27 protein-coding genes (1 of these 27 only partly in view) are annotated in these 41,300 nt (G+C 34.5%); 13 read left to right on the top strand and 14 right to left on the bottom strand.

The window, feature by feature from the left end:
* Positions 1–111 precede the first annotated feature (111 nt).
* Together BC781_RS19015 and BC781_RS19010 are read right to left on the bottom strand one after the other, a co-directional pair.
* Entirely contained in the window at positions 112–1,149 is a 1,038-nt protein-coding gene (locus BC781_RS19015) for a guanosine monophosphate reductase (RefSeq protein WP_109620802.1), read from the bottom strand.
* Positions 1,150–1,414: 265 nt separating this feature from the next.
* Positions 1,415–4,870 (bottom strand): pyruvate carboxylase, encoded by a 3,456-nt coding sequence (locus BC781_RS19010; protein WP_109620800.1) that lies wholly within the window; start codon positions 4,868–4,870, stop codon positions 1,415–1,417.
* A gap of 603 nt (positions 4,871–5,473) precedes the next feature.
* Between BC781_RS19010 and BC781_RS19005 the strand changes: the two genes are divergently transcribed.
* The 4 genes from BC781_RS19005 (at position 5,474) to BC781_RS18990 (ending at position 9,810) form a co-directional block, all read left to right on the top strand.
* Positions 5,474–6,445 carry a Smr/MutS family protein gene (locus BC781_RS19005; RefSeq protein ID WP_109620798.1) on the top strand — a complete coding sequence of 324 codons (972 nt, stop codon included), beginning with the start codon at positions 5,474–5,476 and terminating at the stop codon, positions 6,443–6,445.
* Positions 6,446–6,523: 78 nt separating this feature from the next.
* Positions 6,524–7,150 (top strand): hypothetical protein, encoded by a 627-nt coding sequence (locus BC781_RS19000; RefSeq protein ID WP_109620796.1) that lies wholly within the window; start codon positions 6,524–6,526, stop codon positions 7,148–7,150.
* A gap of 131 nt (positions 7,151–7,281) precedes the next feature.
* On the top strand, positions 7,282–7,545 hold the full coding sequence (locus tag BC781_RS18995) for a hypothetical protein (protein ID WP_109620794.1): 264 nt from the start codon (positions 7,282–7,284) through the stop codon (positions 7,543–7,545).
* Between the two features lie 210 nt (positions 7,546–7,755).
* Positions 7,756–9,810, top strand: coding sequence for a SpoIIE family protein phosphatase (locus BC781_RS18990; RefSeq protein ID WP_109620792.1), 2,055 nt, complete (start codon positions 7,756–7,758; stop codon positions 9,808–9,810).
* A 64-nt stretch (positions 9,811–9,874) separates the two neighbouring features.
* Here BC781_RS18990 and BC781_RS18985 read toward each other — a convergent pair whose 3' ends face one another.
* A complete protein-coding gene (locus BC781_RS18985) occupies positions 9,875–11,371 on the bottom strand; it encodes a YhjD/YihY/BrkB family envelope integrity protein (RefSeq protein WP_158281525.1) in 1,497 nt (498 codons plus the stop codon).
* 216 nt (positions 11,372–11,587) lie between these two features.
* On the opposite strand from BC781_RS18985, the gene BC781_RS18980 reads away from it, so the two are divergent.
* A complete protein-coding gene (locus BC781_RS18980; RefSeq protein ID WP_109620788.1) occupies positions 11,588–12,130 on the top strand; it encodes a ferritin in 543 nt (180 codons plus the stop codon).
* Positions 12,131–12,203: 73 nt separating this feature from the next.
* Here the strand turns inward: BC781_RS18980 and BC781_RS18975 are convergent, their stop codons facing one another.
* A complete protein-coding gene (locus BC781_RS18975; protein WP_109620786.1) occupies positions 12,204–13,295 on the bottom strand; it encodes a DUF4837 family protein in 1,092 nt (363 codons plus the stop codon).
* 103 nt (positions 13,296–13,398) lie between these two features.
* Entirely contained in the window at positions 13,399–17,655 is a 4,257-nt protein-coding gene (dnaE, locus tag BC781_RS18970; protein WP_109620784.1) for a DNA polymerase III subunit alpha, read from the bottom strand.
* A gap of 226 nt (positions 17,656–17,881) precedes the next feature.
* Here dnaE and BC781_RS18965 point away from each other — a divergent pair, with 226 nt between their 5' ends.
* The gene (locus BC781_RS18965) at positions 17,882–19,183 is read left to right on the top strand and encodes an MATE family efflux transporter (protein ID WP_109620782.1); all 1,302 of its coding nucleotides are present in this window, start codon (positions 17,882–17,884) and stop codon (positions 19,181–19,183) included.
* A gap of 199 nt (positions 19,184–19,382) precedes the next feature.
* A complete protein-coding gene (locus BC781_RS18960) occupies positions 19,383–19,784 on the top strand; it encodes a methylglyoxal synthase (protein WP_109620780.1) in 402 nt (133 codons plus the stop codon).
* A 66-nt stretch (positions 19,785–19,850) separates the two neighbouring features.
* Here the strand turns inward: BC781_RS18960 and BC781_RS18955 are convergent, their stop codons facing one another.
* From BC781_RS18955 to BC781_RS18945, 3 genes are all read right to left on the bottom strand, one after another.
* Positions 19,851–24,068, bottom strand: coding sequence for a S8 family serine peptidase (locus tag BC781_RS18955; protein ID WP_109620778.1), 4,218 nt, complete (start codon positions 24,066–24,068; stop codon positions 19,851–19,853).
* A 149-nt stretch (positions 24,069–24,217) separates the two neighbouring features.
* Positions 24,218–26,161 carry a DUF349 domain-containing protein gene (locus BC781_RS18950; protein ID WP_109620776.1) on the bottom strand — a complete coding sequence of 648 codons (1,944 nt, stop codon included), beginning with the start codon at positions 26,159–26,161 and terminating at the stop codon, positions 24,218–24,220.
* Positions 26,162–26,444: 283 nt separating this feature from the next.
* Positions 26,445–27,020, bottom strand: coding sequence for a YqgE/AlgH family protein (locus BC781_RS18945; RefSeq protein WP_109620774.1), 576 nt, complete (start codon positions 27,018–27,020; stop codon positions 26,445–26,447).
* A gap of 382 nt (positions 27,021–27,402) precedes the next feature.
* Between BC781_RS18945 and BC781_RS18940 the strand changes: the two genes are divergently transcribed.
* Positions 27,403–29,673 (top strand): ATP-dependent helicase, encoded by a 2,271-nt coding sequence (locus BC781_RS18940; RefSeq protein ID WP_109620772.1) that lies wholly within the window; start codon positions 27,403–27,405, stop codon positions 29,671–29,673.
* Positions 29,674–29,750: 77 nt separating this feature from the next.
* On the opposite strand, the gene BC781_RS18935 is transcribed toward BC781_RS18940, so the two are convergent.
* From BC781_RS18935 to BC781_RS18925, 3 genes are read right to left on the bottom strand one after another with little or no spacing between them, the layout of a single operon-like run.
* Positions 29,751–30,599, bottom strand: a complete 849-nt coding sequence (locus BC781_RS18935; RefSeq protein ID WP_109620770.1) for a hypothetical protein — start codon at positions 30,597–30,599, stop codon at positions 29,751–29,753.
* Positions 30,600–30,636: 37 nt separating this feature from the next.
* Positions 30,637–31,596 (bottom strand): CobW family GTP-binding protein, encoded by a 960-nt coding sequence (locus BC781_RS18930; RefSeq protein WP_109620767.1) that lies wholly within the window; start codon positions 31,594–31,596, stop codon positions 30,637–30,639.
* 3 nt (positions 31,597–31,599) lie between these two features.
* The gene (locus BC781_RS18925; protein ID WP_109620766.1) at positions 31,600–32,343 is read right to left on the bottom strand and encodes a TrmH family RNA methyltransferase; all 744 of its coding nucleotides are present in this window, start codon (positions 32,341–32,343) and stop codon (positions 31,600–31,602) included.
* A 91-nt stretch (positions 32,344–32,434) separates the two neighbouring features.
* On the opposite strand from BC781_RS18925, the gene BC781_RS18920 reads away from it, so the two are divergent.
* A complete protein-coding gene (locus tag BC781_RS18920) occupies positions 32,435–33,421 on the top strand; it encodes a PAS domain S-box protein (RefSeq protein ID WP_109620751.1) in 987 nt (328 codons plus the stop codon).
* Here BC781_RS18920 and BC781_RS18915 read toward each other — a convergent pair.
* Positions 33,416–35,329, bottom strand: a complete 1,914-nt coding sequence (locus BC781_RS18915) for a RecQ family ATP-dependent DNA helicase (protein ID WP_109620749.1) — start codon at positions 35,327–35,329, stop codon at positions 33,416–33,418. The genes BC781_RS18920 and BC781_RS18915 overlap by 6 nt on opposite strands.
* 131 nt (positions 35,330–35,460) lie before the next feature.
* On the opposite strand from BC781_RS18915, the gene pyrE reads away from it, so the two are divergent.
* The 4 genes from pyrE (at position 35,461) to BC781_RS18895 (ending at position 38,444) form a co-directional block, all read left to right on the top strand.
* Positions 35,461–36,090: an orotate phosphoribosyltransferase gene (gene pyrE, locus BC781_RS18910; RefSeq protein ID WP_109620747.1), complete on the top strand. Its 630-nt coding sequence runs from the start codon at positions 35,461–35,463 to the stop codon at positions 36,088–36,090.
* A gap of 192 nt (positions 36,091–36,282) precedes the next feature.
* Entirely contained in the window at positions 36,283–36,846 is a 564-nt protein-coding gene (locus BC781_RS18905) for a hypothetical protein (protein ID WP_109620745.1), read from the top strand.
* Positions 36,847–37,689, top strand: coding sequence for a peptide chain release factor N(5)-glutamine methyltransferase (gene prmC / locus BC781_RS18900; protein ID WP_109620743.1), 843 nt, complete (start codon positions 36,847–36,849; stop codon positions 37,687–37,689).
* A 17-nt stretch (positions 37,690–37,706) separates the two neighbouring features.
* Complete coding sequence (locus BC781_RS18895) at positions 37,707–38,444, top strand: DUF4197 domain-containing protein (RefSeq protein WP_109620741.1); 738 nt, start codon at positions 37,707–37,709, stop codon at positions 38,442–38,444.
* Positions 38,445–38,503: 59 nt separating this feature from the next.
* Here the strand turns inward: BC781_RS18895 and BC781_RS18890 are convergent, their stop codons facing one another.
* Positions 38,504–40,645, bottom strand: coding sequence for a S46 family peptidase (locus tag BC781_RS18890; protein ID WP_109620739.1), 2,142 nt, complete (start codon positions 40,643–40,645; stop codon positions 38,504–38,506).
* 230 nt (positions 40,646–40,875) lie between these two features.
* Positions 40,876–41,300: the 3' portion of a hypothetical protein gene (locus tag BC781_RS18885; protein WP_109620736.1), read on the bottom strand. The gene runs 1,144 nt beyond the window's last position; the window shows 425 of its 1,569 coding nt (coding positions 1,145–1,569); the start codon falls outside the window, past its right edge — the gene reads right to left on this strand; its stop codon occupies positions 40,876–40,878.

Below are 41,300 nucleotides of genomic sequence, written 5' to 3'. Positions count from 1 at the left end.
TATTTAAGAAAATTATAGAACGATTGGTTTTCTCAACCAAGGTTACCCAAAGCCAACTCAGAGTTTGGGCGACCTAAATTGAGATACCTATATATATAAAATGGAATGAACTTATACAGTTCTAACTCCGTGGGCTTTACTTTCTTGATATCCAGAAGAACTCATTTCAACGAATTCAACATTACCTTTCAATTCAGAAATCTCACGTGCTCCGTTATAAGTCATACCTGAAGCTAAACCTCCTAAGTACTTTTTAATAATTGGCTCAACAGCTCCTTTGTAAGGAACTAGAGTTTTCTCTCCTTCTACAGAAATTACTTCACGAGTCTTTTTATTATCCTTTTTCAATTTGCTAATTGCAGCATCAAAAGAAGCCATTCCTCGATAAGTTTTATACTTCTCTCCTTTTACTGTGATTACTTCACCTGGAGCTTCGTCAGTACCACTTACTATTGAACCAACCATAACATTATCTGCACCAGCACCAATTGCTTTTACAATATCACCAGGTTGTTTGATACCACCGTCACCACAGATTGGAATACGATCACCTACAGCTTCATAAACATCATTAATTGCAGATAATTGAGGTACTCCACATCCTGTCATGATACGAGTTGTACACATAGAACCTGGGCCAATACCTACTTTTAGACCATCAGCACCCCAGTTCAAGAAATCAACAGCAGCATCACGAGTTGCGATGTTTCCAACCAAAACATCAATCTGCTCATAATTAGCTTTAATATATTCTAGACAAACTTTCGTCATCTCAGAGTGTCCGTGAGCAATATCTAACACGATAATATCTACACCTGCATCTGAAAGAGATTGTAGTCTTTCTTCATAATCTTTGATACCTAAAGCAGCTGCACAAATTAGACCTTCTGCTTTTACTTTTTTCACCTCAGCAGCTTGCTCCTCAATTGTTAGGAAACGGTGTAACACACCAAGTCCTCCTAATCTTCCAACCGCGATACACATTTCGGCTTCACAAACGGTGTCCATATTCGCAATAAGAACTGGAATATCAATACTGAAACGTTTAGTCACTTTAGTTCGGAAATTTACATCCCTACGTGAACTGATCGTATTGTATTTTGGAACAATTAAAACGTCGTCGAAGCTATATGCTTTTCTGATTTGCATACTAAATGGTTTTTATTTTTTATCAGGACTATACACTGAACACATTATCAATTATGAAAGTGCTCAAATGTCAATTTAAGGCTAGTGCAAATTTGTCAACTCTAAGTAAGCTGCTTGCTTTGATTTAGCCCCAACTTTGCAAGTTAATAGAAATTGTAACACAGATGTATTTGATTACAATTATTAACACACAATTTCAAATTCCATAAAAAAACCATCCCCGAAAGGATGGCCTTTATATTAATAGTGGATAATTCTACTTATACTAATCAAGGCGAATAACAAGGTCATCTTGTTCTACAAGAGCTCCTTTATCTAAATAGATACTCCCAACTGTACCATCTTTAGGTGCAGAGATTGTACTTTCCATTTTCATTGCCTCGATGACAAATAAGGCGTCATTCTCTTTAACCTCTTGTCCTTTTTTCACTAAAACAGCTGCAATTCTACCTTGGAGAGGCGAACCTACTTCCTCCAAAATATCCGAATTTGCTTTCTGGTTTGAAGACGATTCAATTACTAAAGAATGATCTTTAACCATCAATGTTCTCGTCTTACCATTCAGAGAAAAAGTAACTTCTCTAAATCCATCTTCTGTAGGTTCAGAAACATAAAGAAGTGTTACCAAAATTTCTTTACCTTTTCTCAAAGAGATAGAAATTTCTTCACCGATCTTCATCCCATAGAAGAACGCTTTCGTTGGAATACGAGATACATTTCCATATACTTCAAGGTGTTTCTTAAAGTTATCGTAAACTTTCGGATACAACTTGTATGAAAGGAAATCTAAGAACGTACAATACTTATCATACTTCTGTTTGAACTCTTCAAACTCTTGTTCAAAATCTACAGGTTCAAGGTGTTCATTCGGACGACCTGTAAATGGCTTTTCATCTCCTAGAATAGCTTTTTGCAATTCTTTCGGAAATCCACCATGTACTTGCCCAAGCTCACCTCTGAACAAACTTTTAACAGATTCAGGGAATGATAATTTTGAACCTCTTTTTACGACATCTTCAGCATTTAGATCATTAGAAGTCATAAACAGCGCCATATCTCCAACTACTTTAGAACTTGGTGTTACTTTCACGATGTCACCGAATAATTCATTAGCTGCAGCATAGTTTTCTTTTACTAGCTCAAACTTATCATCTAAACCAAGTGCTCTTGCTTGAGGTCTTAAGTTAGAGTATTGACCTCCAGGAATTTCATGATTATAAACTTCAGCAGTACCTGCCTTCAACCCTGATTCAAATGGATAATAATATTCACGTAAATCTTCCCAATAGTTAGAGAAATCATTTAACTTCTTTAGATCAAACTTTTGCTCTCTTTCAGTTCCGACTAATGAAGCAGCCACTGAGTTAAAGTTTGGTTGAGAAGTTAAGCCAGACATAGCTCCTAGTGCTACATCTACAACATCAACCCCTGCCTCAATTGCTTTCAAATATGTAGCCGATTGTACCGAAGAAGTGTCGTGTGTATGAAGATGAATAGGAAGGTCTACAGCATCTTTCAATGAAGTGATCAATTCTACGGCTGCATATGGTTTAAGAAGACCGGCCATATCTTTAACTGCCAAGATATGCGCACCTTCATCTTCCAATTGCTTCGCTAAATCTATATAATATTGAAGAGTGTACTTCGTGTTATCAGGATTCATGATATCACCTGTGTAACAAATAGTCGCTTCAGCTAAAGAATTCGTTCTTTCTCTAACCGCACGAATACTTGTCTTCATTGCCTCTACCCAGTTCAGAGAATCAAATATTCTGAAAATATCAATTCCATTTTCAGCCGATTTCTCAATAAACATCTCTATCAGATTATCTGGATAAGCCTTATAACCTACACCATTTGAACCTCTGAAAAGCATTTGGAGTAGCATGTTTGGCATCTTTTCTCTTAGGATTTGAAGACGTCTCCAAGGATCCTCTTTCAAGAAACGCATACAAACATCGAAAGTAGCTCCACCCCAAACTTCCATTGAGAATACTTCTGGGTGATTTTTAGCATAACTTTCAGCTACTGCTGATAAATCTTTTGTTCTTACACGTGTCGCTAATAATGATTGATGACCGTCACGGAAAGTAGTATCTGTGAACTGAGCTGCTTTTTCATTTTTCAGCCATTCTACAAATCCATCTCTACCTAAATCATTCAAACGATCTTTATTTCCATATGGATATGGTGAGAATTTATCGTATGAAGGAATGATTGGCTTTCTGAATTGTTTGTTAGGGTCTACAAACTTCACATCAGAATTACCATTTACAACTACATCACCTAGATACTTTAGCGTCTTTGTAGCTGAATCAAAAATTCTTGGCATTTTGAATAGATCTAAGTGATCTTCCAAGAATTTTACGGTAGCTTTTCCTTGAATGAATTCTTCGTTTGTAATTACATTCTGAAGGAATCCGATATTTGTCTTAACACCTCTAACTCTAAACTCTTTAAGTGTACGTAATAAACGAGCACTTGCACGCCCCAATGAAGAACCTCTAGCCGTTACTTTTACAATCATAGAATCAAAGAATGGAGAAATCTTCATACCTGGATAGGCACTTCCTTCATCCAAACGGATTCCATAACCTCCTGCATTACGATACTCAATCAAAGTTCCATAATGAGGTTTAAAGTCATTTTCTGGGTCTTCAGTAGTTACACGACACTGAATAGCAAAACCTTCACAAAGAATTTGATCTTGCTCAGGAATATTTACCATTTCGCTATTTAGCTCATATCCTTTCGCAATTAGAATTTGAGAACGAACAATATCAATCCCTGTAACTTCCTCTGTAATAGTATGCTCTACTTGAACCCTTGGATTTACCTCGATAAAGTAAACATTCTGATCTGCATCAACCAAAAATTCAACTGTACCCGCATTGTTATAACTTACCTGCTTACAGATTTTTTTAGCATACTCATACAGTTTATTTCTTGTTGTCTCAGCAAGAGCGGCACTTGGTGCAATCTCTACTACTTTCTGAAAACGACGTTGTACAGAACAATCTCTTTCAAACAAATGAACCATATTACCATGGTTATCTGCAAGAATCTGTACTTCTATATGTTTAGGATTATCGATGAATTTCTCCATAAAAATGGTATCATCGCCAAATGCTTTAGAAGCTTCACTCTTAGCATCTGGAAATCCTTTTAATAAATCCTCTTTAGTTCGGATGACACGCATCCCACGTCCGCCACCACCTGCTGCAGCCTTAATGATTACTGGATAACCAATTTTCTCAGCTTCAACTAGAGCCGTTTCAATATCTTTTAGATCTGCATCACTATCTTGAATAACTGGAACTTCAGCTTTAATTGCGACTAACTTTGCAGCAACTTTATCTCCTAGCTGCTCCATTACTTCAGGCTTTGGACCAACAAAAATGATCCCTTCTTCTCTACATCTACGAGCAAAGTGAACATTTTCTGACAGGAATCCATATCCTGGATGGATAGCATCTACCCCCTCTTTTTTTGCTAATGCAATAATTTCATCAACATTCAAGTACGGTTTTAGTGGCTCTGACTCATCCCCTATCTGATAAGCTTCATCTGCCTTAAAACGGTGAAGAGAATAACGATCCTCATGTGTGTAGATCGCAACCGTATTAATTTTTAATTCAGATGCTGCTCGTAGAATCCTTATGGCGATTTCTCCACGATTCGCCACCATTAATTTGTTTAGTTTTTTCAGCTGTGTAGACATTGGTTTTCATCTTTCTCAAAAAAGCAGAGAACTACTTCATTGAAAGTTTAACATTCATTTGTTACGAAGCGCCTATTATGTTCTTAGTTATTGGGCCAATTGGCGTCGTGAGTTATGCGAACGAAATAAGTATTAGTTAATATTAACTATTACAATAATATCATTTTTTCATGAAATAGGCAAAAAATCAAACTAAATCACAGTAAAAAGCTATTGTTATTGTGATATTTTTAACACAAAGCATTCTATTCTAAAAATTATTCAACATTAACACCTAAATGATTCATTTTGAATAATGAACTACTCTGATCAAACTTTATTTGAAAGCCATAAAGTATTCCATTTTGTATTTCTTAATACTGAAGATATTTTAAATTAATTGATAAAAAATATGAAGATTACGAGGGTGATCATACATCAATAAGTTGCGCAAAAACAAATACTTTGTACTAACGAATAGTATACTCTATGAATCATTGTAAACTGCTTCTTTAAAAAAACATGAAACGTTAATCAAGCCGAATTCTTCCTTTAAAGCAGACTTATAATTCGAAATCAACTAAAGCCTATTATCTTTGTACAATTAATTTAAAATGTAGAAAAATGAATATTGGCGATAGAGTTAGGCATATGCATGCCCCAGAAGAAGGTATTGTAGTAAAATTTATTTCGGATAAAGAAGTTGAAGTAGAAATAGAAGATGGCTTCAGAATACCATATTTAATTGGGGAATTAGTTGTTGTGTCAAAATATGAAGAGGCTGCTTTTGGTAGTGCAAAACAAGATGCTGATCATGATAGTGATAAATCAATTCCGACACCAAAGGTTTTAGTTTCTGAAAAAGGTATTTTCATAGCGTTTAGCCATGAAAATGACAAACTCCTTTCGGTTTACCTTATAAATAATACTGATCTTGCAATTCCTTTCACTTTCGGGACGGAATCATCCAAAATATATGAAGGTGTTTTCACTGGTGGATTATCACCTAAATCCTCAAAGAAAATACACGAAGTTAATCTAGATAATTTTGAATCTTGGCCTTACTTTATTGTTCAAGCTTTACTATTCAAAAGTGGATTTACAGCTTTAAGAGAGCCATTGGTTAAGAAATTAAAGTTTAGGGCGAATTCTTTTTTTAAGCAGAAAAAAGATATTCCATTGATGGATAAACAAGGTTATGTATTCCAAATAGATACAGATGAAGTTAAGCCACTTGAAATTAAAACAGATGTAATCAAAGAATCTTTATATACGAATGCTGAAGGTGGTCATTCTTTGGCTATGCCACCTAAGCCTAAAGAAGAAATTGATTTACATGCTGAAGCCCTTGGTTTGGATGCTAGCGCTGTAGGTAAAGACAACTTATTGAGTCTTCAGATTTTAGAGTTTGAAAAACAGTTAGATGCAGCAATAGTAAATGGAATGGATGAAATTACGTTCATTCACGGGATCGGAAATGGATCACTCAAGCTAGAACTTCACAGAAGATTGGCTAAACATCCAGATGTTCTCTTCTACAAAGAAGCTAAAAAAGAAAAATTTGGTTTCGGAGCAACGGCTGTAAAAATTAAATAAAAAACTCCTTGAAAGTTCTCTAAATTTACCTTCCATAAAATTTAGAGAACTTTTTAATTTTACTAAACCAACCAAATCATGAGACTAGCAGGCGGAATATTTTTTATCGTACTAAGCATCGTCCTTTACTTCTACAGTGTTCCTAAACTGAATAAAGAATTTGAGATTTATGAAAAAGCAGTTACGACAACTCCTTTTTCTGAGGGAGATACGGTTTTCATCAATGGAAAAGTTTCAAATACAAATCCAAAACTGGTTAAGAATCTGTGTATCGGGAGTAAAGAGGTATTTAAAAGTTTCGGGAAATACAACGGTTTCTCTCCTATCGAATTTTATGTACCAGAATTTTTGACTGTAAACTTTAATTCTGACTCGGTAAAAGTAAACTTCAAAGAAATTCCTTTCCGAGGAAGTAAGGTTACACATATTCCTTTAGAAGAAAAAACTGAAGAAAATACAGCTATTAGATTAAAAGGTCTAAAGGCTAATGCTCCAATTCTTTTGATTGGTACTGTAAACGAAGATCAGACTGTAGATGTAATGTACAGCTTCTCAGGTTCTTTAGAAGAATATCAATCATATATTCATGAAAATGGAAAAGGACTCGTAATGCAAATATGTGGAAGTGTCGGATTAATTGGCGCATTACTAGTCATTCTTGGAATATTCGGGAGGAAAAAGAAACGAAAAGCATTTCTTTCATAGATTATAATCATTTTTTAATAAAAATTATTTAAAGTATTTTCTACACTTAATAATTTTTATTAGCTTTCTATCAATCTAGAAACATCTAGCAAATTTCAACTATTATTCATTTCTCTAAACTGTTATATGCTATGAAATTTGAAAATGCTATTTCTCAATTAAATGAAGACTTTAGTACTAATCCTTTAGTACTAACAGCACCAATGGGACATGCAGGTTCCAATAAAAGACTAAAAGACTTAGCTGATGCCGCTGTGGAAGACCACAAAAACACGGGTAAATCTTTTGAAGTCTATGAAAAAGAATTAATCTCCCTTCTTAATGCTCATGAAGTAAAAAACATAGAAGGACTTACAGAACAATTTGAAGGATTCTGGGAAGTTAGTAGCAACTAATTGAGAAGATTTTTCGAATTATGATTACGACTCCAAACTAAAAGTTTGGAGTTTTTTTATGCTCAATAACAGGTAATACTATTTTATCACATCAATAAACCTTATTACCCAAAAACCCAGCTATACCCGTTTAAGTAAGGTTTATCCACAAAAAATCCATTTATTATAAATACACAACTGCCAAAACTAACTTTTTAAAATATTAGAACTATGACTGTAAAGACTTTTAAATGGATCTTGATCACTTCCCTTCTTCTAATTTCAAATTTCAGTTTTTCTCAAACAGACTACATCCTAGAACTAGAAGAAAAACTCAAACTAGAAAACACTGAAGATACGATAAGAGTAAAAGACCTTTCTTACTTGAGTTTTAGTCTTTGGCAGTTTGCTCCAGAAAAAGGAATCTCTTATGGTCTTGAAGCTATTGAGTTAGCAAAAAAGCTAAACTTTGAGCGAGGAATCGCTATATCCTACAGGGCAATAGCTACATGCTATTACGGAATGGGTGAATTAGAAAAAGCTACAGCATATAATCTGAACTGTCTAGAGATCGCTGAAGAATTAAAAGATCAGAATCTGATACTTTCGACTCTTACTAACTTGGGAAACTGCTATGTAAGTAATAAGGACACGATAAAAGCCATCAAATACTATAAGGAATCAGCTAACAGAAGTAATGAAAATGAATTATCACCAATGCTGTTAAACAATATCGGGATCATTTACACTGATCTTTATAAGTTTGACTCCGCCTTGCTATACCTCAACTCTGGGATCAGAATTGCCAGAGAAAATAAGAATACAAATGAGTTGACATTACTTCTTCTAAACAAAAGTGAGTCATTAATCAAAAACAATAAATTAGATCTAGCTGAAAGTCACTTACAAGAATCAGAACCGCTTCTAAAACAACTAAACAGTAGTTACTACAACGCCTTCTTTCATAATGTAAAAGCACTACTTTATGAAAAAACAAATCGACTAAAACTAGCTGAGGATCATTATAAAAAAGCAATTGAAATAGCTCAAGAATTTGGTTTTAAGGAACAAGAACTAAAGTTTCATGACTTTCTGGCTACACTTTACGAAAGAGAGAATAAATACAATCAAGCCTATCATACTTTAAGGACATTTATAAAATTAAGTGATGAATCCTTTTCTGCTGAAAGAACAAAGCAAATAGCTGAAATGGAAGCGAAATATGAAAAAGTTAAAGCTCAGAAAGAGAATGAACTCCAAAAGCAGCAACTACTTTTACAAGAGCAAGAAATTGAAGCTCAATTAAGAATTCGAAATGTTTTTATTGCGGCATTCATCTTATTTCTTCTTATGGCAATTGGCCTACTTTACAATAATAGCCAAAGAAAAAAAATGAATATCATCCTCAGAAAACAACAAAAAGACTTACAAGATCAAGCTGATACACTCACAGAATTTAATGAAGAGATTCAATCACAAAAAGTGGTTTTAGAAGAAAGCAACAGCCTTCTCCAAGAAAAAAACATTCAGATTACTGATAGTATAAAAGCGGCAAAGAGCATGCAGGAAGGATTACTACCTTCAAGAAAAGAGCTCTTAAATAGTTTTCAAGAGGTATCTAATATTTATATCCCGAAAGATATAGTTTCAGGAGACATTTATTGGTATAAAAAAATAGGAAAGACAACAACAATAGCGGTTATAGACTGTACAGGTCATGGAGTTCCCGGAGCATTTATGTCTATGAAAGCATATACTTTATTGGAGGCTGTTATACATGAATTTGGAAATTCAGATACTGCCAATATTCTAAATCAAATGCAGAATAGACTTTCTGAGACACTAGATCACTCTGAAAACCTAAATGAAATAGGAATGGATGTCGTTCTTTGCTGCATAAAGGAAGAAAAAGAAGAATGCTACAAAGTGCAATTTGTAGGAGCTAAACGACCTTTATACTATACTCAAGGAGGAAAACTATTAAAATTAAAAGGAGATAATCTTTCTATTGGGATTAGAAGCTCATCAAAATCAGAATCAGTTTTTACAAGCCAAGAACTTTCACTTTCTAAGGGAGACATTTTATACCTTACAACAGATGGATATGTTGATGCGTCAAATAGTCAAAGAAAGAAAATAGGTAGTACAAACTTCGAAGACCTTCTCGAAGTCATAAAATCAAAGAAATTAGCCACTCAAAAAGAAATACTAACAAGCACCCTCAATAGACATATATCGGACACAGCCCTTAGAGATGATATTACAATTTTAGCCGTAAAATTATAATCTAAAACCCCCATTTCTTAAGTAATAAGAAATGGGGTTTAATTTATAGTTAAACTTCAACAATCTAGTCCTTAAGCCATTCATACATTTCGTAATGCTCTTTACTCATTCCTATCTGTTCATAAACGGCTTGAGCTTTTACATTTTGTTTATCTACGTAAAGCCTGATTCCTTTTAATTTATCATCCTTTTTAACCTCACTCTTTAACCTATCATACATCATTTTGAATACCCCCTTATGTCTGTATTCATTTTTGATAAATAGAGAATGTATCCAAAGTACAGTACCATTTCTCCAATCACTCCACTCTTTCAAGACTAGTAAGTTTCCAATAACTTTATCATCTAATCTTGCTACAACGTAATAGCCTGCTTCGGGATGATCAAACAAATTATTAACTCCCAATTCAACTGTTGGTCGGTGTAAAATTAAATCTTCAGTCTCCAATGCCATTTCAACTTGTGCATTGATAATACTCGGAAGATCATCGGCTGTAGCTTTTTCTACCTGAATACGATCGTGAAGCGTCATCACTTTAGGTACTTTCGCATTTGCAGTTCCTCTTAATCTCCTCAAAATACTTGACGAGCGAATTCCTTTGCCATGTTTCCTTGTATATACGTAAGTGAAAATTGCACCAAAGAAAAGCACTTGAGAAGTATAAAATGTCCATAACATTACGATAACTAATGAACCTGCAGCACCATAGGATGATGTAAAATCTACTTTAGCCAAATACCAACCAATTCCTAATTGTCCCATCCACATTAGAGAAGCCGTAACAAAACCACCAAATAAAGCATCTCTAAATTTGATTGCAGCATCTGGTAAATACTTAAAGATTAATGCAATAATCATAGATGTAAAAACAAGTGAATAACTTGTCTTTAAGGAATGCATTAACTCTGTGGTATAATCTGGAACAAGCGTTTCAAAGAATTCATTGATCGCAAATAAAGTAGTTTCAAATACAAGGGAAATACCTATTGAGAACGCTAATGCTAGGATAAGCATCAAAGCTAGGAAACGATCAAAGATTGCTTGAAGTATAGTTACTTTTTTATGCTTATGAACTTTCCAAAAAGTATTTAAGGAGTTTTGTAATGTATAAACGGCAAGAGTAGCTACAAAAAATAAGACTAGGGTATTTATTAAGGCTATATTCGTCTGCCCTCCTACTGAAGACAAATTATGTAAAATGAGGTCAAATTGAGCACTTACATCTTCTGAAGTAAACTCTGATATCTGTTCGACAATTGCTTGCTTTACCGTTTCTTCTCCTAAAAAAGGACCTGCTGCAGTGATTATGATGTAGAGTACAGATGGAAGTGATAAAATCATATAGTAAGTAAATGCAGCAGCTTTACTGATTGCATCATCCTCTATATATTCTATTATCGTTTCTTTTAACAAGGTAAAAGTATCAACAAGCCATATCCATAACCTGATCAGTGTCTTTTCCAAGAATGAGACTTCAGGGTCTTCAACTCTCTTCTTGATATTACGATTCCATCGTTGTATCTGAATTCCAATACGTTTTATGTCATTAAGAATACTCATAGACATCAAGCTCATCATCAATCTCTACCCTAAATAAAAAAATATATAATTTTAAATTTACGAAAATACAAAGATAAATTGTATAATTCTAAATGGCTTTTGTAGTTATCAATTCTTAAAAGCCGTTTTCCAGAAAGAATATATATTATATATCTTTTGTAACTTTTTGATTCTAAAAAGGTTGTCAGAGTAAGACAGCACTATTAATTTTCTATTATGAACAACACTCGATTAAAATCTTCCCTTTCTAATTTAGTTGAAGAAAGCTTGAATAAACAAGTTGAACTTGAAGATCTTTCATCTCAATTCTATTTATCATGCGCTTCATGGTGTGAAATTCAAGGGTATCAAAACGCTGCCAAATTCTTATATGAACATGCTGAAGAAGAACGCATGCATATGCTTAAAATATTTAAGTATATAAATGCTGTTGGTGGTCATGCTTTAGCCGCTGAAATTAAAGATATCCAGACATCCTTTAGCTCACTTAGAGAAATTTTCGACCAGTTATTAGAACATGAAATTAAGGTAACTAAATCAATCAATCATTTAGTAGATCTTTGTTTTCAAGAAAAAGACTGGGGAACATTCCAATTCTTAGAATGGTTTGTAGCCGAACAACGAGAAGAAGAAGAAACGGCGAGAAGAATTATTGAAGTATTTGAGTTAATTGGAGAGGATCATCCACAAGGTAAATGGTTAATTGATCAAGAATTAGGCAAAATGGTTGAAGGTGGAGGAAGTTCTGCTGAGGTATAATTCCTAATTCTTAAAAGACAAAAGGCACATTAATCTGAATTAATGTGCCTTTTCATTTTTACTTAGCTTTATATTAGTTTGTCTCAAAAGTTGTCAGAACAGCCTCTAATTCTCTAATAAATGGCATTTTATCTTTACTAGGTGCGTAAACAAAGCCTTCAACATAATATAGACGCTTATTCTCATCATCTGTAACCGTATAACTCACGAAAGGTCCACCCATTGTTTGACTATACGTTTGCCAATGCCCTCTTAATTCTCTAGCAAACTTCCCATCCAGCTCAGTAACTTCAGTATCAGGACGGAATCTGTCTTTTAAAGTGATTACATAAGAATCTTTTTTAGCAGGGTTTCCGTAAATGAATTTTTTACAAAGAGAATCTCTAAAATGAATTACTGAATCATAATCAAACTCTTTCTCCGACTCATAATCTTTATACGCTACAATAAGGTATTTATCCCACTTTACATCTGGTTGTCTCAACCAAACAAACTGAGCCGTATCTTTTGCTATTTTATATCCATCAGGAATATTTAGAGAGAAACCATGTTCTTTCTTTAATTCATTTTTAAGATGCGTGTTAAATATCATCTTTTCATTAATACGGGCGATATCTGCATCAGCAAAGAACTTATGAATTGACTGTTTGTTTTTCTTCAGGAGTTTCATCAACTCACGGTCAGAACCACTTACAATATTTAATACTTTCTGACCTCTTGCATAAATATCAGTTCCCGCAGACATGTATGCTTCACCAGTTTCTACAAACTTATCCTGCATAGCTTTTCCATAAAACTCTTTCAATTTTTCTGTATCAGAAGAATTAGACTCGAGAGAAGTAATGAAAACTAGATTTTTTGTACGTTTTAGGACTCTATTAAAACTTTTAGGTCTGATATAACTAACATTGAAACGTGTCTCATTTTGTAAGAGACCAGGCATTGTTTCATTAAATATTTTTCTCACTTCAGCACCCAATTCTCCTTCCCACTTAGCAGAGTCCATAAGAAGGTAAATCTCTCCAATAGCTCCATTAGCTGATGGTAATGCATAATTTGTAGTATCCGCTACTTTTTCTTTTCCCTCTTTTTTAGAATTACAAGAGCTTAAAAAGGTGACTGCAATTATCGAAAACGCAAAGAATAACTTCATTAATTTCTTCATAAGAATATCGTTGATGTTAGTGTTTTTTAGCCTAATGATTTAAGTTTTAATCAATATAAAAGCTTCTACCTATAATCCAAAATTTAAAGGTAGAAGCTACATTTTAATGTACGTTATATGTTACTCCTTCAAGATTTTCAATTCCTGAAATTAATTCATTTGAAGGATCTATTTTAAACTTTCTATTCAAGAAATTTAGAATGATTTTCTCTTTCTGGTCAATGATTTCAAAGTTGACATCACACTTCCCTTGGTTATTTTCAAAAAGCGTGAGTAATTCCTTCATCAATACTTCATTCAAATCTTCAATATTGATTCTAAGATCAACTGAATTGATGAATTTGTCTTTCATTTCAGACAGATGCATAATTGACTTAGGCTGAAGCTCCCATTGTCCTTTATTCCTAAAACTCTCTTTTACTCGACCAGTAATGCATACAAATTCACCTGGGTTCAGCATATGCTTATTGAGGTTAAATGCTTCTCCAAACATTGCCATCCCAGTTACGCCATCATAGTCTTCCAGTGAGAACAAGCCAAACTTGTTACCATTCTTACTTTCCAAAATTCTTACATCAGAAAGCATTCCTCCAACCTTAATCTCTTGGTTTTGGTGTTGATCAATACGAGAAAGTGGTACACAAAGATTATCAATCTCAGTTTTATACATATCTAGTGGATGACCTGAGATAAAGAAACCTACTACTTCTTTTTCATGTCTCAATTCCACCAACTGACTCCACTTATCACACTCTGGAAGCTTAGGTTTTGGCATTTCAACCCCACTACCCGCTCCAAAAAGAGAAATCTGAGCCGAAGACTTTTCTGCTTGGAATTGGTTACCATATCTCAATAGCTTTTCGATACCATTTAAGCGATCACCTTCTGGAGTATGGAAAAATTGTGCACGATGTAGTCCTTTGAATCCATCAAAACCACCTCCATAAGCTAAACCTTCCATAGCTTTTTTGTTAACTGCTTTTAGGTTAACACGCTCTACAAAATCATGGATATTTTTATAGCTACCATTATTTTCTCTTTCTTCAATAATGGCATTAATAGGACCTTCTCCAACCCCTTTAATTGCTCCCATACCAAATCGAATTGCACCTTCTGCATTTACAGTAAAGTCCATTCGAGATTCATTGACATCTGGACCAAGTACATCGATCTTCATCCTCGCACATTCTTCCATAAAGAAGGTTACCTTCTTGATGTCGTTCATATTGTGCGTAAGAACGGATGCCATATATTCTGAAGGATAATTCGCCTTCAAGTATCCAGTATGGAAAGCTACCACAGAATAACAAGTTGAGTGAGACTTGTTAAAGGCATAAGCTGCAAATGCTTCCCAGTCTTTCCAAACTTTCTCCAGACGTTCAGGATTATGACCTCTTTCTGTTCCCCCTTCAATAAACTTAGGCTTCAGCTTTTCTAGTAAGGCAAAGATTTTCTTACCCATAGCCTTACGTAGCATATCGGCTTCACCTTTGGTAAAACCTGCCAAAGACTGAGACAGAAGCATTACTTGCTCTTGATAGACAGTAATACCGTATGTTTCCGCAAGATATTCTTCCATTTTATCCACGTCATAGGTGATTTCTTCTTCACCATGCTTACGTGCAATAAAGTTTGGAATATATTCAAGAGGCCCCGGACGATACAAGGCGTTCATCGCAATCAAATCAGCAAACTTATCGGGAACAAGTGAGCGCAAGTGCTTCTGCATACCCGGAGACTCAAACTGGAATGTACCATTTGTTTCACCTCCTTGATACAACCTATACGTTGGGTGGTCATTCAGAGGAATATCATCGGTATCAATTAAAACACCATGATTTTCCTTAATCATTTTGATGGCATCTTTGATGATGGTCAAGGTTTTCAAACCTAAGAAATCCATCTTCAACATACCCGCATCTTCTACCACCGAGTTATCAAACTGAGTCACTAGAAGGTCAGCATCTTTTGCCGTAGATACAGGAATAAAGTTGGTGATATCATCGGGAGTAATGATGACCCCACATGCGTGAATCCCCGTATTACGAACCGAACCTTCAAGTACACGAGCTGTATTCAGTACATTTCCTTCAAGGTTGTCTTGTTCAGAAATCTCTTTCAATTGACGAGCCATCTCCATTTGTTCAGAGTTTAGTTTCTCTCGGAGTTGGTTATCATCCATTTTGAAGAGTTTCCCCAATTTCATATCGGGAACAAGCTTTGCTACCCTATCCGAATCCGATAAAGGTAAATCTAGTACCCTAGCTGTGTCACGAATAGATGACTTGGCAGCCATAGTACCATAAGTAATGATATGAGAAACCTGCCTTGAGCCATATTTATCAACTACCCAGTTAATAATATCTCCACGCCCTTCATCATCAAAGTCAATATCAATATCGGGCATGGATACACGATCGGGATTCAAGAAACGCTCAAATAGCAAATCATATTTGATCGGGTCGACATTGGTAATACCAATACAATAAGCAACAGCAGAACCTGCAGCAGATCCACGACCAGGACCAACCGAAACGCCCATATCTCTTGCACTAGACGTAAAATCTTGTACAATAAGGAAGTAACCCGGATATCCTGTATTCTCAATAATCATCAACTCAAAGTCTAAACGTTCTCTGAGTTCTTTTGTCATTTCACCATATCGATCTTTTGCTCCGATATAAGTCAAATAACGTAAGTAGTTATTCTCCCCTCGTTTTCCTCCATCTTCATCGTCCAATGGATCTTTAAACTCATCGGGAATATCGAAGGCAGGAAGTAGCACATCACGTGCTAACTCATAACCTTCAATTTTATCATCAATTTCTTTGGTTGTACGAATTGCTTCTGGCAAATCATAGAAGAGTTCTTTCATCTCATCTGGAGACTTGAAATAGAACTCTTGATTTGGGAAACCAAAACGGAATCCTCTACCTCTACCAATTGGCGTATCTTGCTTTTCACCGTCTTTTACACAAAGAAGGATATCATGGGCATTTGCTCCTTCTTTGTCCATATAATAGACATTATTTGCAGCAAAATATTTCACGCCATATTTCTTTGCAAAACCAATTAAAACACCATTTACATAATCTTCTTCTTCAAGACCATGACGCATCAATTGGATATAGAAATCATCTTGGAATGTTTCTAGCCACCAAATAAACTCTTGTTCTGCTTGCTCCTCTCCTACGTTTAGAATAAGATGGTTAATTGGACTATCCAATCCGCCTGTTGTCGCAATTAAGCCTTCTTTAAACTCAACAAGAATATTCTTATCAATACGTGGAAAACCCGCATAATATCCAGAAATGAAAGCTTCAGAAGCTAACTTTGCAAGGTTATGGTACCCTGCCTTATGTTTGGCAATAAGGTTCTGAGTACGCCTTCTATCTGGATTGTCTTTCGTAAACTTTTGCTTTGTTCGATCTTCAGATAAGAAGAATTCACATCCTACAATAGGTTTTATATCTGCTTTAAGAGCTGCTCTTACAAAATGGAAAGCCGCATACATATTACCCATATCGGTAAGTGCGACAGAAGTCATTCCCATTTCCTTAGCCTTATCTACAATCGCATTGATTTCACAAGTGGCTTGAAGAATTGAGAATTGGGAATGTAAATGTAGGTGTGTAAAAGGCTCATCTTTTAATTCAGCTAAAGCTGCTTCTTTATCAATAGAACCACCAGCTTTACTTGCAGACTCTTCTTGATGTACAAAGTTTGCTTCGTCTAGTTCTGGAGCTTCATAGACAATATCTTCAACTGCAATACCATTAAGAGGCTCAACGACACCTTCAGCTATTAGACCAAAGAAACATTTGGTAGTTGCATGAACGTCATATGCGGCATCATGGGCTGCGTCAAATTCTTCACCAAATAACTTAACGTGAAGCTCAGTAAGCGTAGGCCATTTGAATTTACCGCCACGCCCACCAGGGATAGCACAAAAATCAACCGATACATCTTTGGTATCAATGGTTCCTGTTTCTAATAATTGACTTTCTACGCCTGTACGATAGAACTCTGAACCCGTCACATTGATATCGAAAATAACATTGTGACCGATCAGTTTATCAGCTCTAGCGACATCCTTTGCAAAAATTTCAAGTACTTCAGAAAGATCATGACCTTCATTGATCGCTCTTTCTGTCGTGATACCATGAATCTTGGTTGCATTAAATGGAATACTGAATCCTTCAGGTTTTACGATCAAGTTTTCTGCATTGATCAAATTACCTTTGTCATCATGTAATTGCCAAGCCAACTGGACAAGACGGGGCCAGTTATCAAGGTCTTCTATTGGTGCATTAAAATTCTTCGGTAAACCTGTGGTTTCCGTATCAAATATTAGATACATGTATTGCTAAGCTAGGCTGTTAACTACTAAATCCTCAAAATTAGGCGAACGGCTAATGATCGCGCTAACATTTTTGTATGACTATACAACAGAATTTCAGCATTCTGGTGTAAATGAATAACAAAAATATGAAAATTCTCATCTTAATGTGTATCTAGCTCAAAATAGATGGGGTGATAGCGATAGGATTTGAATACCTTTGCAATTGAAATATTTTGAATAAAAAATGGACAAACAGATTCTTCGCTTAGCTATACCAAACATTATCAGTAACATTACAATACCGCTATTAGGTCTTGTAGATATGGCTTTACTAGGTCATCTAGATTCTGAAGTTTACTTGGGAGCGGTGGCACTTGGGACTATAATCTTTAACTTTTTATACTGGAGTTTCGGATTCTTACGTATGGGAACTACAGGATTTACGGCGCAAGCTTACGGACAGAAAAACTTTGAATTAGCTCGATTCACGCTTCTTCGAGGATTAGTAATTGCTGCAGTAGGAAGTTTAGCACTCATTTTATTACAAGTCCCAATTGAGTATCTATCATTTAAAATATTGAAAGGTAGTGATGAGGTCGTTTCATTTGCACAAGACTATTTCTATATCCGTATTTATGCAGCACCTGCCACAATAGGATTATACGCCCTTTTGGGTTGGCAAATTGGGATGCAAAATGCTAGATACCCAATGATTATTACGATTCTAGGAAATGTACTCAATCTTGGGTTTAGTGCTTGGTTTATTTACGGCTTAGGAATGAAATCTGATGGAGCAGCACTCGGAACTGTTGTCGCTCAATATATAGGTTTTGCAGTAGCACTTTACTTTTCAATGCGTATTGATAAAGACCTTTTCAAAGCCATAGATTGGAAGAAAATTCTGCATAAATCAGAAATGATTCCATTTTTTAAAATGAATAGAGATATCTTCTTAAGAACACTTCTACTCATTCTAGTATTGAATTACTTTACAGCTGTTTCTGCTGAAAGTGGTGATTTGATTTTAGCCTCAAACACACTTCTTCTTCAGTACTCTATGTTTTTCTCTTATCTGATTGATGGTGTTGCATACGCTGGCGAAGCACTTACAGGAAAATATATCGGAGAATCAGACTTCAGCAAGCTTAAAACCTTGATTAAAAAGCTGCTTATCTATGGAACAATTCTTAGCCTTATATTCAGCTTAGTTTATTATGTTTTCGGAATCGACATTTTAAGATTGTTGACTTCAAATGAGAAAATCATAAATCAATCCATGCCATTTATGAAATGGGTTATTCTCATCCCCATTGTAAGTTTTGCATCCTATGTTTGGGATGGTGTATATATCGGTGCTACAGCAGGAAAAGAAATGTTGATTACTATGGTTTTATCTGCCATTATATTTTTCTTCATCCCTTATTTCATTCTAAAGCCAGAATATGCAAATCATGGTTTATGGATTTCATTACTTATCTTTTTATTTGGCAGAGGTTTCCTTCAGACTATTTTCTGGAAAAGAATTAATGTGCGAATCAGTCATTAAGACTCTTACTTAAGAGAAACCGATTGAAACACTTTTTCAAGTCGAAAAGAACTCTTTGCTTTAAAAAAGTAGATTTGAAGGGTAAAAAGGAGAAAAAATGACATTTTTTGAGAATTTGTAGTAATTATCTCATTGTTGCTAAAAAATAATATCCCTATTTTTAGCATCGATTAAGCTAAAACTTTTAAGTAATAAAATCATGAGAGAAAGCTTTAAAAAGATTGCAATAATTGCACACGACGGTAAGAAAGCTGAGATGGTTGGATTTTTTAAAGATCATATCGACCAATTAACTGGTGTAGAGATTGTAGCTACAGGAACTACAGGTAGTCATTTGGCAAAAGCTGGACTTGAAGTTGATGCTAAACTATCAGGACCAATGGGAGGTGATGCACAGATTGCTGCAATGGTTGCTGAAGGAGATATTGACGCGGTATTATTCTTTAGAGATCCACTAGGGAAACATCCACACGAGCCTGATGTACAAATGTTATTAAGATTGTGTGACCTTTATGATGTGCCATTGGCTACTAACCCAGCCTCTGCTACACTTCTTTTGAATGGTATCGATGTGATTAAGGCTAAAGCTAAAGTAGAATAGTCTATTACAAAGAGAAAAAGCCCTTGGTTTGATATACAGACCAAGGGCTTTTTCATTCAGTATAATCTACTTCAAAATAATTTTCTTATTAATAAACTGGTTCCCTACACCTATCTGCAAAATGTATGGTTGATTTTTTCTTAAATCATGGTCTATATCAACACTTGAAGATAGACTTGAATCAGACAGTTTTTTAGCCATTACTTTTTGCCCTAGAAGGTTAAATACTGAAACTTGAAGTTCTCTGTTTTGAGTTAATATTTGACCACTTAAAACTATTCGATTAGCCCCAACTCTTATATCTAATAATTCTTCCAAACCTTGTTGGACTGCCAAAATTTGATCAAGATTCTCGACTAACAATAATTGGAATCGATTCGGAGGATCATTTTCGAGTACTTCAACTGTAAAAGTATCTTCGCTATCATCTAGAAGAGTATAACTATTATTTACATTATCTTTGATAAAAACCCCTTCTGGTACTAGGTGATCTTCCCTCACAGTATAGTGAAAGCTGAATTGTTCAGCACTTTCGGATTCAATATTTAGATTAAAAATCTTCAAATCTTCAACTGGAGGCCAAGCTACAATTGAATGTTCTACCTCATCAATCTCAATGAAAACATCTAGATCTTGTGTTCCTCTAAGTTTTCTCGCATCATAGTTTTCATCAAAGTTCTCTGAGAAAATATAATCAAAACCCAATATCACTTTATCGGAGATTCCATCTTGCTTTTCAACATGTAATTCGAAAATACTAAAACCAGTACCTCCGTGATTGACACGTTTTAAGGAGTTTGATTCTCTTGACCTTACCTTCATTTCATTCGTAAACTCAACCTCCCCAGCAGAATTTGCTTTCACAAAGAAACCTTGGAAAGTTGGTATCTCACCCGTATTTAGAAGATTAAAGCAATCATAGCAACCTTTACCTTCACTATTTGAAGTATAAACCCAAACTGAACCTTCAAGCTCTGAGTTTGCACTGTGTGTTAAAAATGACTCTACATTTATAGGCGCCATATATGGGTTACCAAGTAGGTTAAACCCTGTTTGCGTAGACGAAACACCGACGGCGTAAGTCCCAGTGATAGGCTCTCCTGTAATACTTACATTTCCAATATCTGACGCTATAAAACCTTTACCTATTTCTAATTGGTTACCCTCGTTAAATACCTTCCAAACATCATCACTCATATCATTTGGAGTGTAACTTGGGTCATTACCGTTATCATTTATACCATCATCGGTTCCTTCTTCATCAAAATAATAACGATCGGTACTACTAATACTATCATGAAGATTTCGACTTGTTACTGGTAGAGAAAGATAATTATAAGCATTAACACCTTCCCCATGCCCAGTTCTTTTAAATGTGGTATTCCCCTCAATTTGAGATGAAATTTCATGTAACAAGACTGCTCCATCTTCAAAATTCAAGTTTGAATTGGTATTTAATGTTGTATTTGCTTCCAACTCCAATACATTACTTATGTTCAGGGTGTTTATTACTTCTATTTCACCATTCGGGTTCGTTAGATACAAGGATCCACCTCCAGTTATTTTTGAGTTATCACTCACTATTGATTCAGATATTCTAACTTCTTCTCCTTTAGGAATATTCAATGAAACATCTGATTCCAATATCAATTTCTTAGCTGAAAAAGATGTATTGGGAGAGTTTTGTTCAATTCTTACGACTCTATCAGATGATGGTGTTCCATTGACCCACTGAGTTCCATCCCAATAAGTATCTGCAAATGGTAGATTAAGAAAATCTTGAGCAAACTCTTCTGCTTCAGCCAAAATAGCTTCAACTTTCGTTTTGTTTACTGTGGTTATAGCCAATATGAATACAACTCTTTGCGACTCTTGAGGAGAAATACCATAAAGTTTTGCTCCAAGCATAGACCCAACATTGGCACCACTAGCACCTCCAATGACTGAATCATCTATTTGATCAGACATTAATGAGAACTTTTCTGAATCAGAAAAACCATCTGATAAATCGATATCTTGATTTCCACTTTCTTGATCAAATGATTTATAAAATCTATCCTCATTTAATACCTTAAAAGCTGCATATTTAGAAATACCTGTATTATAAGCGTATACATAATCCTTACTAGAATCCCATGAAGCAACATCTGTATTCCGAACACTTGTACTTCCACTCAATAGCCAATCTATGTACATCCCTGCGTAAAGAGAATCAATTGTCTGATCTGAAGTATTAGTCAATTTCAAATCAATTAAAATAAAATCATCTTTTTCATCATCCTTATTTCCATAAGCTATTAACTCTACATCTACATTATTAGAAGTCTCTGAACCTCTTTGGTAATCATTGAAAGCAGTATAAACCGAAGCTCGATGATTCTCTCTTTCATAATATGAAGGAGAATGATTGGAAGAAAAATCTGTATCTGCATATAAGTCATCTTCATTTCTGATTGCATCTGATACTGAATTTTCATCTTGTGCAATAACCGCTGAAAACTGATACATGAAACGCCTATAGCCAGAACTTTTATGATAGAAACTTGAAGGATATCCAAGTGATCCATCCGATTTAAAATATCCTGCAAAATTATTCAGATAGAGTAAGATCTTAGACTCTTTAGGAGTGATGTAGAAATACTGTTCGTCGTAATAATTATTATTAGGATCAGAAAAAATAAGCTTAAATGAGAATCGACTACCTTCAGATACATCTTCAATCAATTTAATTTTGAAAACAGTTTGATCCAATTCTGTTTTCTCTAATTCATTCAGTGCTCCAATATTGAAATTACCTTCCAAAATTTCAAACGCTGTAGAATTACTCTCTATTTGTACATTCAACTGACTAGAAGTTGAATTAAGATAATTTTTAAATTGTCCATTTATAAAAAATTCATCATTCAACTCAATAATATCTCCTCTTGAGGAAAATGCAGAAATATCCTCCATTCTTACGGAAATAGCCTCATCTAATCTATTTAAAGCATTCAACGGTTTTACAAAACCTCTTCCCAAATATCCTTGTAAAGAAGAGTTTGTAGAATTCTGATAGATAGATGTATCTGCTGTAGTACGAATTAACTCTCCTACTTGAGACATTGTCAAACTCTTATCGTAAGAAGCTATCAAAGCAGCAACACCTGCAGTAAGTGGAGATGCATATGAAGTACCGGCAGATGTTCCATAGGTATTATTCGCTCTTGTTACATGAACATTACTACCAAGGTTTGCTACATCAATTTTATGACTATACTTATAATCAAGATTATTATAATTTTGCTTTAGACCTGTAACAGATAATACATTATCGTAAGAAGCTGGGTAATAATCAGTATGACTAGCTGAGTTGTTTCCTGCGGCAGCCACAAATAAAACATCGTATGTTTCGGTCAAATAATTAATAATTTCTTGCTCATAACGAGCAGGGTTAAAAGCTCTACCCAACGAAAGGTTAATCACCTTACAGCCATTCATAGCGGCATAGATCATAGCCTCAGAGATATTGATTAAAGAACCCGATGTAGTCTCCACTTTTAGAGGCATATATTTACATAGAGGAGCTACACCACTTATTCCTACTCCATTATCCGAGATGGCAACTGCTGTTCCGGCAACAGACAAACCATGTGTACTTCTATCTATACTTGGGTCATTGTCTTCTTCAGCAAAATCATAACCTGTAATATCATCTATATAACCATTTCCATCATCATCTACATTAGGCAGCCCCTCTTTCTCAGCCTGATTAAAATAAAGGTTGTTAGCTAAATCTTCATGCCCTAATTCTGTCCCTGTATCTATTATTCCAATCACAAGGTTACTATCCCCTTTTGTCAATTTCCATACACCTTCTATGGAGAATAAATCTGCCATAAGTTGGGATGAGTACAAAGGGTCATTTGGGGTATCTAAGAGTTCATAGGTATATGCAGGCTCTGCATACTCAATAGATTCATTTTCCATTAATTTTAGAATCACCTCTTCAATGGCTAGCGATGTTTCTATCTCTAGTTCATAGATTTTATAAACTTCAGGCAAACTTTCTTGCGTTCTAGAATTGCTTAAGTTATCAGAATTACGAAAGAAAGACTTTTGAGAATTTATTGCAAAATCACCTTTATTACTTGATGACAAAGAACTTACTTGATGATCACTTGGGAAGTCCTTGTATTTTACTATGACTTTATTGCTTTCATATTCATTTGGGGAGAGTTTGGATTGTTGAGCAATTAAATAAAATGAGTTAATAATAAGAATAAATGATAGTAATGTTGATTTCATAGTTGGCTATTTAGTTCTCTCAAAATAGCGCTTCACTACATTCTATGAAGTTTACTTTTTACTATGAAATTGCACAAGTGATATAAAAACAAAAACGGTAAAAAAGCAGTGCTTCTTTACCGTTTTGTAAATCTTATATCCTTTGAGAATTAGTTCTCAATGCTTCTAATGATTCTTAATTGATCTTTAAGTACTTTGATTTCAGCCTGTGCTTTAGAAATCTTCTCATTGTACTCTTCTCTCATCTTATCAGCTGTCTTCGAATTAGCGAAGAAAGCAAGGTTGTTCTGCCATAAAGCAATATCATTCTCAAGATTTGTAATTCTGTTACGAACTTTACTCTCTTGATTTTTAAATCTTCCTCCACCAGGAACAGATTTAAAGATATCAGCTTTGAATTTCAGCTTTTGAGTTTCTTTTTCATCACCTTCTAAAGACGAAGTATCAAGATAAGTTTCGCAAGCATTGAGCAATTTATCCATGATCGCATCTTTGTCTCTTCTAGGAACAAAGCCAATAGCCATAAAAGCTTGTACTTTTTCTTTCAACAAATCAATATTGAAATCTCCATCTTCTTTAGCCAAAGTATTGATTTCAAGAATGATTTCTTCCTTCTTCTTCAAGTTATCCAAGAACTCTTTATCTTGTTCTTTACGTTGGCTTCTTTTTCTCTCGAAGAAAACATCACAAGCAGCTTTGAACTTTTCGTAAACTGAATCACGGAATTTTTCAGGAACAGGACCAATTTTCTTCCAATCCTCTTGTAGTCTTTTCAGATCGTTAGTCGTCGTGTTCCAATCTTCGCTATCTTTAAGCTCTTCAGCTTTAGCTACTAGCTCTTCTTTCTTCTTTAAGTTCTCAGCTCTGAAAGCCTCAAGCTTTTCAAAGAATTTATTCTTACGAGCAAAGAATGATTTAAAGTTACCCCAAAACTGCTTATTGATATCTTTAGCTACTTCTCTTGGAAGAGGACCAATTTTATCCCATTCTTCTTGAATAGCCAGCAATTCTTTCGTTTTCTCATTCCATTCTTTTATACGGTCAGAGTCAAAATCTGAAACCTTCTCAACTTGAAGACAAAGATCTTGTTTCTTCTGCATGTTTTCGTTGAGAACTTTCTTAAACTCTTCTGCATGAGCTCTTCTTTTGTCATATAGTACATCAGAAGCCTTTTTAAATCTATCCCAAACTGCATCTTGTTCTTCTTTAGGAACAGGACCAATAGATTTAAACTCATCATGAAGCAAATTCAATTTTGTAACTGCTTCATTAATATTTTCCTCTTCTAATAGAGATTCAGCTCTTTCACAAAGCGCTAACTTCAACTCTAGATTTTTCTTACGATCAAGTTCTTTTAATTCAAACTCAATACTCATGTTATCGTAAAAACGATCTAGAAGTGCATGATATGTTTTATAAAGATCATCAGCATCTGCTTGAGGTACAGCACCAATTTCTTTCCATTTTTTCTGAAGCTCTTTAACTTTAGCCATCGCTCCAGATTGATTCGAAGAATCTAGGATTTCATTGATTTCGTTAATAACCTTCTTTTTAGCTTTCAGGTTATTATCTCTAGCTGATTGAAGATCTTCGAAATATTGTTTTTTACGAGATCTAACCGTTTTATAATTAGTAAAGAAAGCATCGATATCTTTATCACGATACTCAAACCCATCTTCATCACCACCTTCTTCCAGAAACTTAGCTTTAGCGATTTCAGACTCCTCTCTACGGATATCCTCAATTACCTCACGAATTTCTTTTACAACCTGCTCCGCCTTAACTACATCTTTTACAGTTGTCAACTCTTGAGATACTTTCACCAACTCTTCTTTCGAAAGTTTGTGGAAATCAATCTCATTTTCAAACACTTTGTCTTCAACTTCATTTGTAGTTTCTTCAGTAGAAACTTCTTCTTTGATGTTGTTTTCAGCTTCTTGAGCTTTGTTCGCTAATGTCTTTTCTTCTGCGCTCATTTCTTGATTTTTTTGTTCAGAACCATCGTTTACGTCTGGAACAATCTTGTTATTGTCAAGATTGTTAGAATTTCCTTCCTCAGAAGGTTGGTGTGCGTCCTCAGGATTTGTACTCATATGCTATTTATTTAGTCCTAACCATAATGATTAGGGAATAGATATTAAGTCATGTTATACCTCGATGAATTAGAATGCTTTAATTTCTAAAAATAATTAAGCTAAAGTTCAAAAAGGTATTCATTCCCCGTTTGTATTCAAATGTCGTAATTCCATTTTAAACAAACCAAATTTTTCAGCTTCAAACCTCAAATTAATCTATCTAATTTGAGATACCTTCTATTTTTAAACAAAAAAACTGACCTAGGGTCAGTTTTTCTATTCTAATTTATAGTCTAATATTTTAATTCCATCTTGGATCTCTCGGGTAATTGGAAAGTACTTTATATTTTCCTCCCATATTTTTGAGAACACTTTGCCACAATGTATCACTTTCTTCTTTAAAAATAATTGATGGGTCTTGATGTGAAACAATCCAAGAATTATTCTCTAGCTCATCTCTTAGCTGTAAATGACTCCAACCGCTGTAACCCATAAAGAATCGACAATTATCTGTGGTTAAGAATCCATTTTCTGCCATAAATTGTAGGTGTTCAAATTCTCCTCCCCAATAAACGCCATTTCTGAGCTTAACAGCCCCTTTTACATCTGACATTGTATGTAAATAATGGAGTGTATCTTGCTCTACTGGGCCTCCGATAAATAATTCATGTTCTTTGGCCAAGTTTAACGAAATATCTTCCATTTGAACCACCGAAGGTTTATTCAAAACGAGCCCAAAGGACCCTTCTTCCTCATTATGTTCACAGACCAAGACTACAGCACGTTCAAAATTTGGGTCAGTCATAAAAGGTTCTGCTAAAAGGATATCTCCTTTTCTTATTTCTTGTTTCTGATTGTAATCGAAAATAAATTCCATAGCATTGTAGTTTTGGTGAAACAATAATGACCTCTAACTTTATCTACAGCTCCATAAACAGATAAAATCCTATTTTAAATTAAATAAATAACAGTTATCCATTAATTTAATTTGTTAATTCCCATTAAAAAATGCAAAGCATACAGCTCTTTTTTTTTCAATTTGATTGAATTATACTGCTTAAGTACAAAAACCTATACCCCATGTTAATAATACGGTGAATACAAACTTGCAGTTCTGCAAACTTGTACATTTCCTTACATTCCTTTATGATTCTATTTAAAATAGATTTTATCCTAAAGCTTTTCCTCTAGATTATCAAAAAATAGAAATAAGCTTTTAACTTTGTAGATGATAGATCAAGGTTAGATGAAATTTAATTATGGATTATTTAAATAGTCTTAACGAGCCACAGAGAGAAGCGGTTGTAAACGCTGAAGGTCCAATGATGATTATTGCTGGTGCTGGATCTGGTAAAACAAGGGTTCTTACTTATAAAATTGCTTATTTGATGGAAAAAGGGGTTGAACCTTTTAACATCTTAGCATTGACTTTTACCAATAAAGCTGCTCGCGAAATGCGAGAGAGGATTGAAAGTGTGGTTGGTACTGAGGCAAGAAACCTATGGATGGGAACTTTCCACTCTATTTTTGCTCGTATTTTAAGATATGAAGCAGACAAGCTAGGTTATCAGAGTAATTTTACGATCTATGATTCTGATGACTCAAAGTCCGTAATTAAATCTATTATTAAAGAGTATAAACTCGACGATAAAATCTATAAACCAAATGGTGTTTTAGCTCGTATTTCAAATGCTAAAAACAATCTAATTTCGTGGAGAGGTTATGCAAATAACTCAGAATATAAATTAGAGGATGAAGCGAGTGGAAGACCAAAAATTGCTGATATTTTCAAAGAGTATGCTTTGAGATGTTTTAAAGCAAATGCGATGGATTTCGACGATTTGTTATACAACACAAATGTCCTTCTCCATAAATTCCCTGATGTTTTAAATAAGTATCAGCAAAAGTTTCAATACGTGATGATTGATGAGTTTCAAGATACCAACGTCTCTCAATATTCAATCACAAAGAAGCTTGCAGCGGTACGTCAAAATATTTGTGTAGTAGGTGACGACGCACAAAGTATCTATGCCTTTAGGGGAGCAAACATCCAAAACATCTTGAACTTTGAGAAAGACTACCCCGATCTTAAGGTCATCAAACTTGAGCAGAATTACCGTTCATCTCAAAATATTGTTGAAGCTGCTAACTCAGTTATCAAACACAACCAAGCCCAGCTTAAAAAGAACGTTTGGACTAGCAATGACGATGGTAGACTGATTGATGTAATTAGGGCTACATCTGACTCTGAAGAGGCTAAATTGATCGCAACTTCCATTTTTGAGGAAAGAATGAATAACAACCTCAATTGTGAAGATTTTGCTATTCTTTACCGTACAAACTCTCAGTCCAGATCTATTGAAGAATCTTTAAGGAAAATGAATATTCCTTACCGTATCATTGGAGGTTTATCTTTCTACCAAAGAAAGGAAATCAAAGATATGGTAGCCTATTTAAGGTTTGTCATTAACCCTGCCGATACGGAAGCACTAAAAAGGATTATTAATTACCCGAAAAGAGCAATTGGTCCTACTTCAGTTGATAAAATATTAGTGAAAGCCTCACAGGAGAATACAACACCTTGGCAAATCATTCTAAATGCTAGAAGATACTTCACAGGTAGACTAACAACTCAGCTTGAAAACTTTGCGAACATGGTTCAAGCTTTCATGTTAGATGTCAAAAACAAAGATGCATTTACTGCAGCAACATCTGTAGCGAAAGGGTCTGGATTACTCCGTGAATTATATGATGATAAAACAGTTGAGGGTCGTGTACGTTATGAAAACCTTCAAGAGTTACTAAATGCTGTCAAAGCTTTTGTAGATGATCCTGAAAAAGAAGATAAAAGTTTAGAAACATTTCTTCAGGAAGTTTCTCTGATCACTTCACAAGATCAGAGTAAAGAAGACAGCGATGCTGTGACCCTTATGACCATACATATGTCTAAAGGTCTAGAGTACAAGCATGTCTATATTGCTGGTATGGAAGAGAATCTTTTCCCTTCTCAAATGATGCTTGAAAGTAGAGCCGACTTAGAGGAAGAAAGAAGACTTTTCTACGTAGCAATCACAAGAGCGATGTCAAAGCTTACACTTTCATACGCCCTTCAAAGATACCGTTTTGGTAAATTGATTATGTGTGAGCCTAGCCGATTCTTGAGTGAAGTAGATTCTAAATTCTTAAATGTTCAAAAACCTGTCAGAAGACCTTCATCTTTCAGTGAAGGACAAGCTACTTCAGGTCGATTTGGATCATTTAGTAAAACTGAATCAAAGTCTCCTACTACTAACAGAAATACATTTACCTCTTTCTCTAAAAAGAAAGATATCCCAAACCTTGAAAACTTTACGCCGTCAAATCCAGCAGAGCTAAGACAAGGTCAAAATGTACTGCATAAGAAATTTGGGAAAGGTACAATCACAGCCATTTTGGAAGATGGCTCAGATAAAAGAGCAAAAGTTAACTTTGATTCTGAAGGTGAAAAAACGCTAATCCTAGCTTTTGCCAAACTAATGATTATGGATTAAAGAATTAGTTATTATAAAAAACAAAAATCCCAATTGTATTTGAACTACAATTGGGATTTTTTTATGTAGATATGAAATTAGTTTGCTAACGCTCCTATTCCACCAATAAAGTAATGCAGCTTTTCAGAAATCATTGCAGGCACTACTTCTTTATGTCTAATTTCTTTGAGTATATACTCTTTATCAATTTCTCGACCACCAACAATTAACCATGAAGATGTAGATGATTTATACGTTGGATAATACATAAAATGAGATCCAATATTCTCAAAAGCATACATTACACCTTTATGAAGTATCTCTCCTTTGATCTTATAAATTTCTCCAACAAATAAAGCTTTTTCAGCCCATTCGCTTATTTCATCCAGTGTCAATTCATGATTAATCACTTTGAAACTGTGATCACTCTCAGACTCTTCATAAATCGAAACTTTTGAAGAAGACTTATTCTCATCTAAATGAAGATACTTCAAATGAGGATTGATAATTGACAACTCCGCTGAATGTAAATTATCCACTACCTCATCGACTTCAAGCACATTGGCCAAATAAGCCGATTCATGAGCATTTATTCTGTCGATCAATTCATTTTCTAACGGATAGAAAATTGACTTCTCAATCTGGAAAAATCTTAAGAACTCTTTATCTGAAGTTAAGATGTACTTAATTTGATTCAGATTCATTTCATCAGAAAAGACCATTACAATTCCCTCAACTTCAGGACATCTGTCTAACGATTTCAACAAGTCCATAATGTAGTCTTCAGACATCTTTTTGTAGAAAAGAGGAAAATTCTCATAGCTTTTTTCAAAAGCTTCTTGGTATAGAACTCCTTTATTCTCAAAATCTGGAAGGCTGTCTAGGTACTTTTTAACGTTAGCGTTGTTTGCTGAAATTAGGGTAATAGGCGTCTTCTGATTTTTCATATCCTTGTTTGTTATTTTCGTCTCTATTTTCTTGAGATCATTCCTCAATCGCACATGAGTCGATCCCTTTTTGTAAAGTTTCTCGATCTAAACCATGACCAATAATGACTAGCTGAGATGTTCTATCATCGTCCTCACTCCACTTGTCTCCTTCAGAGAATATGATATTCCCTCTAACTGATTGGATGATTACTTTCTCTTCGGTGTTCGGCTTATTCAACAGACCCTTAATTCGATAAATTCCATCAGGGTTGAACAATAAAAGTGAACGGAGCCAATATTGAAATTTATTAAGATTTAAGGGCTTATTTTGGCTAAAAGTAAGTGACTTTATTCCTTTATGATGATCCCCTTTTTCAGATTTAGAATTTAGAATTCGCTCATTGACAGTATCCGCTCTAAAAGAAAATTGTGACAGTACTTCTTCTGCATTGACTTTCGCGTAGTCAGTATGAATAATACTAGCCAATGGGTTGATTGCTTTTACTGCCTCAAGTACATTTTGCTTTATTTCCTCATCTATTTCAGATGATTTATTGAACACTAACAAATCTGCTAAGGCTAGCTGTCTTTTTGCGACAGGCTCTGATTCTAAGCTTTTTAGTAAATGTTCTGCATCAATCATACCAATGACAGCATTCACCTCAAAAAGCTCATCAAAATGATAGTCATTTATAAATACAGACAATATCCCGTCAGGTTCAGCAACTCCCGTAGTTTCAATAATCAAGTGGTCAAAATCCTTTCCTGTAGTTACAAGTTTATTTAAAGTTTGTCCCAACTCTTGATTTAAAGAACAGCAAATACATCCATTCGACAATTCAAAAATCCCTTGAGCTTGTGTATTCACTAAATCTTTGTCAATATTTATTGCCCCAAACTCATTTTCTATAATCGCAAACTTCGTATTGGGTTGTGATTCTATAAGGTGATTGAGTAAAGTTGTTTTTCCAGCTCCTAGAAATCCAGTTAGTATAGTTACAGGAATGCGTTTCATTATTTATTGTCTTTTATAATTATCCAAAATAACTGCTGTAGCGATGGCTACATTTAAAGATTCAGCCTCTCCAAATCTTGGGATAGTGATTTTTTTATTGATAAGTCCCTCAATCTGTTCTGAAATTCCATTGGACTCATTTCCCATCACTAAGATTCCTTTTTCTGCGAGTTTGGACTGATATATATTATCCCCATCCATAAAAGCACCTACAATTGGGGTATTGGAATTTTGCGCTTCTAAAAATGAAGTTAGATCACCGTAGTAAGGATTGATACGACAAAAAGACCCCATAGTTGAAGAGATCACTTTAGGATTATAAAAGTCCGCAGAATTATCCGAACAAAATACATTTTTAATCCCATACCAATCTGCTATTCTGATAATTGTACCTAGATTTCCAGGGTCTCTAACATCATCAAGACAGATAACTAATTCATTTTCAGCATTAGGTTTCACAGCCTCTTTCATTCGAACGATGGCTATAGCTGCATCATTAGACTTGAAAGTACCCGCTTTTTCTAGATCAGAAATATTAGAAAGTTGTTTCAATTCAGCACTAGACGAATTGAGTAAGTCTTGATGTCTTTCCTCAAATTCTTGGGTATAAAAAAGTGCTTCGATTTTATAATCTGACCTTAGTAACTCTTCCACATTCTTTCTCCCTTCCACAAGGAATCTCTGTGAAGCTTTACGATTCTTTTTCAAGTGAAGTGCTCTGACTTCTTTTTGCCAACGTTTATTCAAGTTTAAATTCTTTTTAGTCTGAAACTTTCCTACAAAACTAATAATTCTAATATTTAAAGACTACACCCCTCATTGTAAAGCCTCATAAAGAATGTTTTTAGATAAAATAAAGAAATATTTAGAGTCATACCACAATCTCTCTTCTAATGAAATAGACGAGTTAGAAAACTTGATTGAAAAGTCGAAAAAAATAAATAGACAAATTGAAGAAAATGCCTTCTTCAGAGAAATCTTTAGATTGGTATTTAAATATACCCAAGAGAGTCTTTTTGTGATTGATTTCACAGGCAAGTTTATTTATGCACCCTCTTTATGGCTCAGACTTTCAGGTTTTTCATCCAAAGACCTAACCAGCAAAAATGTGAGCGATTATGTTCACACAGAAGATCTAATGATAATCGAAAATCTTCTCGATCAAATCAGAAAAGATTTTAAAACCATTAAAGACATTCAAATTCGATTAAAAACTAAATCGGGGGAATATCATTGGCACAATGTTAATTGTATACCATCTAAAAAAATCAAACAATTTGACAATGTCATATTAGTCACTGCAAGAGATATTACCGAAGACATCGCCAAAGAAGAACAACTTATCAATGCTCAAGAAAATGAAGAATTATTAGATAAATCGCTCAAAGAAAGTAGAGAAGAACTCCACATTTATCAAGAACAATTACAGGCTCAAGAAAATCAAGAGCGCTTCATCAGAAAAGAAAATGCAAAGAATAAAGCTATTCTTAACTCAATCATGAATGCCTGTGATACTCAGATTTTTTCAGTGAATACCAACTTTCAATTAATTTCTTGCAACTATCATTTTGCCGAGAGCGTAGAGCAGTATTTAGAAAAAAAGGCTTTGTATAAAACTTCTATTTTTGAAATCACGACTAAAAACAATAGAAAGGACTTAAGAGAAAGCCTTTCAAGAGCATTTAAAGGAGAAGAATTTTCAGAGTTCTACAGTATTGAATACGCAAATAAGGTCTTTAGAAGAAAAGTACTTTTCACTCCAATCAGAAATGTTGATGAGGTAATAGGTGCTACCGTTATCGCAATAGACGTGAGTGATCTATAAGTTAGCCAAGCTAATCTGCCCAAATTCATCTAAATGCAATTCCCCTTCTTCTACCATTTCTCGTACTAAATCTATCAAGTAATTTTTATTTGTTGGTCTAAGTTTAGATTCAATTTCTTGAATATCTGCTTCCTTTACTTTTTCCAATAGAGATTGAATGTCCTTTTTCAAATCTAAAGGTTGAGATGCTTTTTTAAGATATTTGATACAATTATCGCATACGCCACATGGTTTTGCCGTTGTTTCATCAAAATACTCAGAGATCAATACGCTTCTGCATCTTCTAGTATTTTGTGTATAATTCATCATTGCTTGGATTTTCTCAAGCTCTCTAGCCTTTCTTTCCTTTAAAATTTTGACATCTATCGGCAGATTATCTGCTACATATCTTTCAGTCAGATAAGTGAGCTGTGCTTTATCTTTCTGTGTTTGGAAAACCAAAATACCTTGAGAATGTAACTCTGCTAAATACTCTCTGAGTTGAGAAACACTCACATGAATACTATTTGCTAGTGTCTGCTCTGAAATATTGACATAATGTGTAAATGCTTCACCGCCATAAAATCTCACCAAACTCTTCAATAATGGATCGAAGGCATAATTTGCCACTTGAAATTTATATACATTCTCTTGTGATACCGCAAACATAAAATTTGAATTCTGATAGATTGGCTCACTGATAAGAATGAAACCTTGCTCTTCTAGACACTTCAAAGCATAAAAAGTCTCCGCATGGGGTAAGTCATATTTTTTGAGAAAATCTTCAAGAACGAAATCAAAAGTTGCCATTTCACCTCCACCTGCAGCAAGTCTGAAGTAATTCCCAAGTATCTGATAGACTCGTCTTAAAACTTTTGGTTCGGGGTACCGCTTATCAATTCTTTGTTTAATTCTATCAAAATCCTTCGTCTGATTAAGCAATACAGCATAGGATTTTTCACCATCACGCCCTGCCCTTCCTGCTTCTTGATAATATGCTTCAATACTGTCTGAGGGATCTAAATGGATTATAATTCGAACATCTGGTTTATCTATTCCCATTCCGAAAGCGTTGGTTGCAACCATTACTCTTGTCTGATTATTCATCCATTTATCTTGCTTCAAACTGCGTTCTTGGTTATTTAACCCAGCATGATAAAAATCTGATGAAACCCCATAATGATTCAAGTAATTAGCTACATCCTCTGTCCCTTGCCTATTTCTTAAATACACAATTGCACAGCCTTCTACCCTACTTAAAATTTCTTTTAGTTTAACAGCTTTATCTTCAGCTTCTCGTACTGAAAATGAAAGATTCTTACGTTGAAAACTATTCGAAAAAGTTTTTGACTTCGCTCCGAATAGCAACTTTTCCTTGATATCACTCTGAACTAGCTTTCCAGCACTTGCTGTAAGAGCCAAAATTGGGACATCTGGAATTGTCTTTCTAAAATCGGCTATTTGTAAATAGGGAGGTCTGAAATCGTATCCCCATTGTGAAATACAATGAGCTTCATCTACAGCAATAAGACTAATATTCATCTGTGCCGCCCTCTCTAAAAACAACTTCGTTTTTAATCTTTCAGGTGAAACGTACAAGAATTTCACTTTTCCATAAATACAATTATCAAGAATCAGATCAATTTGTCTTTTAGGCATTCCCGAGTAGAGAGCTTCGGCAGGAATTTTTTTTGCTTTCAAATTCTGCACTTGATCTTTCATAAGGGCTATAAGTGGCGTAACAACCACACACACACCCTCTATTGCTAAAGCAGGAACTTGAAAACAAATCGACTTTCCTCCACCTGTCGGTAAAAGTGCCAAAGTATCCTGTTTCTCTAATACTGAGGTAATTATATCTTCCTGTAAAGGTCTAAAGCTATCAAACCCCCAATAATACTTCAATATTTGCCCAATTTTCGCATTCATGCTCTAGCTATTCTTCAGTTTTGTATTTCTAATCCTAGAAAAATTGTTATTCTTGAAAAGAGTCAAAAATAGTGATTAGATCATCCTAAGATGTGATTTTTTTAGAAAAAAAATAAATGTACTTTTGCGGCATGGAAAATACAGCGAAGAAAATAGCAGAAATGCTTTTGGAGATAAAAGCAATAAAAATTCGTCCCGAAACTCCGTTTACGTGGGCATCAGGTTGGAAATCTCCTATTTACTGTGACAACCGTCTTTCTCTTTCTTACCCAGATGTAAGAACATATGTGAAAGAGGCCTTAGCTAAACTAATTAAAGAAGAATTTCCTGAGGTAGAAGTAATAGCTGGTGTAGCTACTGCCGGTATTCCTCAAGGTGCTCTTGTTGCTGAAGAACTAGGATTACCATTCTGTTATGTGAGATCAAAACCAAAAGGACATGGTATGACTAACATGATTGAAGGTGAAGTGAGAGAAGGCGCAAAAGCTGTTGTTATTGAAGATTTGATCTCAACTGGTGGTAGTTCAATCAAAGCAGCAAAAGACCTACAAGCTGCCGGAGTTGAAGTACTAGGGCTAGTTTCTATCTTCACTTACGGATTCCCAATTGCGGATAACAACTTCAAAGAAGCAGCTATCGAATACCGTACTCTCTCAAACTACCCAACTCTATTGGAGGTAGCTTTAGAAAAAGACTACATTGATGCTTCAAAACTAGAAACATTAAAAGAATGGAGGGAAAATCCTTCCGTTTGGGGATAATATTCAAAAAATCCCTATCGTTTACTACGATAGGGATTTTTGTACTTTTTGAACTTATTCCGTATGAGTTTTTTCAATTAAAGAATATGAAAAATATTGTTTTTCTATTAATGAGAAAGAAATTCTATATTTTCGTTTAAAATAATATTCTTTTCCATCGTTATATTATTACAACATTTGAATTTAAGTACGATGATGAATATCAAAATCCTTTATTTTCTCATTCTCACTTCATTTTTTAACTGTACTTTACTCTTTTCCCAAGATTACGAACAACCTGAAGATGAAACTTTGGATGACCCTTTCTCAAAACCAACCCTATGGGCTAGGTTAAAGACGACTCCGGAAGATGATGACTTGTGGCAAAAGTATTTTGGCAAAGATTTATTTGAATTGTCTGAAGAAGAATATACATACTATGAGCAATTAAGAAATAAATTAATTCAAGACAATATTGAGTGGGTTGAAGAAGTAGAGAGTAAGAAAAATATCAGACTCCAAAAACAACGAAATGTAATTTCGAAAGAAGACCCTTACTATCTTTCATTGCTCGAAAATATCACACGAAACTTTGCAATGATTGAATTATATTTTTATGATGAGTTCGAAAAATATAATTCAGAATATGTAACCTATGAAGAAGTATATCCTAATGGAGATTACAACAAAAGGACTTGGGTTACTGAAAATGACAAAAGATTGAAAGAATTGAAAATGAGCTATTATAGCCAACACACTGAAACAAGTGAGTATTAAATGAAAAATGCAAAATTGCACCTTAAATATCTAGAATCAGAACTGCACATTGAAGATGAAAATGAGAAGAAGCAGATCGCATTTATGATTCTAGATCACCTTTATCAATTAGACCGAAATGCTATTCTACTGGAAAAACAATTTGAGAATAATCCAGAGAAAGAAAAGAAGATTATAGAAAGATTAAATAAAAATGAGCCTGTCCAATATATATTTGGAGAGTCTCATTTTTATGGTCATATGTTTAAAGTAGATGCTAATGTCCTAATTCCTAGACCCGAGACGGAAGAACTTGTTTACAAAATCATCCAAAGGCATAATAGACAAGAATCAATCAATATTTTAGATATCGGAACAGGTTCTGGGTGTATACCAATTACCTTGAAACTGGAGCTTCCTCAAGCAGAGGTATCGAGTATTGACATTTCAAAAGGTGCGCTAAAAATAGCTTCTGAAAATGCAGATAAGCTTAGTGCTAAGATTAACTTTCTTAATCAAGATATTCTAAATTATGGTCTTGATGACTTTTCTGAACTTGATATCATTGTAAGTAACCCTCCGTATGTCACCAATGATGAAAAAAAATTGATGGCTAATAATGTATTAGATTTCGAACCTGAATTAGCCTTGTTTGTTCCTGATCAAAATCCATTAATTTTTTATAAAAGAATTACTGAACTTGCAGCTGCAAAACTAAAAACTGGAGGTTGGCTTTATTTTGAAATCAATGAACAGTATGGAAAAGATATGGAAGCATTGTTAGCTGACTTTGGTTTCAAGAATATCTTTATAATTGAAGATATGCAAGGAAAGCAACGCCATATTGAAGGTCAAAAAATATAAGACTAAATTATAATCTGATGAAAGTAACCCTACTATTACTCTTAAACCTATTCCTAATTCAAAGTGTGTCCTACGCACAGTTTTGGGATTTCTTCAAGAAAAAGCAAAATACCCAAGAGGCTAGTACTTCAAATTCTTCCTCATTTTTAGGTTTAAGTGAGAAAGAAGTGTCCGATGGCTTAAAAGAAGCGCTTACGATTGGTATAAAGAAAGGTGTCGATGAAGTAGCTAAAACAAATGGATATTTTTTGAATCCTGAAATCAAAATTCCACTTCCAGAAGAAGTAGGAATGGTTGAGCAAAAACTGAAATTAGTTGGTCAAGAAAAACTTGTTGAAGATGCTGTAGAATCACTAAATAGAGCTGCAGAACAAGCTGCTCCTGAAGCTAAAACACTCTTTGTAAACGCCATAAAGCAGATGACAATCAATGATGCGGTTGATATTTTAAAAGGAACTGATAATTCTGCAACACAATACCTTAAAAAATCTACCAATGATGAATTAGTCAAAAAATTCAAACCTATAGTTGAGAACTCATTGGAGAAAGTAAATGCTACAAAATATTGGGATGATGTTTTTAATCAGTACAATAAAATCCCGTTTGTAAAAAAGGTAAATCCAAACCTAACAGATTATGTAACTCAAAAAGCAATAGATGGACTTTTTGTTCAAATTGCAAAAGAGGAAAAAGAAATCAGAAATGATCCTAAAGCAAGAGCGACAGATCTTCTTGAAAAAGTATTTGGCAAATAGAATTATCATAAAAAAAGCCTCGAATCAGTTGAAGATTCGAGGCTTTTTTAATTGTAAACTTATTCGACAATAGTCATCTCATCTACTAACCATTTAGCTCCAGCATATTTATCGATTACGAATAATACGTAACGAATATCAACTGTAATATTTCTACAACGTTCTGGGTCAAACATAATATCCGACATTGTGCTCTCCCATGAACGGTCAAAGTTAATTCCTATTAACTGCCCTTCACCATTAATTACTGGGCTACCAGAGTTACCACCTGTCGTATGATTTGAACCAGTGAAGCAAACTATCATTTTTCCATCCTCAGCATAACGACCATAATCTTTTTCATTATACAAATCGACAAGTCTTTGAGGCACATAGAACTCATGCTTTTTATCATCAGTTTTTACTCGTTTCTCAACTACTCCTTCTAAAGTTGTAGTTGGTAGATATGCCATACCGTCTCTTGGTTCAGAACCTTCAACTTTACCATATGTAACTCTTAAAGTAGAGTTTGCGTCTGGCCAATATTTCTTTGGCATCAACTCCATTTGACCTTTCACATAAGTAGCCATTTGCTTCTCAATTTCTGCATTAAGCCTATTTCTTTCAGGTTTGATGGCTAATTGATAGAAGCTTTCGAGACCTGTTGCCAATTGATAGAAAGGATCATTTTTCAATTCTGAAATCTCCTTCTCTCCGTTTACATAAGGTTTAATTCTCTCAGCAGATACAAATGCAGATTTTGAATAGATTTCTTCAGCCATTTTTTCAAAATCGCCATTATATGTTTTTTCTAGTTCTTTTAAGGCTGGAGCCTTCAAATCTTCAGATATATTTTCTGCATACATTGACATCATAACGACAAACAGTTTCTGATCAACTTTAGCATTATAGTTTCCAAAGAATCTCTCTGTTTGCGTTTCAAGATAATCCTGCTCTTTCGACCATTCATCTTCTTTCATCTCACTTTTTCCATTCACCGCATTACTAAATCTATATGCATATCTTAAAGCCTCTGGTGAATAATAGAAAATCTCAATGAATAATTCATAAGCAAAATTATACTCTTCTACATCCTTGTATAACTTTTCAAGACTTGGTAAAACATCTTTGTATTCATCCCTATCTTTAACTAAGGCTTCAAATTCAGACTCTAACTCCTTCTTTCTATCAATTGCTCCTAACCTTTCAAGTCCCATACTCTCACCAATCCACTTTTTCCAATAGTTGGCTACACGAGCATATTTTGATGCGTATTGAATAAAGACTTTTTCATCAGCGTCCATTGCTTCCTTCATAACAGCTAACGCTCTATCTCGCATCTGAATTTTCACAGGATTCGCTTTGTCAACGACATAAGAAACACCATATGATGGGATATATTGCTTTGTACGTCCAGGGAATCCATAAACCATTGTAAAATCACCTTCTTTAACCCCTTTCAATGAAATAGGAAAATGATGAGCTGGCTTGTATGGCTTATTATTTTCTGAGTATTCAGCAGGTTCATTATTTTCATTTGCATAAATTCTGAAAACTGAAAAGTCACCTGTATGTCTAGGCCAAACCCAGTTGTCTGTATCACTACCAAATTTACCAATAGATGATGGCGGTGCACCTACAAGACGAATGTCTTTAAAAGTATTCATTACGAACATATAGTATTCATTACCATAGAAAAATGGTTTGATGAAGATTTCGTAAGAATTTCCTTTACTTGCCTTTTTAACAATCTTATCAATATTTTTCTTGATAATTTCTTGTCTCTTTTCTTCAGAAAGGCCATCATTTGTTCCTTTCAATACCTTTTTGGTCACATCATCAATTCTAACAATAAAGCTAGCTGTAAGACCTTCATTCGCTAATTCTTCTGACTGATTATTAGCCCAAAAACCATCCAGCAAATAGTTATCTTCAGTAGTTGAATGCGATTGAATCTGACCATAACCACAGTGGTGATTTGTCAAAAGTAGACCTTGATCAGAAACTACTTCTCCAGTACAACCTCTCCCAAACCAAACCACAGCATCTTTCATACTAGATTTGTTGATCGAATAAATATCTTCTGCAGTTAATTTGAAACCATTTTTTTGCATATCGGCTTCATTCAATTGGTTTATCAGTTGAGGTAACCACATCCCCTCATGAGCAAAGGCATTTAAGCTTACAATAGCTAAAAATGCACTAAGTAGTACTCGTTTCATTTCTAATCCGTTTTCTAATTGTTTAAGCTAAAAATTGTTTCTATTGATGCTAATTTAACAATAAACTACCATCTCATTTATATGTAATAGCAACAAATATAAAGTTAATTAGATTAAAAACAGCTTAAATTGATTTGTATCACGGATTCTGAATTCTTCATAAAAAAAGCTACTGATTTCTCAAAAATAGAGAATACAGTAGCTTTTTATACTTATTTTATAATTTTAAACTAGTTAGAATTACATGGACTTTCAGCATACTGATAAACGTATTCAATGTTTGAACTTGGAACTAAATACGTAAAGACATCACTATAAACAGTCCAAAATTCATATGTTTTACCGATAACTAATTGACTCGTTGTCATTTTCCCATTATACATATACCCTAAATATTGCCAATATCTACAGTCTGATGATTTAAAGTATATCGGTGTATTTGGTCTTGCTGATATATCAGGGTTATCTATACATTCAGCTTTAAGATCAAAGTTCACAACATCTGGGGTAGAAGTAGTCGCATTTAAGTTTAGTACTTTATTAACCTCTCCACATATTGCAAATTCTTCAGAAATTGCCATTGAATTTCTATTACATACTCCATTTTCGAATACATGCAATCTTACATTCATACTTTGTGGGGTATTATAAAAAG

It is taken from the genome of Sediminitomix flava (assembly GCF_003149185.1).
GTDB classification, from domain to species: domain Bacteria; phylum Bacteroidota; class Bacteroidia; order Cytophagales; family Flammeovirgaceae; genus Sediminitomix; species Sediminitomix flava.
The sequence above is the reverse complement of the archived record's forward strand: the minus strand, read 5'-3'. Positions and strand labels throughout refer to the sequence as shown.

Excerpts from the sequence above, each read along its gene's own strand:
- BC781_RS18990 (WP_109620792.1), top strand. The coding sequence starts at position 7,756 with ATGACTGTAAAGACTTTTAAATGGATCTTGATCACTTCCCTTCTTCTA.
- BC781_RS18985 (WP_158281525.1), bottom strand. The coding sequence starts at position 11,371 with ATGAGTATTCTTAATGACATAAAACGTATTGGAATTCAGATACAACGA.
- BC781_RS18940 (WP_109620772.1), top strand. The coding sequence starts at position 27,403 with ATGGATTATTTAAATAGTCTTAACGAGCCACAGAGAGAAGCGGTTGTA.
- BC781_RS19010 (WP_109620800.1), bottom strand. The coding sequence starts at position 4,870 with ATGTCTACACAGCTGAAAAAACTAAACAAATTAATGGTGGCGAATCGT.
- BC781_RS18995 (WP_109620794.1), top strand. The coding sequence starts at position 7,282 with ATGAAATTTGAAAATGCTATTTCTCAATTAAATGAAGACTTTAGTACT.
- BC781_RS18905 (WP_109620745.1), top strand. The coding sequence starts at position 36,283 with ATGATGAATATCAAAATCCTTTATTTTCTCATTCTCACTTCATTTTTT.
- BC781_RS18935 (WP_109620770.1), bottom strand. The coding sequence starts at position 30,599 with ATGAAAAATCAGAAGACGCCTATTACCCTAATTTCAGCAAACAACGCT.
- BC781_RS18955 (WP_109620778.1), bottom strand. The coding sequence starts at position 24,068 with ATGAAATCAACATTACTATCATTTATTCTTATTATTAACTCATTTTAT.
- BC781_RS19015 (WP_109620802.1), bottom strand. The coding sequence starts at position 1,149 with ATGCAAATCAGAAAAGCATATAGCTTCGACGACGTTTTAATTGTTCCA.
- BC781_RS18950 (WP_109620776.1), bottom strand. The coding sequence starts at position 26,161 with ATGAGTACAAATCCTGAGGACGCACACCAACCTTCTGAGGAAGGAAAT.
- BC781_RS18945 (WP_109620774.1), bottom strand. The coding sequence starts at position 27,020 with ATGGAATTTATTTTCGATTACAATCAGAAACAAGAAATAAGAAAAGGA.
- prmC (WP_109620743.1), top strand. The coding sequence starts at position 36,847 with ATGAAAAATGCAAAATTGCACCTTAAATATCTAGAATCAGAACTGCAC.
- pyrE (WP_109620747.1), top strand. The coding sequence starts at position 35,461 with ATGGAAAATACAGCGAAGAAAATAGCAGAAATGCTTTTGGAGATAAAA.
- BC781_RS18920 (WP_109620751.1), top strand. The coding sequence starts at position 32,435 with ATGTTTTTAGATAAAATAAAGAAATATTTAGAGTCATACCACAATCTC.
- BC781_RS18975 (WP_109620786.1), bottom strand. The coding sequence starts at position 13,295 with ATGAAGAAATTAATGAAGTTATTCTTTGCGTTTTCGATAATTGCAGTC.
- BC781_RS18915 (WP_109620749.1), bottom strand. The coding sequence starts at position 35,329 with ATGAATGCGAAAATTGGGCAAATATTGAAGTATTATTGGGGGTTTGAT.
- BC781_RS18965 (WP_109620782.1), top strand. The coding sequence starts at position 17,882 with ATGGACAAACAGATTCTTCGCTTAGCTATACCAAACATTATCAGTAAC.
- BC781_RS18960 (WP_109620780.1), top strand. The coding sequence starts at position 19,383 with ATGAGAGAAAGCTTTAAAAAGATTGCAATAATTGCACACGACGGTAAG.
- BC781_RS18895 (WP_109620741.1), top strand. The coding sequence starts at position 37,707 with ATGAAAGTAACCCTACTATTACTCTTAAACCTATTCCTAATTCAAAGT.
- BC781_RS18930 (WP_109620767.1), bottom strand. The coding sequence starts at position 31,596 with ATGAAACGCATTCCTGTAACTATACTAACTGGATTTCTAGGAGCTGGA.
- dnaE (WP_109620784.1), bottom strand. The coding sequence starts at position 17,655 with ATGTATCTAATATTTGATACGGAAACCACAGGTTTACCGAAGAATTTT.
- BC781_RS19000 (WP_109620796.1), top strand. The coding sequence starts at position 6,524 with ATGAGACTAGCAGGCGGAATATTTTTTATCGTACTAAGCATCGTCCTT.
- BC781_RS18890 (WP_109620739.1), bottom strand. The coding sequence starts at position 40,645 with ATGAAACGAGTACTACTTAGTGCATTTTTAGCTATTGTAAGCTTAAAT.
- BC781_RS18980 (WP_109620788.1), top strand. The coding sequence starts at position 11,588 with ATGAACAACACTCGATTAAAATCTTCCCTTTCTAATTTAGTTGAAGAA.
- BC781_RS19005 (WP_109620798.1), top strand. The coding sequence starts at position 5,474 with ATGAATATTGGCGATAGAGTTAGGCATATGCATGCCCCAGAAGAAGGT.